Genomic DNA, 56981 nt, shown 5'->3' with positions numbered 1-56981 from the left:
ACTCCTCCCGAGCGAGGAGCCCGTAATCGGCTCCGCCCGCGGCACCGATGCGGAGCCTGAGCACTCCCGGAGCGTGCGCCGCCACGTCGAGCGGGCCGAGATTGGTGCCGAAACCCAGGCTCGTCCCGGAAGTCTCGATCGGCGCCTGGACGCGGGCGGCCGTCCACCGGCTCGGATCGAAGCTCCTGGCCGTGTTCGTCACGGCCTTGCGCCTATTTCATCCCGGTGGCGGCGATCCCGGTCGTGATGTAACGCTGCAGGAACGCGAACACCGCGGTGATCGGCAACAACGTCACGACGGTCATGGCGAGCAGATAGTGCCATTGCGTGTTCAGCTCTCCCTGGAAGGCATTGAGCCCCACCTGCAGCGTGAAGACCTCGCTGCGGCTGAGCACGACCAGCGGCCAAAGGAAGTCGTTCCAGCGCCAAACGACGGAGAAGATCGCCAGCACCGCCAGTGCTGGAGCGCTCAAGGGCAGCATGATGCGCCAATAGATGCGCCATTCGCTGGCCGCATCCATCCTTGCCGCCTCGATGAGCTCGTCGGGAATCGTCAGCATGTACTGGCGCAGCAGGAAGACGCCGGTCGGCGTTGCCGCTCCCGGCAATATCACGCCCCACAGATTGTTGATGAGGCCGAGCTTGGCGACCACCAGGTAGACCGGGACCAGGACCACGGTGATCGGGATCATCAGCGTCCCGATCATGACGACGAAGAATGTCTTCGCCCCGCGGAACCGGTATTTCGACAAGGCGAACGCCGCCATCGAGTTGACGAGGAGCGTGAGCAAGGTGGCAACCACGGTCACCACGACGCTGTTCTTGAAGTATGTGAGGAAATTGAACCGCTCGAGCGGCGTCAGATAGTTGTCGATCTCGAAATGCAGCCGGCTGATCTCCCGGCGCTGGTCGATGTCGACCCTGACGATGTCCTTCGGGTTCTCCGGATCGACCATCTCTGCCCGCAATCCGATCCGGCGCAGCTGCGCCATGGTCTTCTCCGATCCATCCGGCAGCGTCACGCGAAACAGCGGCAGCTTCTGGTCGAACCCGGCCAGGGTCACGGTCTCTTGCGCGTGCGGCAGCAGGCTCGGGGGAAAGCGGACGAGGTCCGCCTGGGATTTGAACGAGGAGAGGACGAGCCAGGCGACCGGCCCGAACATCAAGAACACGCCCAGCGCCAGGTAGAGATAGGAAAAGGCGTCGACCCAGCCGACCCGACGCCCATCGCGGGTGCGAGCAAGGAAGGCGAGAAGCGGCCGCATCAGGCGGGGGTCCCTTGGCCGAGGCGAAGCTGGAGGAGCGTCAGCACCAGGAGCGTCAGCCCGAGGATCATGGATGCCGCAGCAGCCAGGCCCAGGATATGCAGCTGGTTCGAGAAGCCGGTCTCATAGATGAACTGCACCATGAACAGCGTTGCCGAGCCGGGGCCGCCGCCGGTGAGCACGTAGACCTCGTCGAAGACCTGCACGGCGCGGATCAAGCCCAGCACGAGCACGACCAGCATGGTGGGCATCAGCAAGGGCAGCGTGATGCGCCAGAACACGCGCCACCCAGGCGTGCCGTCCATTTGGGCGGCCTCGTACAGTTCCGCCGGGATCGACTGCAGACCGGCGAGCAGGATCAAGGTGTAGAAGCCCATATGCGCCCAAATGCTGACGAAGATCGCCCAGAAGCGTGCCCATCCAGGCTCGAGCAGCCATTGCACCGGCGTGGTGCCGACGGCTTCGAGGCCGGCATTGAGCGCGCCCGAGCGCTGCAGCACCCACTTCCAAATGAGCGCCACGACCACCGGCGACAGCAAGACCGGGTAGAAGTAGACGGCCCGGAAGAAGCCGCGCCCGATGATCCGGCGATTCAGCACGAGTGCCGTCGCCAGCGACAAGAGCACCATCAGCGAGACCTGCAGGGCAACGAAGAAGCCGGTGTTGTAGAGGCCTCGCCAAAATCGATCGCGCTCGCAGCTGGCAGGATCGAGATAGTCGGCGCATCGGAGCAGGCTCGCGAAATTCTCGCCGCCGACGAAAGGGCGGCTCGCCAGCTCGATGCTGGTGCCGCCGGTGAACCCGTACCAGATGTTGAGCAGCATAGGCGTGATGACAAAGATGCCGAAGATCGCGAGATTGGGCGCGATGAAGAAATAAGGCATGCGCGCGGCGCCGATCGCCCGCTGCAGACGGTTGATCGGCGGCTCGACCGCCCGCATGAGCCCGCCATAGACCGCGCTCAGAGCGGCCGCTGCGGCACCTTCTCTGGGGCGGTTTAGGTCCACCCCGCCCGGATTCATTTTGCCTTTTCTTTCAGGCCCTCGGCCACGTCGGCCTCGATCCGCTGGAGGGCCTGATCCAAGGTCAGCTCGCCGGTGATGGCTTGGGTGAGGCGGGTCACGGTGGCATTGAACATCAGCCGGTTGTTCGCATAGCCCTGATACTGGAAGGCCACCTTGTCGATCTTGGCCACCTGCTGGGCGTAGGCGTTGAGCGCGTCACGCGCGGGGCGCGAATCCGTGCGGAACTCGAGCGGTTTCTTCGCCAGTCCGAGATGCGCCGGGATGAACAGCGAGCGCTCGGAAAATTCCTTCAGCACCGCCTCGCTCGCGAAATAGTCCATCACGCGGGCGACCTCCTTGGGGTGCTTGGTCCCAGCGAACGCCACCAGGGCGGCACCCCCCGGCATGCCCGTGCACGCCGCCGGTCCGCAGGGCTCCGGCACCACGGTCCAGTCGAAGGTGTCGCCGATCTGCTTGGCGAATTGGCCGATCTGCCAATTGCCGCTGTAATAGTAGGCGAGCTGGCTGTTGGCGAATTCCTCGTTCGCTCCCTTGTAGGCGGTCCCCGAGGCACCAGCCCAAATCTCCTTCGGCATGATCCCTTGCTTGTGCCAGTCGACCAGCATCTCGGCCGCCTTGCGAAAGCCGGCATCGGCGATCGCCGGATTGCCCTGGGCATCGAAATACTTCGCCCCCTGGTCGATGGCGAGCGGGGCGAACCGGTGGCCCGAACGATCCATGGCGAGCGCCATCGGGATCTTGGCCGCCTTCGCGACCGCGCTGGCCGCCTTGGCCCAATCCTCCCAGCTTGCGGTGGCGCCGGGGACGGGGATCTTGGCTTGGTCGAACAAGGTCTTGTTGATGAAGCCGCCGGTGACGGTAAGCTGCGTCATCACGCCGCTGATGCCCGCTGCGTCTCCCGGACGCCGCATCCAGGCTAGAAACGGCTCGAAATTCGCATGCCAATAAGCCGGATCCGGCAGATGTGGCGTGAGGTCGAGATAGAATTTGGAGAGTCCTCCGAGATCGACGACGCGCGCCATGTCCGGGCCTTGCCCCGACTGCACCATGACCGGCAGGTTTTCGTTGATGGCGCGGAAGGCGACGACGTCCATGATCACCTTCACGTCGGCGTTCTTCTGCTCGAAGCGATTGAGCAGGTCCCGCATCACATCGCCTTCGCCGCCGTCGGAGTACCAGGTCAGGCGCAGCTCGACCTGGGCGTATGCCGACGCCGGCACCATGAGCGCGATGAGGCCGATGGCAGCCAGGATCGGGTTTCGCCACGTCGTTCTCATTGTCGTCCTCCCGTTTGAAGAATTCGATGCCGTAGCTTTCCCTTGGCGCCAACCTACGCCGATAGCGGCCGCCGCGCGAGGTCGTGCCGTGGGTTCGTTCACGGGCACCGCATCAGAGCGCGTTCGTCGCTCCTTCGAAACAAATGACAGAGCCCCGGCGGAAACGCGATGGCGAGCCGCTCGCCGCGACGCAGCTCGGTCTGCCCTTGGCGATGCAGCGTCAGCTTTTGTCCGGCCGGCAGCGTCACGTGGACATGGCTCTGGCCGCCGAGCTGCTCGGAGAGATCGACCACCGGCGTACAGGCGCCGTCGCCGTCCTGTATCTCGGCGACATGCTCCGGCCTGATGCCGAGAACGAGCGGCTCGCCTGGCGCAAGCCCTGCCGCCATGAAGGGCAGGAACATCGGCGCCAAGCCGGGCACGGCGACGGTCACCCCGGCTTCCGATAGCGCGGTCGCGTGCCCCTCCAAGAGGTTCATGCGCGGCGAGCCGATGAAGCCGGCGACGAATTTGTTGGCGGGGCGATTGTAGAGCTCGAGCGGCGCGCCAACCTGCTCGACGCGCCCCGCGCGCAGCACGACGATCTTGCTGGCGAGCGTCATCGCCTCCACCTGATCGTGGGTCACATAGATCATCGTTGCATTCAGGCGCGCATGCAGACCGGCGATCTCGACGCGCATCTGCACCCTGAGCTCGGCGTCGAGATTGGAGAGCGGCTCGTCGAAGAGAAAGATGCGCGGCTCGCGTACGATGGCGCGGCCGATGGCGACGCGCTGGCGCTGGCCGCCGGAAAGCTGTCTGGGCGTGCGGCCCAGCAGCGAATCGATCTGCAGCAGGTGCGCCGCCTCGGCGATGCGCCGCTCCCGCTCCGTCTTCGGCACCTTCAGATTCTCCAGGCCGAAGGAGAGGTTCTGCTTCACCGACATGTGCGGATAGAGCGCATAGGACTGGAACACCATCGCCAAGCCGCGATCGGCCGCGGAGGTGGCATTGACGCGGGTGCCGTCGAGCAGGACGTCGCCCGATGTGGCATCGGTAAGCCCGGCGATGATGCGCAGCAACGTCGACTTGCCGCAGCCGGATGGCCCGACGAATACCACGAGCTCGCCGTTGGCGACCTCGAGATCGACGCCGTGGATCACCTCATGCGGTCCAAACGCCTTGGAAACCTGCCGCAAGACCAGACTCGCCATGAGCGCTCCCCGCCGTCGGACCGGCTCTTGGGCACTCTCGACGCCATACCCCATGACGGTCGCGCGAGCCCTGGGCGGACAACGGCTGAGGAAGAACTAGCCTCGGCTTCTTGCAGCGTCAACCATGCGGCCATGGCCGGCCGCGCCTCCCCGTATCAGGAACATGGGGTGTCGCGTCACCGGGGATTCGTAGATGAATGCCCGTCGAACGGAAAGAAGAGCCTATTGAATTGACGGTGTGCCGACCGCGTCTGCGACCGCCTTCAAGAGGGCCGGCGCGCTGAACGGCTTCGCCAAGGTCGCGACCGCGCCGATGGTGCGCGCCACCATCAATACGTCCTCGCTGGCGCCCGATACCGCGACGATGGGCACGGAGGAATCCAGCTGTCGCAGCAGGCCGATGGTTTCGATGCCGTCACGCCGGGGCATGATCATGTCGGTGATGACGACATCGGGACGGTTTTGGCCGAAGCTCTCGATGCCCTCTTCGCCATTGGTCGTGCTGCGCACGATGTGGCCTTCGACCTCGAGCATGCTCCGCATCATCATGCGATAGCGCGGATCGTCCTCGATCAGCAGCACAACAGCCATCGTCCAGCCCATGCCCAGGGCCGGTGCGGAGAGGAACATCGCACACCGGCGATCTCAAGAAGTTGTGGCGAAGTCGCATAAACTTCAAGCCAACACAAGAGGGCGGCCGCAGCCTCGGCGATTTCCCTGTCCGATCTCGGTCATTTCACCGCGACGGCACGCGCTTGGCCAGGGGCGAGCTGCGATATCCTGGAAGGGGTTACGAGGTCGTTCAGGTTTTGTTCCTTGCCGGTCTATTCCCCACCCGTGACTTCCGGGATTGCTAGGTTGTAAGGCCAGAGGCCGGCGCTGGACTCTCTCCAAGGGGAGATTCACGCGCGCCTCGAGACCCAAACCGTCTTGGTCGGGTTTCGGTCCGGCTACTTGATCGCCCCTGCGGTCATGCCCTGGATGATCCTCTCCGAGAACACGAAGTAGAGGAGAATGACCGGCACGATGGAGATCATCGCGCCGGTGGCCACCATGCCGATGTCGGAGAACTGGTCGCCGATGAATTTCTGGATGCCGAGCGGCAGCGTGCGGTTGCCGTCATCGGTGATCAGCACGACCGCGTAGAGGAACTCGTTCCATAGCAGAATGAAATTCAGAATGACCGTCGTCACGATCGCAGGCGCGCCGATCGGAACGCCGATGCGCCGGAACATCTCGAGATCGGAACAGCCATCGATCTTCGCCGCGTCGAACAGGTCCTGGGGGATTCGGCTGAAGAAGCTCTCCAGCAGGTAGACCGTCAGCGGCAGTTGGGTTCCGATATAGACGAGGATCAGTCCGGTGAGAGTGTTGAACAGCCGGTACTCAACCATGACCTGGAACAGCGAAATGATGGTGATCTGCGGCGGCAGGATAATGCTGCTGAAGATCGCCAGAAGGACGGCCCGGTTCCCTGGAAACCGGTAGCGTGCCAGGCAATACGCCGCCATGGCGCCGATGAGGGTGACTGCCGTCACCGAGGCGACGACCACCCAGACGCTGTTCCAGAAATAGGTGCCGTAGTTGGAATTGACCCACGCCGCCTGGAACTTCCACCAATGCAGCACTTGCGGCAGGCCGTAGTGATCGAGGTTGATCTCCTGCGTCGTCCTCAGCGACATCATCGCCAACCAAATCATCGGCCCGACGGCATAGACGGTATAGAAGCTGAGAGCGACAGTAAGCGCCCCACGCCCGGCGATGCCAGGTGCCGGCATGTCAGTATTCGAGCTGCGGGCGCCGGCGCCCATAGGCGGTCGCGGCGATGACGCAGGCGAGGATGACGGCGAACCAGACGGTGGCGATCGCCGAGGGATAGCCGAGGTCGAAGGTGTTCCAGTCGAAGGCACGCTTGTAGACGTAGGTCGACACGGTCTCCGTCGACCACAGCGGTCCGCCTCTCGTCATGATCCAGACGAGGTCGAAGACCTTCATCTTGCCGATGAAGCCCAGGACCAGGAGGCCGATGAGCGTCGATCCGATCATCGGCACCGCGACGTAGTACAGCTTCGCCATCCAACCGCAATTGTCGAGCTCGGCGGCTTCCATCACCTCCCTGGGCAGCGCATGCAAGGCGGCCAGGCAGACGATCATGTTGAAGCCGGTCCACTTCCAAACGTCGACGACGATGAGCGCCGCCAACGCGAAATTGGGATCACCCAGCCAGGTCCGCCGCCAATCCTCGAGGCCGAATGCCGCCAAGCCCAAATTCACCAGGCCCCAATCGAAGTTGTAGATCCAGCTCCACATGATCGCGACGACGACGTAGGAGATCAGCACCGGGGCGAACCAAGCAACCCGGAAGAAACGGCTGAAGGGGATCGCGGCGTAGAGACAAAGTGCCAACAACAGCCCCACCGCGACATCGACGACCGGCGCCACGATCGCCCAAAGCACGGTGTGCGCGGCGCTGCGCCAGAAGGTCGGGTCGGCGAAGAGGACGGCATAGTTCTCCCAGCCGACAAAGGCCTCGCGCCCGCGCGGCCGGATCTGCAGGAAGCTGTTATAGATCGTGCGGAGGATCGGATAGATCGTGAGCGCGACATAGATGGTCAGCGCCGGCGCCAGAAAGCAGGCGATCGTCCCCCAGGGAGCGGCAGAAGCGGAGCGACGCCACCGCATCAGCAGGCGTCAATCGGGTCCGGCGTGGCGCTGCGGCAGCGCCGGACCCCTGCTTCTAGCCTTTGTAGCAGGCCGCATTCATCCGCTTCACGGTCTCGTCCACGCTGACGAGGCCCGCAGGAAGCCCGACATTGATGACTTGCACGAAGGTCTCGCGGCATCCGCCGCTGACGAAGTTGAGGGGAATGCCGATGAAGTAGGTGGAGCCCTTCTTCGCCTCCTCCAGCTCCCGGAAATAGGCGGCGTATTTGCCGGTGAGCTTGCTGGTGTCGGCCTTGATGCCGCTCACGCTGTTATTGTTGACCACCCACAGCGTGCCCATGTCGGGTGTCGCCATCTCCTTCAGGAACGCGACCGCGAGCGGCAGCTTCTTGGTGTCGGCGTTGACCGAATAGCCGCCGCCGATGGCGAGCGTCCGGCAGTTGTTGCACTTGCCGCCGTCCATCGCCGGAAAGCTCATGATGCCGATATTGAACCCATCGGGCTGGCCGCCCTTGTCGGGCGGCGCGAAGGCGCGCTGGGAGTACCAGGTGCCTTGCGGGAACATGAGGCCGCGGCGCTGATAGAAATAGGCGTAGGAGTCGGTCAAGGACAGGCTGGCGAAGGACTTCGGGAGCACGCCCAGATCGGCGATCTCCTTGGTGAACTTCAAGACCGCGACGACGCGCGGATCGGCATAGGACAGCTTGCCATCGAGGAGCTTCTGATAGTCCTCGGGGCCGAGCTTCCTGAGCATCGGCTCGAAGGAGAGATAGGCACCGGTGAACGGCCGGTCGCCGGCGCCGACGACCATCGGCTCCATGCCCGCAGCCTTCGCCTTCTTGAGGATCTGGATGAACTCCGCCTGGCTCACCTGCCCGTTCGCCGGCAGGGCGACGCCCAGCTCCTTCATCAGGTCCTTGTTATAGTAGACCTCGTTGGTGTAGGCCGAAAGCGGCGCTCCCCAGACATGCCCGTTGCTCGACCAGGCGCCGCGCGCCCAGGGCTCGATATTGTTCCAGTTGACGATGTCGTCGAGCGGCTTGAGATAGCCGTTCTCCGCATATTCCGTCTGGTCGGGCTCGGTGTAGATGAGGTCCGGCCCCTGGCCTCCGCGCAATGCCGTGCGCAGCGCCACGCCCAGCGCGTTCTTCTCGTAATAGGTGACCTTCACCTTGCCGCCGGGGTTGCTCTTTTCGTAGTTGGCGCTGACGGCCTCCAGGAATTTGACCCAGCCGGGCTGGTCGCCGCCCATGGTCCAGATCGTCACCTCCTTGTCCTGGGCGAGAGCGGCGGAGATGCTCGAGAAGCCGAGAAAAGCGCCGCAAAGCACCCAACCGACGAAGCGCTGGAAGCGTTCGAGAAGCATCGGGGCCCCCCTGGCGAAGATGAGCGGGCCTCACTGTATGCTAGTTCCTGCGGGCTCTCAATCGCACCACGGCGTCGCCGCCCGGGAAGGATCGTCCATGTCTCTTGCCGAGTATGACGAGCTCGACGGGCTGGGCTTGGCCGAGCTCGTCGCCCGTCGCCAGGTCTCGCCGGAGGAGCTCCTGGAAGCGGCGATCGAGCGGGTCGAGCGGCGCAATCCCGCATTGAACGCCGTGGTCATGACGCTCTACGACCACGGCCGCGAGGCGATCCGCTCGGGTCTGCCCGCCGGCCCGTTTCGCGGCGTTCCCTATTTGCTCAAGGATCTCAACGGGTCGCTGGGAGGTGTCAGGACCACCCGCGGATCCCGGTTTTTTGCCGATGTGGCTCCCCCTGAGGATGGCGTGCTGGTTAAGCGGCTGAAGCGGGCTGGACTGGTGATCTTCGGCAAGACCAACACCTGCGAGATGGGCCTCAGCGTCACCTGCGAGCCGCAGCTCTACGGTCCGACCCGCAACCCTTGGGACCCGGAGCGCACCCCGGGCGGGTCCAGCGGCGGGGCCGCCGCCGCCGTGGCCGCCCGCATGGTGCCGATGGCGCATGGCGCCGACGGCTTCGGCTCGATCCGGGTGCCGGCCGCCTGCTGCGGTCTCGTCGGATTGAAGCCGACGCGCGGACGCAACAGCCTGGCGCCGTATCTAGGCGAGGCGGTCGCCGGCCTCGTGGCCGAGCATGCCGTCACCCGCTCGGTCAGAGACACGGCGGCCCTGCTGGATGCGACCGCCGGACCGGCGCCGGGCGATCCTTACGCGGCCACCGAGCCGGAACGGCCGTTTCTTACGGAAACGCGCTTGGCGCCCGGGCGCCTCAGGATCGCCTTCAGCGCCGGCGCCAAGGGCGGGGCGGTTGCCGATGCCGACTGCATAAAGGCGCTCAGGCAGGCAGCGCAGCTCGCAGCCGATCTCGGTCATGACGTGGAGGAGGTCGATCCCGGCTTCGACAATGCCTTGGCCTGGTCGACCTTCCTCACCCTGGTCTCGGCCAACATGCTGGTGAATCTGTGGTCGCATCCGACCAAGCGACGCTTCCCGGAGCCAGGTGAGGTCGAAGCCGTCACCCGTGCTACGGCTGAGCTCGGCGAGAAGGTCGGCGCCGCGGACTATGTGCGTGCGACCCAGACCGCGCACCGCTTCGGTCGGCAGATGGCGGCGTTTCATGCGCGCTGGGACGCGCTCTTGACGCCCGGGCTGGGCAGCGTCCCGGTCAAGCTCGGCTGGCTCGACATGATGATGGACGACGTCGAGGAGTACTGGGCACGGATCCGGCGCTTCACGCCCTATACGGTCTGGTTCAACTTGACGGGCCAGCCGGCGATGGCCTTGCCGATGGGCCGCACGGCATCGGGGATGCCGCTTGCCGTGCAAATCTCGACGCGCTTCGGCGACGAAGCGACCTTGTTCCGGCTGGCCGCCCAGATCGAAGCGGCGCGGCCCTGGGCGGCCGAGCGGCCGCCCATTGCATAGCAAGAAAAGGCCTCGCCCCCGGGGACGGACCCGCGCGGCCCTGCCGCTACGGCATCACCCGTTCCGGTTCGTCAGCCTCGAGGGTGCTCTCATGCTCGAGATGCTGTTGGAGCCGCGCCTCGTCCAAGGCGCCTGTCCACTTCGCCACGATCACGGTGGCGATACCGTTGCCGATGAGGTTGGTGAGGGCGCGGGCTTCCGACATGAAGCGATCGATGCCGAGGATCAAGGTCAGGCCCGCGACCGGAACCGTGCTCAAGGACGACAGGGTGGCCGCCAGCACGATGAAACCGCTACCGGTGATCCCGGCCGCCCCCTTGGAGGTGATCAGCAGCACCACCATGAGGGTGAGCTGGTGCCAAACCGTGAGCTCGGTGTTGGTTGCCTGGGCAATGAAGACCGCCGCCATGGTCAGATAGATGCACGTGCCGTCGAGATTGAAGGAATAACCGGCAGGGATCACCAATCCCACCACCGTCTTCCGGCAGCCCAGATTCTCCAGCTTGGCCATCATCCGCGGCAGCACCGTCTCGGATGACGACGTGCCGAGCACGATGAACAGCTCCTCTTTGATATATTTTATGAACTTCCAGACGCTGAAGCCGTGCCAGCGCGCGATGAGGCCGAGCACGCCGAAGATGAAGATGAGGCAGGTGGCGTAGAACGTCGCCATCAGCGCACCCAAGGACAGCAGGGTGCCGACGCCATATCGCCCGATGGTGAACGCCATCGCGCCGAAGGCACCCAAGGGCGCCACGTACATGATGATCCGCACGATCCCGAAGAAGACGTGGGAGACCCGATCGATGAAATCCAGCACCGGCTTGCCGCGATCGCCGAAGGCGAACAAGGCAAAGCCGAACAGGACCGAGAACAGGAGCACCTGAATGATGTCGCCCTTGGCGAAGGCGTCGACCACGCTCGACGGGACGACGTTCAAGAGGAACTCGACGACGCCCTGCTCCTTGGCGGCGCTGGTATAGCTGGCGATGCTCTTGATATCGAGGCGGGAGGCGTCGATGTTCATGCCGGCGCCGGGCTGCGCTAGGTTGATCACCACCAGGCCGACCAGGAGAGCCAAGGTGGTCACGATCTCGAAGTAGATGATCGCCAAGAGGCCGGTGCGGCCGACCGCTTTCATGTTCTCCATGCCGGCGATGCCCACCACCACCGTGCAAAAGATGATGGGGGCGATCAGCATGCGAATGAGCTTGATGAAGCCGTCGCCGAACGGTTTCATCGCCGTTCCGAAATCGGGAAAGAAGTGGCCGAGCAGGATGCCGATGACGATCGCGGTCAAGACCTGGGCATACAGGCTTTGGTAAAGCTTTCTTTCGGCCATGGCCGCTTCTCCCTCTCGTCTTTCATTGCGGCCGCGCCAACCGAAGCGTGGCCCTGTCGTGGGTTCATGCTAGGCCGATTCGCCGCGCGAAGTCGTGCGGGTTCGATGGCAGGCGGTCATGATGACCGGCTCCGGGGCAGGCGAGGGTCTGCCGGTGTTAACCGAGGCACGGGTCCCATGCCCGCATGCCCCTGGCCTCAAGCGGGCGATCGGTTAGGATAGCGGCCGGGGGCGTCATCCAAACCGGCCCGTGCTCCGGCATCGGAGGTAAGGGCCGCGCGAGGGGCGCAATGATTTCGAAGACCATGCGGGTCGCGCTGACGGTTGCCTGGCTAGCGGTGGCGGTGGCGCTGCTCGCCGTTCCGGTGGCGGCCTACGGCCAGCACTGGGGAATCTTCCCGCAGATCCCGGCGATGTTCGTGAGTTTCCGCGTGGCGCTGGGTGCGGCGGCTTTGGGCGTCCTCCTCGGCGTCGTGGCGCTTTGGCTCGCTCGGTTCCATGGTTGGCGGTCGCGGCCCTTTCTCACCGCCGCGGTGTCTTCTCTGGTCTCGCTCTCAGTGCTGGTCTTGCTCGTCGAGCGGGCTCAGCAGGCGCGCGCGCAGCCCCCCGGCATCCACGACATCACCACCGACACGGACAGCCCGCCGGCTTTCGAGGCGCTCTTGGCCGAGCGAAAGGCGAGTGCCCGCAACCCGGCGGACTACAATCCCGCGGTGGCGCCGCTGCAGCGGCGCACCTATCCCGACATCCAGCCGATCCTCATCGACCGGCCGCTTGAGGCGGCCTTCGATCAGGCTCTGGCCGCGGCCCGGGCGATGGGTTGGGCGATTGCTGCTGCGGACAAGCTCAGCGGCCGTATCGAGGCGACCGCGACCACGACCTGGTTCGAGTTCAAGGACGACGTGGTGATCCGCGTCACCGAGGCGGCACCCGGTAAGAGCCGCGTGGACGTCCGCTCTCTCAGCCGCATCGGCGGCGGCGACCAGGGGCAAAACGCCGCCCGAGTCCGTGCCTATTCGGCCAGGCTCCGCGGTTAGGAGCGGCTATGCCAGGCCGGTGACCCGGGCCAGCGGCGGCACCCGGCGGATGAGCCGGACTACCTCTTCGCGGCGAAGTGCCAGGATGACGAGGCCGGCAAGGAATACGGTGACCGCCTCCTTGAAGAGCTCGCCGCCGTCTTGATACGGGTCGATGCCCAGGGGCGAGACCACATGGAAGAAGATCGCTCCGGCCATGATCCCGCAGGAAAGCGCCGCGCCGATGATTTGCGTGGCCGGGATGAGCACGAGGATGGAGGCGACGAGCTCGGCCGTACCGGTGCCGATGCGCATGACCTTCTCGTAGCCATGGGCGCCGAGCCAGTCCGTCAGAACGGTAAAGAGCCAGATGCTGCCCTCGCCGCCGGTGAACTTGAATTGCAGGTACCAGACGAAGATGTAGGCGATATAGACGGCGAGCAGCCAGGGAACGAGCTTGGTCAGACGGTTCATGGCGGTGTCTCCTTGGGCCGCGCCGGGACGAGGCGAACCCGGAGCGACTATGCGGTCCTCAGGCCAAGGACGGAAGTGCCGTTCGTCTATCGATTCAATTCAGCCGCTCTATTGGCGCAAGCAGCCGAGCCGGAGGATGATCGGGCCCGGATGAGGCACCGAAGGGTTCAAATCACCGTGATGCCGCGGGAAATACTTGGCTGGAACGGGCGCCGGAGCTACCCATGGCCGCGGCGGCGCGGCTCCCGGGGGATGTGGCGATGACGGGCTCGACGGTCAAAGCCGGGCGCGATCCGCGGCTGGATTTCTTTCGCGGCTTCGCGCTCTGCATCATCCTCTACGCCCATATGCGCTGGAGCCTGGTCGAGGCGTATATACCCGCCCAGTTCGGCTTCAGCGACGCCGCTCACATGTTCGTGTTCATGTCCGGCTGTGCTGCGGCCATCGCCTTCGGCGGGGTCTTCCGGCGCTCCGGCATGTTCCTCGGCACCGCCCGCATCGTCTATCGCTGCTGGCAGCTCTACCTCGCCCATCTGATGGTCTTCTTCGTGGTGGCGGCGCTGGCCGCCCTGGGCAACGAGCTGTTCGCCCGGCCCGACTACATCGAGCTCATGTATATCCCGCTCTTCTTCAGCGAGCCGGCGATGACCTTGGTGCAGCTCTTCGCTCTGTCCTATGTGCCGCCCTATCTCGACATCATGCCGATGTACATGGTGGTGCTGGCGATGGTGCCGGTCGCGGTGCTGCTGGCGCGCGTCCGTCCCTGGCTCGCCCCCGCCGGATCGGTGCTCCTCTATCTCCTCGCCAACTGGCGCCAATGGAACTTCCTCGCCGATCCGAGCGACGGCCGCGGCTGGTTCCTCGACCCCTTGGCCTGGCAGCTCATCTTCTTCACCGGATTCACGTTGGTCTCCGGTTGGCTGAAGCCGCCGCCGCTCAGGCGCTGGCTCTTCTGGTCGTGCGTGGCCGTGCTCGTCGTCTCGCTCCTCGTCAAGCTCGAGATCTTCTACGAGGCATTCGCGCCGCTCACCCAACTGCACGACTTCGTGGCGGCGCACACCGACAAGACTTTCCTCGATCCATTCGCCTTCGGGCATTTCCTGGCTCTCGCCTATGCCACGAACTATCTGCTGGCGCCGCGCCTGCATTGGCTCAAGCATCCGATCTTCAACCCGGTCATGGTCTGCGGCCAGCAGGCGCTTGCCATGTTCCTGTTCGGGCTCGTGCTCTCCGATCTGGGCGGCATGGCGTTCGACCAGCTGGGCGATGATTGGTCGGTGCAAATCTCGGTGAACGTCATCGCTCTTGCCCTCCAGCTCGGCGGCGCCTACCTCGTGGCATGGTTCAAGTCGACCCCGTGGCGGCGCCCGGCGGCGCGGGTGGGGGCGTCGCCGGCGCCGGCGATGGCTCGGCCGGGCGTGCCGGCGGAGGCAGGCGAGTAGCCGTCGCCATCGAGCTTGCAGCAATCCTTGCTGACAGGCTCGAGAGCCAAGGCTAGCCTCTCGGCCCATGAAATCCGACTCCGCCGAACACGTCATGCCGAAGAGGCTTCCGGCGCTGCTGTTGGCGCTGGCGCTCGTCTTCTCCGGGCAGCCGGCGGCGGCGCAAGCGGCCGGGACCGGCTCGGTCATCCGCGAGCGTCAGAGATTCGTGAGCCCGGCCCTGGGCCGGGAGATGGCGTATTGCCTCTATCTGCCACCCGGGTTCGATCCCAAGGGCGGGCCCTATCCCGTCGTCTATCTGCTGCACGGGGTCGGAGACGATGATTCGGTATGGCCACTTGAGGGCAAGGTGCAGGAGACCGCCGATCGCCTGATCGGCGAGGGGGCGCTGCCGGCCAGCATCATCGTCATGCCCGACGGCAAGACGAGCTGGTATGTCGACAGCGCCGAGGTCGGCGGTCCGGGGAACTACGACACCGCCATCGATCGCGATCTTGTCGGCATGATCGACGCCACGCTGCCGACGATCGCCCGGCAGCAGGGTCGCGCCATCGCCGGCGTGTCGATGGGCGGCTATGGCGCGCTCCGCTTCGCCTTGCGGCAGCCGCATCGCTACGCGGCGGTGGCAGCGCTCAGCCCGGCGCTGTGGCTCCGGGTGAAGCCTGGCTTCGCCGTCGACGAGCAACGCATGGCCCGCGTCTTTCGCGGCTCCTTCGGCCAGCCCTTCAGCGTCGAGCGGTTCCTTCAGGCAAGTCCCGTGAACGAGATCAAGACGCTTGCGGGCGATGCGGAGCGGCCCAGCATCATGCTCGCCATCGGCACTGCCGAGACCTTCTCGCCGGCCGATACCGAAGCCTTCCGCGACATGCTGGCCGCCGCCGGGGTGCCGGCGCGGCTCACCCGCGCCGAAGGCAACCACAACTGGGCTTTCTGGTCGGCCGAGCTGGACGAGGTGCTCCGCGCCTTCGGCCGGGAATTCGCCCGCCAGCGCTGATTTGGCCAACCCGGCGCATTTGCCGCAGATTTTCCAAGAAGAAAATCAGGTGCGATGACCCGCTCGCCTCCGCTATATTCCGCCGGGGTTTTTTAGGAGGGGGTGGTCCCCACCCCCTCCTCGAGCCTCCCCCGGGCCGCCATTCCGGCGGCTCGGCTCAGCCTAGCCCGAGGTTGCGCACCGGTCCGCTCAAGGGAGCGTTCGCCGGGTGCGCCCAGGAGACATGAGGATGGACGCAAACGGCTCTCGCAGAAACGACGACCCCTATCTTCGCCTCGGGGTCAGGCCGTTCATCAATTGCTGCAGCGTGCGCACCATCCATGGCGGCAGCCTGATGCTGCCCGAAGTCAAGGCGGCGATGGCCGAGGCCGCCAAGCGCTATGTGAACATTTATGAGCTGATGGAGCACGCCGGCGAGCGCCTGTCGGAGCTCACCGGCGCCGAGTGGGGTGTGGTCACCTGCGGCAGCGCTGCCGCCGTGTGCCTGGCGGCCGCCGGCTCCGTTGCCGGCAACGATCCGGAGAAGATGCTGCGGATGCCCAACACCGAAGGCATGAAGAACCGGGTCATTATCCCCAAAGGCCAGCGCTTCGCCTACGACCACGCGATCCGCATGGTCGGCGCCAGCATCATCGAGGTCGACAACGTCACGGACCTGGAGACGGAGTTCGACGGCGGCAAGGTCGCCATGGTCTGCGTGCTCGGCGTCAACGAAGCCGGCTCCCGCCTGCGGCTGGAGGAGATCGTCAAGCTGGCGCGCCCCCGGGGCATCCCGGTTCTGGTCGACGCCGCCTCCGAGCACATCTCGCGGCCGGACCCCTGGCTCACCCGCGGCGCCAACATGGTGATCTATAGCGGCGGCAAGTTCCTGCGCGGACCGCAGACGACCGGGCTCCTGCTCGGCGACAAGGATATCGTGCGCGCCGCCTGGGCGAATGCCTCGCCGCATCAAGCGTTCGGCCGGCCGATGAAGGTGAGCAAGGAAGACGTCATCGGCATCTTGACCGCGGTCGAGATCTGGTTCGGCGAGCGCGACCACCAAGGCGAAGAGAAGAAGTGGCGGGACGATCTCGCCATTATCGCCGCCCTGATCACGCGCAATCCGGCGGTGACCACCAAGGTGATCGAGCCCCAGGACGTCGTGCGCGTGCCGCGCTTGGTGGTGGCCTGGGACAAGGCGAAGATCAAGCTCGCTGGCGTAGGCCTGCGCCAGGCGCTGCTCGAAGGCGAGCCGCGCGTCATGCTGGACGACATGGAGGCGACCGAGGCCTCGGTCCAGATCGATCCCTTCGGCCTGCAGCCGGGCGAGGCGAAGGCGGTGGGAACCAGGATCGCCGAGGTTCTGGCCGCCCCGCCGAAGGCCGCCGATGCCATCAAGGCGAGCCCGAGCAAGCTGCAGCTTGCCGGCGACTGGGAGATCCGGATCAAGTTCCTCAATGGCGAGGCCACCCATCATGTGAAGCTCGGCCAGAACGGCCAATCGCTCTCCGGCAGCCATCGCACCCAATATTCCGAGAGCTCGATCGAGGGCAGCGTGTCCGGCGATCGTGTCGAGCTCCGCAGCGCGCATCCCTACGAGGGAACCCGGCTTTCCTTCCGCTTCGAGGGCGAGGTCAGGGGCGATGCGCTCGCCGGCACGGTCACGCTCGGCACCTCGGGCACGCATGCGGGCCCGGTCAATCTCGGCCAATTCGGCTCCGCCAGCTGGTCGGCGACGCGCGCCCGCTGATCGAGGGAGCAGAAGGCCGGCGGTACGGGGCACGGCATTCCGGGCTTGAGGAGAGAAGCGAGCAGTCGCGTCATTGATTTGCGGCAACGGAGCCGGACAAAGGCTCCGAACGAAGAATAAAGTCTTAGGGAGGTCGGCCTGATCCGGGGGCTCGCGCGTCCTCGTCGATGAGCAAAGCCGCTATCGCGTCCACGCCGGCGGAACGCGTTGCCGCGCCCCATGCGCAGGTGCCGCTGCTGAAGGACGGACGCTTCCTTAGAATCTGGATCGTCGGCGGCGTCGCCAACACCATGCGCTGGCTGGAGCTGCTGGCGGTCGGCATCTTCGTGTTCGATGCCACCGACTCGGCCTTCCTCGCCGCCGCGGTGACGGCGCTCAGATCCTTGCCGATGCTGTGTCTGGGCGCCTTCGCCGGCGCGCTCGCCGAGCGCTCCGATCGCCGTCTTCTTCTCATCGCGGGCCTCTTCGGCATGGCCGCGATCGCCGGCGTGCTGGCGCTTCTCGCCTTCACCGGACGGATCGCCATCTGGCATATCGCCTTGGGGGCGCTCGCGAACGGGCTCTATTGGTCGGGCGAGATGGCGGTTCGGCGCACCATGCTTGGCGAGATCGCCGGCATCGAGCGCATCAGCGCCGCCATGGGTCTCGATTCCGCCACCGCGAACGGCACCCGCATGGTGGGGCCGATCATGGGCGGCCTCCTCTTTGAGACGGTTGGCCTCGCCGGAGCCTATCTCATCGCCGCCACGCTCTACGCGCTGGCCGGCCTTCTGGCGGTTTCGCTCACCCATGCCGAGACGCCGCGTCCGCCCCGCGATCGCAATGTGCTGGCCAATGTTCTGGAAGGCTTGCGCTATGCCCGCACCAAGCCGCTGATCGCCGGCACGCTCGCCATCACCGTGCTGATGAATTTCTTCGGATTTCCCTATTCCTCGCTGGTGCCGGCGATCGGCCGCGACGAGCTGGGCTTGAGCGCCATCGCCATCGGGCTCCTCGCCTCGGCGGAAGGGACCGGCGCTCTCTTGGGCTCGATCGTCATCGCCGTCAATCGCGAGGCCTGGCCCTACGCGCGGACCTTCCTCATCGGCTCCATGCTGTGTCTCTTCGCGACCTTTCTGTTTTCCCGCAGCCCGTGGTTTTCCCTGGCATTCGCCATGCTGCTCGTCGGTGGCGTCGGCAGCGCCGGCTTCGGCGCGATGCAGGCGACCATCATCTTCACCCAGACTCCGGCGGAGCTGCGCTCGCGGGTCATGGGCGTGCTCACCATGTTCATCGGCGCCGGCCCGTTCGGCATGCTGCATGTGGGCCTGATGGCAAACTGGCTCGGCGCCAGCAACGCCGTCTCGGTCGCCACCAGCGAAGGCTTCCTCTTAGCGATCCTCGCCGCGCTCATCTGGCCAGCGTTGCGCCAGCGCTGAGCGTTGCCCGGGACGCGGCAACTGGCCATACTCCGGTGTTCGGGAGGGACCCCTTGGACAACACGCTGGATATTCGCCTGGCCGAACGCGCGCCGTTCGCCGGGGGTGCGGCCTTCGGCCTGGTCGGCGCCTATGAGCGCCTCGTCGGCCGGGCGCATCTGGCGGTCGATCCCAAGGGCCGGGCCGAGCGCGGCATCGTCGATCTGGAGCGCGCATCCCGGAATCGGCAAGGTCTGGTCGAGCTGGCGACCGATCTCTTTATCTTGAAGCCGGTCGATCTCGCCAAAGGCAACCGGCGGATCTTCTTCGACTACGGCAACCGGGGCAACAAGCGCGCCCTGCAGTTCTTCAACGACGCGCCAGGCAGCAACGATCCCGCCAGCCCCGGGGATGCCGGCAATGGGTTCCTCATGCGCCGTGGCTACGCCATCGTCTGGGCGGCCTGGCAAGGCGATCTCTGGCCGGGCGACGGGCGCATGGTCATGGACGTGCCGGTGGCTCGGGACGGCGAGCGGCCGCTCACCGGACCGGTCCGCGCCGAATTCATCGCCGACCAGGCGGGGGTCTGTTCATTCCCGTTGAGCGGCGTGGCCTCGACGCGCTCGCATCCGACAGTCTCGCTCGATACCAGCCAGGCGACGCTCTCCCGCCGGCAATATGCCTGGGACGAGCCGAGCCCGGTCCCGCCCGATCGCTGGCGGTTCGCGCGATTGGAACGCGGCGGCGGCCTCGACGGCGCCGGCACGGAAAGCGCCGTCATTCCCTCCGACAGCCACATCTATCTGCCGGGCGGTTTCGAGCCGGGCTGGATCTATGAGCTGGTCTATGCCGGCAAGGATCCCCTGGTGCTCGGCCTCGGGCATCTGGTCGTGCGCGATCTCATCGCCTTCCTGAAGCATGGCGATCGCGACACGGCCGGGAACGCCAACCCGCTCGCCGAGAGCGGCGCGCGCATGGCGAAGGCCTATTGCTGGGGCCGCTCCCAGACCGGCCGGGGTATCCGCGATTTCATCTATCGCGGCTTCAACGAGGACGCAGCCGGGCGCCCTGTGTTCGACGGCGCCTTCCCCCATGTTTCCGGCGGCGGCCGCATGCGGCTCAACCATCGCTTCTCCCAGCCCGTCACCCACCCGAGCGAGCAGCACGAAGGCCATCTGAACTATGCCGATCGTTTTCCCTTCTCCTATGCGCGCTCGACCGACCATCTGACCGGAGAGACCGACGCGATCCTGAAGCGTCCCAAGACGGATCCCCTCGTCGTTCACACCCAGACCGGGACCGAGTATTGGCAGCGCCGCGGCTCGTTGGTGCACACCGACACCCAAGGCAACGACCTCGAGCAGCCGGACACGGCCCGGGTTTACCTTTGGGCGAGCTCCCAGCATTTCGCCGACCCGCTCCTGGAGAAGCCGAGCCGTGGGGTCTGCCAGAACTGGAGCAACATCGTGCACACCTCGATGCTGTTCCGCGCACTCCTCGATGCGCTCGATCGCTGGGCGACGGACGGCGTGGCGCCGCCGGCAAGCCGCATTCCCACCCGGGCGGCGAAGACGCTGGCGACGATGGAGGAGTGGCGAACGCAGTTTCCGCGCATTCCCGGCGTCGGCATCCCCCGCGAGCCCAACCGGCTGCCGCTCCTGGACTATGGCGCCGAGGCCGATGCCGGCATCTTCACCATCGAGCCGCCCCGCGATGCGGCACCTGGCCGCGAATACGCGGTCCTGGTGCCGGCGGTCGATGCCGACGGCAATGACATCGCCGGCATCCGCGTGCCCATGGTCGAGGCGCCGCTTGCTACCTATGTCGGCTGGAACTTGCGGGCGCGCGGATTCAGCCAGGGCGCGATGCACACCTATGTCGGCAGCACGCTCCCCTTGCCGCGCACCCGCACCGAGACCGCGACCACCGGCGATCCCAGGCAGTCTCTCGAGCGGCGCTACGGCGATCGCGAGGGCTATGCGAAGGCGGTCGAGGCAGCCGCGCGGCGTCTGGTCGGCGATGGGTTCATGCTCGAGGAGGACGTGCCGCGCGCCGTCGCCACGGCGATATCGTGGTGGCACCGGTTGGCCGAGCTCCGAGGGTAGCCCTCGTGCTGATCGGCTATGTCAGCGACGAGCGCTACGTGGGCTTGCCCGACGTGCAGCTGGAATTCTTGAGCGGCGCGGGATCGATCGCGGCACGCTCGCGCGCCTCGGGCGCGGTCCATGCCGAGCTGGCGCCTGGACCTTGCACGGTCGTGCTCAACAAAGCCGGCTACGGCGCCAAGCGCGTCGACATCACGGTGAAAGCCGGCGAGCCCTACCAGTTTCGTCTGCTCTCCGATTGCCTTCTCGGCTATGCCTGGCCGAAGGCGGTGCAGCACGGCAATTCATCGGAGTTCCGGGTGCATTCGCCGGAGGCCTATGAGCTCGAGCTCTGGCGCTATGGCTGGAAGAAGGAGCTGGTGCGCCGCCTCGGCTGGCACGACGAGCACGGGCCGCGCGCCACCGTGCAGATCACCCCCGACGGCGACTATTCGCAGACCGGCGTCCAGTGGAACAAGTTCGGCTATGCGAGCCCGGCGCACAAGCAATGGGTATCGGCGCCGGAGCGCTCCGGTCTCTACTATTTTCACGCCCGCACCAAGTCGGGGTTGTTCTTCTCGTTTCCCTGGGTGGTGGCGCCCAAGGTCCCGCAAGCCCCGATCGCGGTGCTGGCCTGCGATATCAACTGGAACGCCTACAACCCCTTCGGCGGCCGCAGCAACTACATCAACCCCGATCGGTTGCCGCCGACGCCGACGGTGAACGCCCGCCAGGAACTGGCGCGCTATACCGATCCCGATCACATGGCCTATACCAGCCTCGACTACGCCCCGCTCTCCTTCGAGCGCCCGGAGCCGATCAACCTCGTGCCCGCGGACGAAGCAGTAACCAATCCCATCGAAGGTCGTACCGCCTGCCATCTGGCGCCGGCGGAATGGCGGCTGCTGGGCTGGATGGAACGGGAAGGCTTCGACTACGATCTCTGGGCCGAGACGCAGTTCCATCACGGCATCGTCGACCTCGACCGTTACCGCGTCCTGGTCTTGAGCACGCATCCGGAATACTGGTCCAGGGAGATGTATTGGCGGGTCAAGCGCTGGGTGTTCGAGCGCGGCGGGCGGCTGCTCTATCTCGGCGGCAACGGGCTCAATTGCGAGGCGGAGTTCGTGGGCGAGAACGCGGTCATCTACCAGAACGGCAACGAGCGCGAGCGCTTGCACCGTGGGGACACCGAAAGCCGCTTTCATGCCCGGGTCGAATCCGAAGCCAACCTTCTCGGCGTGGTGTTCAGCTATGCCGGCATCATGACCAGCGCGCCCTACCGGGTCTTGGACGAAGCCCATTGGGTGTTCGCGGGCACGGGCTTGCAAGCAGGCCAGTCGTTCGGCGAGGCGAGCCTGCATCGCCGCGTGCCGGGCGGGGCCTCGGGCCACGAGACCGACAAGATCTCCAAGCACGCGCCCAAGGGCGTGCAGGTATTGGCCAAGGGGCTCAATCCCGAGGGGGGCGGGGCCGACATGGTCATCCACGAGACGGCGAGCGGCGGCCGGGTGTTTTCCGTGGGCTCCATCACCTGGCCGAGTTCGATCCTGGTCGACGATGCCGTCTCGCGCATCACCGCCAATGTGCTGCGGAACTTCTTGGACAGGAAAGGATGACGTCTGTGTCCCAGGATCTCTTGGGCCTGGGCGATGCTGCCTCAGCCCTCGCAACGACACCTGCGACCTTGGGAGAATTCACGCCATGAGCAAGATCATCGTCAACGTCCCCGTCATGTCGGATGCGATCAAGAAGCTGGGCGTGCCCTTGTCGCCGGTAGTGAAGGCGAATGGCTTCGTCTTCGTCTCCGGCACGCCGCCCTTGGATCTCGAGACCGGTGCCATCGTGCGCGGCGACATCGAGACCCAGACCGACGCGGTCATGCGCAATCTGAAGCGTGCGCTCGAGGCCGCCGGCTCCTCCCTCGACAAGGTGGTGAAGGTCAACATCTACGCCGCCAACGCCGCCTATTACAGTGTCATCAACAAGGTCTATGGCCGCTACTTCCAGAAGGATCCGCCGGCGCGCACCTTCGTGCCCGTGGCCGGCTGGCCGATGGAGTTCGACATCGAGATCGAATGCACCGCGCTCGAATGAGGCGCTAGGCACGGAGCCGCCATCGGGCGATTCGCTGAAAATTACCGCAGGGATCGATTCTCGAATCGATTCGGGCGCCGATTCGAATAGGCGCGATTAGCAGCGCATTTTCGTTGAATGCGAGGCGGCGCGGGCGCTGCAGCGAGCCTCCCGCACCCGCGTCGTTACGGCTCTTGGTTGTCGAGTCGGATTCCTCCGCGACCTCTGGGATCTTCGGGCGCCGACCGGTTCTCGGTCGGCTTCACGATCCCAGGAGGTCCATTCTCATGTCCCAAGCAGCTCTCGCTCACCCCGCCGCCGCCGCGCGCTCGTTCGATCTCACCATCCAGCAGGCGTTGCTCGAGCTCGATCGCATCGCGGTGAGGCGCGGCGTGCGTCTCTCGATCGAGACGGATCCGACCGAGTTTGGGGCGGTGAGCCTTGCCAACGAGAAGACGCAAGCACGGCTGATGCCCGTCCTCGACTTTCGGCTGCACGAATTCGATTCCAGCAATTTCATCTGGCTCAAAGGTGAGGACTGCGATGGTCGCGTCGTTACCACGGCGGCGATCCGCCTGCTGGACATGCAAGGCATGAACTTGAAGCAGTTCGGCGAGAGCTTGCGGCTTTTCTATGGCGATCCCCTTACGCAGTGTCCCCCTGGCGAGAGCTACGTCGTCAATTGCCCCTCGGGACCGAAGATCAAGGGGCGTGTAACGTTCTCGGGTGGAATCTGGATCGATCCGCGCTTCCGCGGCGCGGGAGCGGACGGTTTCCGGCTATCGCAGGTGCTAGGCCGCTTCGTGCGGCTCCTGGGCTGCGCTGACTGGGATCCTGACTTCTACATCTCCGGCATCAGAGACGTCTTGCACGCAAAAGGCATGGGTGACGTCTACGGTTGGCCGCGTGTAGAAACCGGTATCCAATGGATTCGGCCTTCGCTATCGCCCAATACTCCGCCCTATCAAATGGCGGTGCGTCATGAATGGATGACGCGCGGAGAGCTCATTCACGATGCTCGCCTAGTCGCTGAAGGAAAGTTGCTTCCGATCCCTGCGCCTACGCACTCACCGCATCACGGCGTGGCAGCGGAATGAGCACGGATGTCGTGACGATTAGCTGCGAGCCGGACGGCGTTCTATAGGGAGCGGCGACTCGACGGTAGGACATTTGCAGCGGTAAACCGTCGGGTTGCTGCACCACCGCATCGACGTCATCGAGGAGCGGTTCACCTGCGTCAATGATTCGATCGAAGGTATCCACGATCCAACGGTTGTAATCCGGATTGGGTTGCTGACGGAGATCTTTGCCTTCGAAGGCAGGTCGCCGCCGTTGATCATAGAAGCGGACAAACGGCGAAACGGCGCGAATAATCAGGCTGGTGCTCAGCTTCGGCCGCTCGAACACAGAGGTCGTGCCCATTCCCGGTAGATGACTCAGGGCACATGCGTCGCCAGCGTCGATGATGCCGATGCGGTTTTGGAACTGTTGTAGTGCCATGATCAAGGTGCGATTCCCGTCGCGCCAAAGATCTTGGATAGTCCGGGACGTTGAGCGGAAAGGAACAGCCTGCGCAGACGAGGAGACGGCCGCCATCAGCTCCTCGATGCGCAGGATCGCCGCGGCCGGGGAGGCAAAGGTCTCTCGACGCCATTCATTGCCCCAATGCACGAGTACGATCTTGCTGGCGAGCGTTCCCATGACGAGGTCGATCGCAAGCTGGACCGTCCGTGGCGCCGGATCCGTTCGCCGCATATGGATCTCGACACTCGTGGCGTGATGGGCGAGTCCGATCCAGCCACGTTGCTTGACGGCTGAGGCGATGACCTCGGAGGTCGTGCCTTGGCAGCCGAGACGGAGGCGCACCTCCCAGCGACTTGCGTCGAACAGTGCGCCCGTCTCGTCGATCAGCAGGAAAACGCTCATCGCCGGCGACCGATCGCCTTGTCACGCCAGGCCAAGGCATCGGCCTTGAGTTGGCGCGATTGGTCCTCGAGCTCGACCGATAGCCGCAAGAGCGCTCGCGCCATCTCCTCGCAGGCAACTGCCCATTTCAGCGCGAAGACCTGCTCGACATCGCCGTCCGGGACCGATGGGTGCGAGCCATGGGTCTGGGTCAATGTCTGAAGCGACTCGGCTACCTGCGCCAAGTTGTTGGTGGTTTTTAGCCTCACGCTCAAGACGTTGACTCCTGAAGGGCCTGCATCAAGCGGCGTATGAAAGGCCTAAGTTTAATATCTTTACATGAATTCCCGCTGCGCGAGCAAGCGTCATGGGATGCCGGTCTCTCCGTCACTATGGAGCCTACGACCGCGTCCGAACCTCGGATCAAGCATTTGCAGCTCGGCGGGAGGCGACAATCATGATCGCGCCACCTTCGGAGGCCTTGGTCGGGATCAAGAGGCGTCGGTAGGCAAACGATATTGGTGGAAGGTAGCGCCGTTTCACCGTCGCGCGCACATCGTCGACAATCGGCTCGGCTAGGCCAGCAGCCTTGTCGTAGAACGACGCACACCATCCAAAGTATTCCGGATCGGGAGAACTGACAGCTTGAAAGCGCGTGAGTGACTTGTATTCCTCCGGAGAAAATACGCGGTGTGATGGCGGCTGGTACTCGAACGACCAATGCGGTTCGGTGCTTCCGCGATGAGCGATGCAGACTGCAGCGCTACTGAATTTGGCCAGGCTGATTGCGCTGGCCAAGCTCACTTCGGCGCCCGCCGATCCGATCTCCCGAAGGACCTCCAGGAGCTTCAGATCGTGATCGCGAATGAGCGTTCCGACTGATTGGCGGTGCGCAGTGAAGTGCGTCGCCCGCCTTTTCTGAGCGCGTTCCAGAGCTCCGGCGAAGGAGCGGGCGGCGCTGCCGGCATCCGAGAACTTCGTCTTGATCCAGCGATCCCCGCACCAGCTCGTCACCGAAACCGCCACTTCTTGCGACAGGCACAGCACCTCGAAGACCGAAAGCAGGGCCCGCGGATGCGCGATATCGGGCGCCAGGCGCAGGTACATCCGCTTCGGCTGGTGCCAAGCTTCGATCCAGCCGAGGCATCTGACCGCGTATTCGCCGAGATCGACGCTAAGTTCTCCGTCGCTGCGGCCGATAATCTCCTTCAGTTCGGGCGACCCGAGCCTCCAGGCGACGCCTTGGTCGTCGTGGATGAAGGCTCCGTGCTGCGCCGGTCGGGCGCCACCGCGCCTGTGGGCCGTACTGTCGTCGGACGGTTTTCGGCCGATTGATCGCGCCCGTTCGACGTCGAGGGCGAATGGGTAGGCGATCTCCCGATACCAATAGCGCTTCGTCCGCCCGAAGGTGAACCCCAGGCGCCGAGAGGCGCGGGCGATGGTCTCCTTGGTCCGCTCTCCGGGAGCGGCCGGCGTCGCTGCGGCCCGAACCAACTGCCGCATCTCGTCACGCAAGGACTCGATGTCCATGGCGCTGCTGGCCATTTCTGCCTGCATCCTGCAACCGGAGATATCCGAGGGTAGCCCCGCGCGGGACCCTGTCAAGGGGCACCGGGAGCGGCGTTCCGCCGCCACGGAACGAAATTCCGCCGACACGGAAGGGAGGATCCATAGGCTGAATCTGGGGAAATCCCCCCTCAGCGAGACCTCGCCGATGCCGTCCATGGCGCCCGACACCACGCCTCACTACGCGCTCAAGGGAGAAATTCTCGAATACCACGCGGCACGGATGCTCAATCCCTCGCCGGGCGGCACGATGCGGGCGCAGGCGGGGTTGCCGTCGCCAACCGCCCGGCGCGAATTGCGGGTACCGATCCGGCTCGAAGGCCCGCTCGCCCTGGTCTTGGACCGCAACCATGGCGTCGTTCTGAGGCACGGCGCCCGGGCCGAGGTCGAGGCCTGGGTCGGCGAAATATGGTGGCAGCGTGCGGACTATGTGTCCGACGTGACCATGCTGCACTTTCCGGCATCGCCGCTCGGCATCGAAACCATCAATGCCATGCTGCGGACCGCGTTTGCGACCGGCCGTTTGCTGCTTGGCGCGGGACCGGGCGAAAGGCCGCATGCCATCTTCTAGTCGGGCGGGTTCCACCAGGGTGTGGGATCGCTGTGCTGGCGCACGAAGCCCAAGGGCCAGGCGCCCGCGCGGCGGAAGAGGGTGATCTTGTCGGCGGGCCATTCCTTCAGGCGCGCGACCGCTTGGGTGACACCCGAGACCTGGTCGCCCAGGAAGCGGTCCGATGCCAGCGCCAGATAGACGTCGATGATGACCTCGGTAGCGAGCGTGCGGCCGTCGAGCGCGGTGTTGTACTCCAGCGACTGATCTTCCGCGTGGACCAGCCGAAGCACGGTGCGGGTCTTCAGCCGTTGGCCGTAGCGGGCCTGGAATTCCGCCAGCGCCGGCACGAAGTCGGTCATGAGAAAGACCGAGCCGGAAGGATGGTGCTCAAGGAAACGGTCGATCTCGGCGAAATACGTCTCGACGCCGATCGTGTCCTTGCCGGCGGATTCGAGCGTCTTCACGAAGGCGGGTGCACGATAATGCACCCCCAGCACCGGGCGCTCGGCCAAGAGCTCGGCGGCGAAGCGCTCGATGGCGATCTTGAGGTGCGGCATGAGCTTGATGTGCCGGCGGTAGCAGGCGGCCAGCAGGGCCTCGCTCGCCGCCGCATCCGGCGCCGGCCCGACCGCGGCAAAGGGCAGGATGTCGTCAAGCTCGGTGAAATAGTCGCTGACCACGACCCGCTCCGGTCGGTTTTGAAGATACAGGCCGGAGATGCGCGACCACGGACCGGAGTCCTTGTTGATCCTGGGCGTGCGGAGATTGGCGTGGGTCCATTTCGGCGGAAAGAAGTCGTAGTCGTCGCGTTCGAGATCGGCGATGCGCACGGGTGAGACCGGCTGGAAATACGCCTCCCAGGCATTGTCCATGCGGCTCCGCCGGTAGCGCGACTCGCGGCCCCAATAGACCACCGGAATCCGTCCCGTGATCTCGGCCAAGAGAAGCTGGTGGCCGACATGGGCGACGTCGCCCCAAAATCCGGCACCCCAGGCGCGAATGAGGAGGTAGCGCGGCGCCGCCGCCGCCGGATCGGCCGGCGCGGAAGCACCGCCGGCGGTGGTCGGCGATACGGGCGAGCCAGCCAGCCCTTCGTGGTAAGCCGCGTGGGCATCGAGGCCGAGCCGGCGGCAAACCTCCGCCAGACGGCGATGCAGGGCGGCATCCTCGACGCCCACCTGGACCAGGGCTCGCAGGAGCCGATTGACCTGGCTCAGATCCTTCTCCGCCAGGGCCTCGTCGGCGCGGCCGATGATGGTCGCCAGCATCGCCCGATCGACGGTCTCGGCTGCTCCGCTCTCGGCCCCCATCCCTGCCCCATGTCCCGCAATCCCAGCCGCCGGAGCGAGCCTAGCAGCCCGTTCCCGGCCCCGCGCGCATTTTCGCGGCTGCTGCCGCGGGTTGGCGCCGTCACCGAAGCGTCATAACATGCGTCCTGGATCAACGTGGGACAGGGGAGCAACCCGCATGCGACGGACAGGGATGATGGCGGCGGCGCTGGCGGCAGGCATCGGGCTTGCGGCGATGCCGGCTGCGGCGCAGAAGACCGTGCTCAATGTCGGCATGGCATCCGGCGATGCCGGCAAGCTCGATCCGCATCTGTCGGCGACGACGCCCGACAAGGCGCTGTTCCAATGGATGTTCAACGGGCTGGTCAGGATCAAGCCGGGCAGCATGAGCCTGGAGGCGATCGAGCCGGATCTGGCGGAGAGCTGGGAGGCATCCTCCGACCGCAAGAGCTGGGTCTTCGCGCTCCGCCATGGCGTGCAGTGCCAGCACGGCTATGGCGAGCTGACGGCCGCCGACGTGGTTTATTCCCTCAACCGCTCGGCCGACCCGAAGCGCTCCGCCTTCTCCAGCGACTACAAGGATTTCGCCGCGGTCGAGGCGACCGATCCCTACACCGTCAAGATCACCTTGAAGAATGCCGTGCCGAGCCTCCTGGGCCTGGTCACCAACTATCACGGCGGCAACATCGTCTGTAAGAAGCCGGCGGAGGCGCTGGGCGAGAATTTCGCCACCAAGCCGACCGGCACCGGTCCCTTCATGTTCGGGGAGCTGAAGTCGAAGGAGGCCACCATCCTCGTGGCCAACAAGCAGTATTTCCGTGGGCCCCCCAAGCTCGAGCGGATCGTCTACCGCTACATTCCCTCCGATGCCAGCCGCGACCTTGCCTACCAATCGGGCGAGATCGACATGATCTATGGCACCCAGTCCCAGACCTGGGTCGAGCGCATGAAGGCGCTGCCCAATACCGAGGTGATGGTATTCGAGCCGGCGGAGCTGACCTTGCTCAGCCTCAACATCACCAAGCCGCCCCTCGACAATCTCAAGGTTCGCCAGGCGATCGCCCATGCGATCAACCGCGAGGAGATCGTCAAGTTCAACGGCGAGGCGGTGGCGCGCGCCGGCAAGTCGATCATCCCCATCGGCTATCTCGGCTACACCGACGACGTGCCGTTGTTGCCCTACGATCTCAATAAGGCGAAGCAGCTCTTGAAGGAGGCCGGCTTCCCCAATGGCGTCACCATCAAGTCGGTGCAGACCAACCTGCCGGGAATGCTGCGCTCCATGGAAGTGGTTCAGGCGGAGCTCAGGCGCGCCGGGATCACCCTCGATTTCGACGTGGTCGAGCACGCGACCTTCCACGCCAACATCCGCAAGGATCTGAGCCCGCTGGTTCAATACGCCGCCGCGCGCTTTCCGGTGGCCGACACCTACCTCACGCAATTCTTCCATTCCGCCTCGATCGTCATGACCCCGACCGCGGTCACCAATTTCAGCCATTGCGACATGGCCGATGCGGAGATCGTGGCGGCGCGCAGCGAGCCGGACCCCGCCAAGCAGAAGGCGCTGTGGAAGACCGCGCAGCAGAAGCTGGTGGCCGCGGTGTGCGCCGTGCCGATGCACGAGGGCCTGCTCGTCTGGGCGCGACGCTCGAACCTCGACCTCGGCTACAAGCTCGAAGGCGCCCTGAGCCTGGGCCCCCCGGTCATCGAGACGACCCAGTTCCGGTGAGCTGGTTTCGCGTCTACCCTCACCCTCCCGCGAAGACGCGGGTCCCTCCCTCTCCCGCCCAGGGAGGGTCGGGGAGGGGGTGCGCCGCACCCCCTCCCAAAGCCCACCCCAGGCGGGAGAGGGTGCCGAGCGTAAGCGAGGCGGGTGAGGGTCTGCGTGATAGGCTTCAATTTGTCCGCGCTTAGCGCATGATCCGCTACCTCGTGCGGCGGCTGCTCTTTTCGGTGCCGACCTTGCTTGCGGTGCTGACGGTGGTGTTCGTGCTGGTCAGGATCGTGCCCGGCGATCCGGCGCAGACCATCCTCGGCGATCAGGCGAGCCAGCAGGCGCTGGAGTCGCTCCGCCACCGCCTCGGCCTCGACAAGCCGATCCATGAGCAATATGTCGACTTCCTCAAGAGCGCCGTGCTCGGCGATTGGGGCAATTCCATGGTGAGCGGCAAGCCGGTCATGGTGGAGGTGGCGAATGTGCTGCCCTACACCATCGATCTGACGGTGTCGGCGCTGGTGCTCGGCGTCGCCATCGGCATGCCGCTCGGCGCCTGGTCGGCGCTCCGCCGCAATACCTGGGCCGACTACGTGACCCGCATCGGCTCGCTCTTGGGTCTGTCGTTTCCGGCCTTTGTCTCGGGCATCATGCTGCTCTTGGCCTTTGCCATCCATTTCCGCTGGTTTCCGGTCATCGGCGGCGGCCGGCTCGACGATTGGCCGAGCCGCATCAACAGCCTGGTGCTGCCCTCGATCAATCTCGCCCTCATCATGGCGGCCTACATCACCAGGGTGACGCGCTCTTCGATGCTGCAGGTGCTGGGCGAGGATTTCATGCGCACGGCCCGCGCCAAGGGGGTGCCGCGCCGGGCCCTCATCTGGCGCCATGCGCTCCGCAACGCGCTCATCCCGGTGATCACCGTGGTCGGCCTCTATCTCGGCATCCTCATCGGCAATTCGGTCCTGACCGAGATCGTCTTCAACCGGCCCGGCCTCGGCAAGCTCATCGTCGGCGCGCTCAACCAGCGCGACTACACCATGCTGCAGGGTCTGATGGTGATCTACGCCTTCATCATCGTGCTGGTGAACCTCGCCACCGACCTCACCTACGGGCTGGTCGACCCCAGGGTCAAATACCAATGACCGCGCCCGCGATCGCACGCCCTCGGAGCGGTCTCTTCGGCGAATTCGTCCGCGCCTTCAACGTCAACAAGACCTCCTGGGTCGGCTTCGTCGTGTTCATGGCGGTGGTTCTGCTCGCACTCCTGGCGCCCTGGATTTCGCCCTACGACCCGCTCGACCAGAACATCCTCGACCGCATTCAGGGGCCGTCCGCCGACTATTGGTTCGGCACCGATGGCTATGGCCGCGACACCCTCTCGCGTCTCCTGTGGGGAGCGCGGATCTCGCTGCTCATCGGCACCGTGTCCATCCTTGCCGCAATGCTCATCGGCGGCGCCATCGGCATTCTCGCCGGCTATGTCGGCGGGCGCTTCGATGCGGCGGTGATGCAGGTGATGGACGTGCTCCTGTCGTTTCCGACGCTGATCATGGGGCTGATGGTGGTGGCCATGCTCGGGGCTTCGGTCACCAACCTCATCGTCGCCATCGCCTTGACCGCCATCGCCCCCTTCGCCCGGGTGGCGCGGGCACCCACGATCGTGATCAAGAATCGGGACTTCGTGGAGGCCTGTCGAGCGCTGGGCTTTTCCGATCTGCGCATCATGGTCGTGCATATCCTTCCCAACGTGATGGCCGAGATCCTGGTCTTGGGCTCGCTCTGGCTCGCCACCGCCATCCGCATCGAGGCTTCGCTCAGCTTCATCGGGCTTGGCGTCAAGCCGCCGACCGCCACCTGGGGCGGGATGATCCGCGAAGGATTCGAGCTCATCCTCGATGCGCCCTGGCTCTCGGTGTTTCCCGGACTTGCCATCCTCATCGTGGTCTTTGCCCTCAACATGCTTGGCGACGGTCTCCGGGACGCGATCGATCCTAAGCTCCGCGACGCGGTCTGAGGCCGTGCGAGTCTCGCGCATCGATGCCCCCACCCCGACCCTCCCCCAGTCGAGCTGGAGGAGGGAGTGCGAGAACGTCCTCATGCTCCCTCCCCCGACCTGTCGGGGGAGGGACGGGGTGGGGGCATTCGCTCCGAAAGCCGACAGCGGGTATTGCCGATGTCCGGCGTGAACCAACCGATCCTCGCGGTCGAGAATCTCACCACCTCCTTCCGCCTCGGTGGGCGCTGGTACCCGGCCGTGCGGCAGCTGAGCTTTACCCTTGGCCGCGACGAGACCTTGGCCCTCGTTGGCGAGTCCGGCTGCGGCAAGAGCATGACGGCGCTGTCGATCATGGGCTTGGTTCCGGAAGAATCCGGGCGGATCGAGGGCAGCATCCGCTTCGAGGAGCAAGAGCTGGTCGGCATGCCCGATGAGGCGATGCGTCGCCTGCGCGGCGATCGGTTGGCGATGATCTTCCAGGAGCCGATGACCTCGCTCAATCCGGTGCTGAATGTGGGCTTTCAGATCGCCGAGGCGCTCCGCTACCACCGCGACATGGGCCGCCAGCAGGCCGACCGGGTGGCGCTCGATCTCCTGGAGCAGGTGAAGATCCCCTCGGCGAAGCGGCGCTTCCATGAATATCCCCACCAGTTCTCCGGCGGCATGCGCCAGCGGGTGATGATCGCCATTGCGCTTGCCTGCCGACCCTCGATCCTTTTGGCCGACGAGCCGACGACGGCCCTCGACGTCACCATCCAGGCGCAGGTCCTCTCGCTCCTGGCGGAGCTCAAATCCGCCTATGGCATGGCGATGATCTTCATCACCCACAATTTGGGCGTGGTCGCCTCCATCGCCGACCGGGTTGCGGTCATGTATGCGGGCGAGATCGTGGAGACGGCCACCGTCGAGAGCTTGTTCGAGAGCCCGACGCATCCCTATACCGAGCTGCTCTTGCGCTCGATCCCGCGGGTCGACCGCGACATGGGCGGCCTCGAGACGATCCCCGGCCAGGTGCCGTCGATCAGCCGGATGCCGTCGGGCTGCCGCTTCCAGGACCGCTGCCCCATGAAGCAGCCGATCTGCACGCGAGAGGAGCCGGTCTTGGCGCCGGTCGGCGGCGATGCCGCCCATTCGGCGCGCTGCTGGGTGCGGGCACCGTTGGTGCCGGAGGCGGCGCATGCCTGAGCTGGTGCTCGAAGTCGAGCGGCTGCGCAAATTCTTCACCAGCAAGCGCGGCTTTCCCAATCCCGAGACGACCATCGTGCGCGCCGTGGACGAGGTGTCGTTCACGGTTGCCGCCGGGGAGGCCTTCGGGCTCGTCGGCGAATCCGGCTGCGGCAAATCGACGGTGGGCCGCGCCGTCTTGCGCCTGGTCGAGCCGGATTCCGGCGGCGTCAGGTTCCACGGCGAGGACGTGCTGGCGGCACCGCGGCGCCGGCTCGATTACCTCCGCCAGAAGCTGCAGATCGTCTTCCAGGATCCGTACTCCTCGCTCAACCCCAGGCGAATGATCGGCAAAGCCTTGGCCGAGCCCATGCGCGTCCATGGGCTCGGCACGCCCAAGGAGATCGAGGAGCGGGTCGAAGCGCTCCTGGCCGAGGTCGGCCTGGCACCGGAGTCGCGCTGGCGCTATCCCCATGAGTTCTCCGGAGGCCAGCGCCAGCGCATCGGCATCGCCCGCGCGCTGGCGTTAGGGCCCGAGCTGGTGGTGGCCGATGAGCCGGTCTCCGCCCTCGACGTCTCCATCCAGTCGCAGATCCTCATCTTGCTGCAGCGCCTCCAGCGCGACCATGGCTTGAGCTATCTCTTCATCTCGCACGATCTGGGCGTGGTGCGCTATTTCTGCCAGCGCATGGCGGTCATGTATCTCGGCCGCATCGTCGAGGAGGGGCCGATTCCCAGCATCTTCGATGAGCCGCTGCACCCCTATACCCAGCTCTTGCGCGACTCCTCGCCGGTCCCCGATCCGAAGGCGAAGGTCGCCATGCGCGCGCTGGAAGGCGAGGTGCCCTCCGCCGTCAACCCGCCTTCGGGCTGCCATTTCCACACCCGCTGTCCCAAGGCGATGGAGATCTGCCGCAGCGTCTATCCCCCCTGGACTCCTATGGGCGAGGGGCGCGGCGTCGCCTGCCATCTGCACGGAAGCTGAGGCGGTCGACCGGCTACTTGAACAGCCGCTCCAGGCCCGAAGACAGCTCCGGCACCAGGCATAACAGGATCACCACCGCCTTCTCCGCGAAGAAGAAGGGCAAGAGCGCCTTGAACAGCCTGCCCATGGGCACGTTGCCGATCTTGCCGGCCACGAACAGGCAGAGGCCGACCGGCGGCGTCGACAGGCCGAGGGTCAAGGTCAGGATGAACACCATGGCGAACTGGATGGGATCGATGCCGAGCGACTTGGCGATCGGCATGAACAGCGGCACGAAGATGACGATCGCCGGTCCCGGCTCGAGGAAGGTGCCGACGACGACGAGAAACACCGCCACCAGCAGCAGGAAGACGACCGGATGGCTTTGGAACCCGTCGGAGACGCCGCGCACCCAGATATCGATACCGGCAAAGGTCATCGCGTAGGACATGACCTCGGAGGCCGCCAGGATCAGGTAGATCGACGCGCTGACCCGGGCCGCCACCACGAGCGAGTCCCAGATCTGCCGGCGATCGAGCTTGCGGAAGGCGAGCCAGCCGATCAAGAGGGTGTAGAGGACGGCGGTGCCGCCCGCCTCGGTCGGCGTGAACACGCCGGAGACCGAGCCGCCGACGATGAACACCGGTAGGGTCAGGACCATGGCGCCTTCGACGATCACCGTGCCGATCTTCTCCCCCTCCATGGAGAAGCTCGACCGCGGCAAGCCCTTGCCCAACCGGCTCTGGAGGAAGATGACGACGGCAAGAGCCAGACCCAGGAGCAGTCCGGGCACCACGCCGGCGATGAACAGGCTGATGATGGAGACTTGGGAGACGGCGCTGAAGATGACCATGATCACCGATGGCGGGATGATCGGCCCGATCATCGAGCCCGCCACCACCAAGGCCGAGGAATACTCGACGGTGTAGCCTTCCTTCGGCATCTCCTTGATGAAGATTTGCCCCAGTGCTGCCGCATCGCCGACGGCGGTCCCGGAAATGCCGGAGAAGAAGATCGAGGCCACCACGCAGCCATAGGCGGTACCGCCGGAGACCCGGCCGGTGATCAGCATGGAGAGCTTGACCAGCCGCTGGGTGATGCCGCTGCGGCCCATGAGCTCGCCGGCCAGAATGTAGAAGGGGGCCGCCAACAGCACGAAGCTGTCGATGCCGGTGAACATCCTGGTTGGCACCGCCACCAGCCGGAGATCCTGGGCGATGAGGCTGATGGCGCCGGCGAGGCCCATGGCAAAGGCGATGGGAACGCCGATGAGCATGAGCGAGGCGAAGGCGAAGCCGAGCGCCATCATGCCACGTCACCGGCCCTGACATCGCTCTCCGAGGCCGCAAACGTGCCGGGCGGCAAGACCAGAAGGCAGGCGACCTTGATCAGCATAAGCGAGCCGCCGACGCCGACGGCGAGATAGGGATAGATCATCGGGATTTGCGCTGCTGGCGAGGTCTGGCTGCGGTTGCCGATCGCCACCGGCAGGCCCTTCCAGACGAGGATCGCGCTGAAGCTCGCGATGGCGGCGAGCCCGAGGTAATGAATGGAAGCGGCAAGGACGCGGGACTTGACCACGCGGCCGATCTGGATCGCGGGGTGCTCGCCGCGGAAGACCAGCGCGCTCGAGCCGAGAAAGGCGACCCAGACCATGCTGTAGCGCATCGCCTCCTCGGTCCAGCCGAGCGGATCGCCGACGACGTAGCGGAAGAACACCTGCGCGGTGTTGAAGACGACCACCAGCAGCACGAGCACGGCGGCAATCGTCTCGCAGGCGCGGGTCAGCCAAAGGGCGAAGCGATAGGCGGTTCCGGTCATCGCGGATGGCAGTGACGGCCCTCACCCTCCCGCGAAGACGCGGGTCCCTTCCTCTCCCGCAATGCGGGAGAGGGTTGGGGTGAGGGTCCTTCGATCAGCAAAACGTGTGATCGAGGGTCGACAGCGTCCTCAGAAGCCGTAGACGGATTTGCTGGCGTCGGCGACCGCCGACAGGAGGCCGGCGGTCAGCTCCTTGCCCACCTGCTCTTCGATGAACTTGCGGACCGGCTCTTGGCTCGCCTTGCGGAAGGCTTCCTTCTCTTCCGGGCTGGTGATGTAGACCTGCACGCCCTTGGCCTTGATCTTGCCGACATACTCCTCTTGGAGGGCCGCCTTGCGCGTGCCCGAGACGCCGCGCAGCACGCGGGCGCCGTCCTGGACGATCTGCCTATAGCCGGTGGGCAGCTTGGCGTAGAACTCGTCGTTGATCATGACGAGGTGCAGGCTGTAGATGTGCTCGTCCATCGACATGTATTTCTGCACGTCGGCGATGCCGAAATCGTGGATGATCAAGGTCGGGTTCTCCTGACCGTCGACCACGCCCTGCTTCAAGGCGAGCACCATCTCGGCGGCGCTGATCGGCGTCGGTGCTGCACCCAGCGAGCGCATGAAGGTCATGAACACCGGGCTTTCCATGGTCCGCATCTTGATGCCCTTCATGTCGTCCGGCGTTTTGATCGGGCGCACATTGTTGGTCAGGTTGCGGAAGCCGTTCTCGGAGAAGCTCAAGGTACGGATGCCGGTCTTCTGCCGCATGTCCTCGGCCAGCTTCTGCGCGAAGGGATGATCGAAAAAGGCCCAGGCGACCGGTGCGGAGGGAAACAGATAGGGGATGGAGAAGACCTGGATCTCCTTGTAGAAGCCGGCGACCGCGCCGTCGGCGGAGAGGCCCATCTCGAGAGTGCCCTGCTTCACCTGCTCGGTGATCTCGCGCTCGCCGCCGACCGAGCCCAGGAACAGGCGCACCTCGATCGCCTTGTCGGAATGGAACTCGACGTAGCTCTTGAAGGCCTTCATCGCCAGGATCTCGGCGGCCGGCCCGTCGGGCACCACGGTCGCGAACTTGATGGTGACCTTCTGGGCCGAGGCGGGGAGCGCCATGCCAAAGGCAAAGAGCCCGACAGCCATGGCGAGACCGCGGATGATGCGTGAGGCGAGCATGTGAATCCTCCCGGAGCGGTGTTGATTATCGATGCGCCCTTTCGAGGACGCTTGCGCGCCACTCTATCAGGGCCGGGAAAACAGGGTCAACGCCGGGTGGCAAGGGGCGCTCAGAAGTTCCGTGTCCAGCCCTTCCGCCACATCGGCAGGAAGGCGTCGGCGTCGAAGGGATGCGCCTGCGCCGCCTCGACGTTGAACCGGCCGACGCCGAGGCCCGGTCGATCGGGGATGTCGTAATGGCCGCCCCGGGGCCTGGGCGCGTGCTCGAGCAGATCGAAGCGCCAGTGCGCGCTGTATTCGCAGAACGACTCCTGCATGATGATGTTGGTGGTGCAGGCGTCGAGCTGGATCGCCGCCGCCGTCGCCACCGGCCCGAACGGGTTGTGGTAGGAGACCGGCGTGTAGCTGGCGTCCGCAATGGCGGCGATCTTCTTCGCCTCCAGGATGCCGCCGACATGGATGATGTCGGGCTGCAGCACGCCCACCTCGCAGTCTCTCAACAGCGCCTGCAGATGATACTTGGTGTAGCAGCGCTCGCCGGTGGCGAGCCGGGTCTTGATGCTGCGGCCGATTTTGGCCAAGGCCGCGACGTTTTCCGGATCGGTGGGCTCTTCGTACCAGTAGAGGCGATAGGGCTCGAGCGCCTGGGCGATCTGGATGGCGGAAGCCGGGCTGAAGCGGCCATGGCAGTCCACCATCAGCTCCATCTCCGGTCCGACCGCGTCGCGGACGGCGGCAACCACGTCGACCGCGTACTTCATCGTCGTGTAGTCGGGATCGCGGCCGGCATCGAGGAAGGGGTCGAATTTGAGCCCGCGATAGCCCCGGCCCTTCACTGCGGCGGCGGCCTTGGCGATGTCCTTGATACCGGCACCGGTGCCGTACCAGGCATTGGCATAGGCCGAGAGCCGCTCATGCACGCGGCCGCCCAAGAGGTCGTAGACCGGCCGGCCCAGCGCCTTGCCGACGATGTCCCACATCGCCATCTCGATGGCGCCGATGGCACTGTTCAGGATCGGCCCGCCGCGGGCGAACTCGCCGCGGAACATGTCCTGCCACAGGCGCTCGATGTCGAAGGCCGAGTTGCCGATGACCGCGCGCGTTGCCAGCTGCCGGATCGCGGCTTCCACCGCCTTCGGCTGGAATTCGCAGGTGCCTTCGCCGATTCCCTCGAGGCCGTCATTGGTAAAGACCTGCGCAAACACCCAGTTGCACCATTTCGTGCCGACGACATGCGTCTCGATGCGCCGGATCTTCGCCAGCCGGCGCTTCGGCATGTCGGCGGGCGGTTCGAGTCTCGGCGCGGCAGCGCGTCTTGGCATGGTGCTATTCCCCTTGGAGCTGATGTCGGTCTCGCGCGGTGCCCCCACCCCAACCCTCCCCCACCTAAGCGGTGGGGGAGGGGGTAGGAGTGGCGTCCGTTTTACTCCCTCCCCCGCGACCGCGGGGGAGGGTTGGGGTGGGGGCCCCCGTTGATCATCGATGCTTGCTCAATGTCAAAGCTGTCGGATCGTCTCGACCAATCTGTCGGCGGTGAGGCCGTACTTATCCTGCAGGAAGGGCACCGAGCCGCATTCGATGAAACGGTCGGGGAGCCCGAGCCGTGTGAGCTTGGTCGGGATCCGCCGGTCGGCGACGAGCTCCGCCACCAGGCTGCCGAGACCGCCGGTGGCGACGTGGTTCTCGATGCTGACCAGCCGGTCGACGCGGCGGGCGAGCTCGGCGACCGCATCGCCGTCGAAGGGCTTCAGGGTGGAGGCATGCAGCACGGCGGCACCAATGCCGTGGGCTTCGAGGCGCTTTGCCGCTGCCAGCGCGCGCTCGGTCATGAACCCGGTCGAGACGATGCCGATATCGCGGCCATCCCTCAGCAGGCTGGCGCGGCCGACCTGGAAGCGATAGGCGCTTGGATCCAGCACGACCGGCACCTGGCCGCGCAGGAGCCGCATATAGACCGGGCCATCGACATCGGCGATGGCCCGGGTCGCTTGGCCGATCTCGGTCGCATCGCAGGGATCGATCACCGTCAGGCCCGGCACCATGCGCATCAGCGCCAGATCCTCGATCGCCTGATGCGTGCCGCCATAGCCCGTGGTCAGGCCCGGCAGCCCGGCCACGATCCTAACGGGCGCGCGGCTGTGGGCGCAGGCGATGGCGATGAAATCGTAGGCCCGCCTGGTGGCGAAGACGCCGTAGGTGGTGCAGTAGGGCATGCAGCCGGTCTTCGCCATGCCGGCGGCGACCGCGATCAGATTCTGCTCGGCCATGCCGAGATTGAAGAAGCGGTCGGGAAAGGCGTCGCGAAACGGCAGGATGTCGGTGTATTTGCCGAGATCGGCGGTGAGACCCACCACGTCGGAGCGCTCGCGCCCCAGCTCCGCCAGCGCCTTGCCGAAGGGCGCCTCGACGGCGGCGCGGCCTGCGAGCGTCTCGTTCTCGCCCATGGCGAGCGTGCGGCCGGCTTTAGCCATGGGCGGCCTCCAGCTCGGCGATGAGCCTTTCCCATTCATCATTGCCGACCTGGACGAAATGCGCCTTCTCGCGGGCCTCCAGGGTCGCGACACCCTTGCCGGGAAGCGTGCGCAGCACGATCGCCTTCGGCCGCTGGTTGCGGCTGCGGGCGCCGTGGAGCGCATTGACGATCTCGCGCATGGCATTGCCGTCGATCTCGCTCGTCTCCCAGCCGAAGGCGCGCCACTTGGCCGCCACCGGCTCCAGATTCATGACGATGGCGCCATCGGCTTGAATGCCGTTGCAGTCGATGAGCGCCACCAGATTGTCGAGCCCGAAATGCGCGGCCGACATGGCGGCCTCCCAGGTGGAGCCCTCCTGCATCTCGCCGTCCGACAGCTCGACGAACACCCGCTGGTCGCCGCGCCGGTACCGGAGTCCCAGCGCCATGCCGACGGCCTGGCCGAGCCCGTGACCGAGGGAGCCGCCGATCACCTCGACGCCGGGCGTGGAGTCGAGCGTGCTCATCTCGAGCCGGCTGCCATCGGCGCCGTAGGTCGCGAGCTCGTCGGCGGGTATGACCCCGGCCTCGGCGAGGGTTGCCCAGAGGGCGATCGAATAATGGCCGGTCGACAGGATGAAGCGGTCGCGGCCGGGCCAGCGCGGATTCTCCGGATCGTGGCGGAGCTCATGGAAATAGAGGGCCGCCAACGCATCGGCGATGCCGAGCCCCTGGGCGATGTAACCCTGGCCCTTGCCGGCGGCCATGCCCAGCATGTGCCGGCGCAGCCGCCAGGCCTTCTCCTCGAGGAAGCCGATGGGATCGTCGTCCGCCGGAAGATTCTTCACCGCCATGGGCTAGTCCCGATCCAGGCCGCCGGAGACGTTGAGCCGCTCGGCGGTGATGTAGGCGGGTGCATCGGCGGCGAGCCAGATGACGGCCTCGGCCACCGTCTCGCAATCGGTGCGATGGCCCAAGGGAATCCGCCTTGTGCGCTCGGCCAGGAACTGCTCGACGTCATTGCGGCCTTCGAGCTTGGCGAAGATCGTCTCGGTCGCGCGCTGCAAGGGCGTGTCCATCATCCCCGGCGCCACGCTGTTCACCAAGACGCCGTGCGGCGCCAGCGCCAGCGCGGCGGCACGGGTGAGCGCATCGACGCCGGCCTTGCTGGCGGCATAGGCGGTGTAGTTGGGCAGCGCCATGCGCGAAGCGGGCGAGGTCACGTTGACGATGCGCCCCGATTTGCGCGCCGCCATGTGCTTGCCGGCGGCTGCGGTGGCGAGGGCCACGGCGCGGAGGTTGAGATCAAGCGTGCGGTCCCAGGTGGCCGCCGTCATCTCGAGGAAGGCTTCGCCGGTGCCGTAGCCGGCGTTGTTGACGAGCGCATCCACGCGCCCGAAGGCGGCAATCGCCAGCTCCACCAGCCTCGCCGGACCTTCCGCGGTGGCGAGGTCGATCGCGATCGACCGCGCTTCGGCGCCAAGCGCCCGGCACGCCGCCGCAGCCTCCTCCGCTGTCGTCGCGTTGATGTCGGTGACGATTACCCGCCAGCGGCGCCGCGCGAAGGCGATCGCGACGGCGCGCCCGAGCCCTTGGCCGCCGCCGGTGACGAGGGCAACATTTCCTTCGCTGGCCTTTGCGGTCGCGACCGATGGCATTTCGTCCCCAGAGACGCTTGCCCGCTGCCGGGTCTTTAGGGTGCAGGCGCGGAACCAGGTCCGCACCCATTGACCGCGACGCTATCGGCCGTGCCGTGTCGGGTCAAGCGCACCCGCGTAAGGCGCACCGGCTTGCCTCGTCACCGAAGCCGTGATCGAGGACGGGCTCCTAGCCCCAAGCCTCGATCGGCTGGGCGCCTTGGCGGAGCAGGTCGACCAGCATCTCCACCGGCTCGACATTGGCGAGCGTCCGCGGAAACATCGCGCCAGCGGAGAACTGCGATACGCTCTCGGAAATCTTGATCTCGACGAGGTCGGAGGTGAACGCTGCCCGCAGCAGGCCCGGAGCGAGATAGGAGAGGTAAGGTCCGGACCTGAGAAGCTGGAACACGGCCAGGAGCGAGGTCGACTCGACCAGAATGCGCGGCGGCTTGGCGCCAAGGCGAGCCATGGCGGCGATCATGGCGGCGATGCCTTCGCGGTCCTCCTGATAGACGACGAACGGGTAGTTTGCGAGCGCGCGTCCGTCGATCCGGCGCCGGCCGGCCAGCGGATGATCGCGGGAAGCGATCAAGGCCAGACGCAGATCCGCGATGTGCCGGCGCACGACGTAGCTTGGCAGATCGTCGGGCTCCATCAAGCGGCCGACCAGGATGTCGACATCGCCGTCCAGCAAGCGCGGCAGCATGTTGGTATTGACTCCGATGCGAAGATCGATCCGCAGCTTCGGATAACGCTGGTGCAGCTTGGCGATCGCCAGCGGCAAGAGCGCCACCCCGAAGAACGGCCCGCCGCCGATGCGGAGCTGGCCGACATGGCCCTTGCGGAAGGCGGTGATCTCCGCCTGGGCGAAGCTCCATTCGGTCTCGATCAGCTTCGCGTGGCGCAAGAGCGCCTTGCCGAAGCGCGTCGGCAGGACGCCGCGGGCTCGCCGCTCGAACAGCACGACGCCGAGCTCGTCCTCGAGCCGGTGGATGGCCTTGCTCACCGCCGGCTGGCTCATGGCCAGGGCTTGCGCCCCGGCGCTGACGCTGCCGGCCTTCGCCACCGCCAGGAACTGCCGCAGCAACGCGATATTCTGGGGCAAGCTATTCTTTCTGGTTATGGGTCAAGCGATAAAAAGAATTTTACCTATCTCTGGATCCGGTGGGAAGCTTGACGGCAAGCGCGCAGGAGCCGCGCCGTCCTAAGGAGGAACTGCCGCGATGCGGGCCGTTTTCGTGCTGTTCGATTCGCTGAATCGGACGGCGATGAGCTGCTACAGCAAGACCCACGTTCATACGCCGAATTTCGCGCGCTTTGCCGAACGGGCGGTCACCTTCGACAGCCATTTCGTCGGCAGCTTGCCCTGCATGCCGGCGCGCCGCGATCTCCATACCGGACGGCTCAACTTCCTGCATCGCAGCTGGGGGCCCCTGGAGCCGTTCGACAATTCCTTCCCCGAGATGCTGCGCGAGGCGCGAATCCATTCGCACCTGGTCACCGACCACATGCACTACTTCGAGGATGGCGGTGCTACCTATCACGGGCGGTTCCGGACCTGGGATTTCGTGCGCGGCCAGGAATACGACCCATGGAAGGCGATGGTGCAGCCGCCCGTCGAGCGCTTCCGCGAGAAATACAACGCCAAGCACTACGATTTCGCGGCGAGCTGGAAGCGGCTCCAGCACGCGATCAATCGCGAATACATGGTCGAGGAAAAGGACTTTTGCCTGCCGCGCTGCTTCGACGGCGCCTTCGAGTTCCTCGACCTCAACCGCGGCGCGGACGATTGGTTCCTGCATCTGGAGTGCTTCGACCCGCATGAGCCGTTCCATGCGCCCGACCGCTTCAAGGACCGCTACCGCACCGGATGGAATGGCGGCGTGCTCGACTGGCCGCATTACGAGAAGGTGACCGACAGCGCCGAGGAGATCGCCGAGATCCGCGCCAACTACGCCGCTCTCATGACCGCGTGCGACCATTATTTCGGCCGCCTGCTCGACTATTTCGACGCGCATGATTTGTGGAAGGATACGGCGCTCATCCTGTCCACGGACCACGGCTTCCTCTTGGCCGAGCACGATTGGTGGGGCAAGAACCTGATGCCCTACTACACCGAGATCTCCCACATTCCGTTGATGATCCACCATCCCGGCGCGGCCGCTCACGCGGGCGGTCGGCGGCGGTCGCTGACCCAGACCATGGATCTGATGCCGACGTTCCTCGACATCTTCGGGATCGAGGCGCCGGCGGAGACGCGCGGGCGCTCGCTTCTGCCGCTCTTGACGCAGGATCAAGAGACCCGCGCAGTCGGCATCTTCGGCATGTTCGGCGGACCGATCGGCGCCACCGACGGCCGCTACACCTACTACCTCTACCCCGGCGACCTCTATGCGCCGGGACTGCACGAATACACGCTGATGCCCACACACCTGCACACGCTCTTCAGCGCAGCGGAGATGCGCACGGCGATCTTGCGCGAGCCGTTCGATTTCACCAAGGGCATGCCGATCTTGCGCGTCGATGCGCTCAAGGATTCGCGCCGTATCCCGATGCATGACGGCAAGCTGTTCGATCCCGGCGTCGGCACGACCCTCTACGACATCCAGACCGATCCCAAGCAGCTCAGGCCGTTCCGTGACCCGGCGATCGAGCGCCGCATCCTCGCCGGCATCGCCGCGGCAATGCGCGCCCACGATGCGCCGGTGGAAATGTTCGCGCGCTACGGAGTCGAGCTCGAGCTGGCCGCATAGGATGTCCGGGACGCAAACGCAGTCTTCCCCGCCACCGACCGAGCACTGGGAGGAACAGATGGCCTTAAGAAAACCATACGCCGCAGCGATCTTGGCGATCGCGCTCGCCCTCTTCATGCACGGGCCGGCAACGGCCCAAATCGGCAAGCAGGCGCCGATCACCATCGAGATCAACTCCTCGCCCTGGTACGCCGGCTTCGAGGCGGTGGTGGGCCGGTACGAGAAGGAAACCGGCAACAAGGTCACCCTCGATGTGACGCCCTATAACGGCATGTTGGAGAAGGCGCGGAACGCGGTCCGGGGCAGCACCAGCCCCTATGATCTGGTCAATCTCGACACCCAATGGACGATCGAGTTCTACGAGGGCGGCTTCCTCAAGCCGCTCACCGAGATCGAGCCCGGTTATGCTCTGCCGCCGGAGGTGCTGACCTGCGGCAACTCGCATTACTGGAATCCGCAGAAGCGCTTCCGCACGCCAAATGGCGGCCAGCTCATGGCGGTGGTGCCGAATTGCAATACCCATGTCCTGGTCTACCGCAAGGACCTGTTCGACCAGGCGGGCTTGGCGGCACCGAAGACCTATGACGATCTCTTCGCCGCCTGCCGGAAGCTGCAGAAGAAGCCGGACCTCTACGGCTTCATCACCCGCGGCGAGCGCGGCAACGGCATCCGCTTCGACTGGATGCCGTTCATGCTGGGTTACGGCGCCGAGATCGTGGCAGACGCGGAGAACGGCGACTACACGGTCACCGTGAACAGCCCGAAGGCGCTGCAGGCGCTCGACACCTTCAAGAAGCTGATGGTGGAGTGCGGCCCGGCCAATTACGCTTCGATCGGCCAGGCCGACATGATCCAGTTGATGGCGAGCGGCAAGGCCTTGACCATGCAGTCCGTCATCGCCGCCTGGTCGAACCTCGAGGATCCGACCAAGTCCGCCATTGTCGGCAAGGCGGCGGCCGCCGTCGACCCGGCGCCGGTGGGTGGCAAGCCCGGCGTCGTCATCGGCAACTGGAATCTGGCGGTACCGAAGAATGTCCCGGCCGACCGGCAGAAGGCGGCGATGACGTTCCTTAAGTGGTTCGTCGGCAAGGAGGCGCAGCGCGCCTATGCCGAGGCCGGCGCCATCCCGGTCCGCGCCGACGTGCTCGCCTCCGACCTGGCGCAGAATCCCAAATACCGCTGGATGGCCGCCTATAACGAAGGCATGAAAACCGCCCAGCAGGTGCTGGGCTATGCCGAGGGTGCGGAGGTCGAGCAGGTGCTGGGCCTGCGCCTCAATCAGGCGCTCATCGGCGAGCTTACCCCCGCTGCCGCGCTCAACAACGCCGCCAAGGAGATCAGCGCCATCTTCACGCGCACCGGACGCAAGACGGGGATGCTGGCGCCGCTCTCCGAGTGATGGGGGTGCTTTCGGGGCAGGCGGCCGGGCCGGCTTCGCGCATGGGTGACGCTGCCCGGCCCTTGCGCCGACGCTTGGGCAAGAAGCTGGACGCGGCCTTTCCCTATTGGAGCCTGCTTCCGGCCATCCTCTTGTTCCTCGGCCTCTCGGTCTACCCGATACTGCGCCTTCTGCACATGAGCCTGTCGACCATCAGCTTCGAAGGCGGCGTCGAGCGCGTCGCCTTCGCGCCTATGGCCAATGTCGCTCTCTTGCTGAACGATCCCGTGCTCCGCCCGGCGATCGTGAACACGCTCGTCTTCGTCGCGGTCTCGGTCGCTGCCGAGATGATCATCGGGCTCGCGCTTGCGATTTTCGTCTCCAGGGTCCGGCGCGGCAAAGGCCCGATGCGCACCGTCATGATCCTGCCGATCCTGGTGCCGCCGGTCGCCATCGGCAGCATGTGGAGGCTCATCTACAACTACGATTTCGGCGTCATCAACCAGGCGATCGGGGTGCTCGGGATCGAGCGCGTGGATTGGCTGGGCCAGCCCAGCCTGGCGCTGGTCTCGGTCATCATCGTCGATGTCTGGCATTGGGTCCCGTTCATCTTTCTCATCCTGTTTGCCGCGGTCGAGGCGCTGCCGGTCGACGTGATCGAGGCCGCCCATCTCGACGGCGCCAGCCGCGGACAGATCACCCGCCACGTCATCCTGCCTTTGCTGATGCCGGCGACCGCGGTCGCCTTCGTCTTCCGTGCCGTGCTCGCCTTCAAGACCTTCGATGAGGTCTTCCTGCTGACCGCCGGCGGTCCCGGCACCGCGACCGACCTCATCAGCCTGCATATCTACAACGTCTTCTTCGTCCAGAACCAACTGGGCTATGGTGCGATGCTGTCGATCTCGCTCATCTTGATGATCGTCTCGCTCCTATTGGTCGGCCGACGCGCGGCGCTCCGGGTGCAGGTTCGCCATGGCTAGACCGCTCGCCTCCCATGGCCCGCTGCAATACGTGCTGCTGCCGACGATCGTGCTTGCGATCGTGCTGCCGTTCCTCTGGATCCTGATGAGCTCGTTCAAATACCAGATCGACATCTACCAGGGTTCCTGGGTGTTTGCCCCGACCTTGAGCAACTACATCGACGTGTTCCTGTCGCGCCGCTCCGATTTCCTCAGCAATGTTTGGAACAGCCTCGTCGTCGCCGGCGCCAGCACCGTGTCGGTGCTCACCCTAGGCGCGCTCGCCGCCTATTCGCTCCATCGCTTCGTCTGGGCCAAATGGTTCTCGGTCGGCCTCCTCGGCTGGCTGCTCGTCTTCCACATGATTCCGGTGATGACCTTGGTCGGGCCCTGGTATCTGGTCTTCCGCGAGCTCGGTCTCTACGACACGCGCGCAGCATTGATCCTGACCCATGTCACCATCAACTTGCCGATGACGATCTGGCTGTTGCTGGCGTTCTTCCGCGAGATCCCGAAGGAGTTGGAGGAGGCCGCCGAGATCGACGGTTGCCGGCGGGCCCAGGCCTTCCGGCTGGTGGCCTTGCCTCTGGTCGTCCCTGGGCTCATCGCCGCCGGCGTTCTCGCCTTCGTCTTTAGCTGGAACGAGTTCGCGATCGCCCTCAACTTGACCTCGCGAGCGACCGCGACGGTGCCGGTTGGCATCGCCTTGTTCGCGCAGCAATATGAGGTGCAGCACAGCCAGATGGCGGCCGCCTCGATCGTGGCGACGATTCCTGCAATTCTCCTCATGTTCTTCGGCCAGCGTTTCGTCATCCAGGGTCTGACCCTGGGCGCCGTCAAATGAGCCTCGTGGGGTAGGGATCGATGGCGGAAATCGTCGGCGATTGGTTTCGCCCCGGGGTCGACCGCAAGACCTTGAAGGAGCTCATGCGCCGTAGCGACCTGGTCCCGCTGACGCGGCTTGCGGGTTTCCTTGGCGCGCTCGCGGCGTCGGGGTGGGTGAGCTACGCCTATTGGGGCACGCTGCCGGGCGCGCTGGCATTCATCGTCTATGGCGCGATCTATGGATTCATCGAGTCGCTTCGGCACGAGACTCACCACCGCACCGCCTTTCGCTCGCCCGCCATCAATGCGGCGGTCCATTGGTTGGCCGGCTTCATGGGCGTCAATGAGCCGCTCAGCGACCGTTGGCTTCACACCAAGCATCACTCGCACACCTACCGGACCGGGATCGATCCGGAGATCCAAACGCCGCGGCCGCCGAACTTAGTGCTGATCGCGCTCGATTTGTTTCGGTTGAGATCGCTCCCGGCAAAGCTCTCCCGGATCGTGAGCTTGGCCTCAGGGCGCTTCGAGCCGGTTCTGGCGGCAGAGGTGCCGGAAGCGGAAAGACCGGCGATCGTGTGGTCGGCGCGGGCCATGCTGGCGGGATATGCGGCCATCATCCTCGCCTCGGCGGCGTTGCAGAGCTGGATGCCGCTCGTCTACACCTTTGGTGCGCGGATGTCGGGGGCTTGGCTGCACATGCTCGCCGCCTACACCCAGCATGCCGGCCTGCCGGAGAATGTCGACGATTTCCGGGTGAATACGCGGACCATCATCTCGAATCCGATCCTGCGCTTCCTCTATTGGAACATGAACTATCACATCGAGCACCACATGTTCCCGCTGGTGCCGTTCTATCATCTGCCGAAGCTGCACCGGCTCATCAAGGACGATTTGCCCGCACCCTATCGTGGCTTTCCCGATGCCTGGCTCGAGATCGTGCCGGTTCTGATCGCCCAGCGGCGCGACCCGAACATCTTCATCCGCCGCGGTCCGCTGCAGGAACATTGAGGGATGGCAGTCGAGTCGAGGGCGCGCGACTACAGCCTCATCGGCCCGGAGGGGGCGAAGGCCCAAGAGAAGGGCCTGGCCGGTGCTGCTTGGTACCAGTCTCCGATCCCACGCAAGCAGCTCAAGGACCTGATGCAGCGCTCGGATGGGCCCGCCCTCCGCGACACCGCGATTTGGATCGCCGCCCTGGCGCTGTCCGGCTCCGCCGCGGCCTGGCTCTGGGGCACGTGGTGGTGCGTGCCGGCCTTCTTCGTCTATGGCGTGCTCTACGGCTCCTCCTCGGATTCGCGCTGGCATGAATGCGGCCATCGCACCGCCTTCAAGACGCGCTGGATGAACGATGTCGTCTACCAGCTTGCCTGCTTCATGATCTTGCGCGAACCGACTGTTTGGCGCTGGAGCCATGCGCGTCATCACACCGATACGATCATCGTCGGCCGCGATCCGGAGATCGCCGTGCCGAGGCCGGCGTATATCCCCGGCATCCTGCTCAACCTCTTCGCGCTGAAGTCGGGCGCGAAAGCGGTGCGGCTCCTCTTCATCCATGCCGCCGGCCGGCTCGCGCCGGAGGAAGAGACCTTCATCCCGGAAGCCGAGCACGGTAGAGTCTATGTGGTTGCCCGTATCTATCTGGCGATCTTCGCCGCGGTCGCCGCCGCCTGCGCTGCTGTCGCCAGCATCCTGCCCGCCATGCTGATCGGTCTGCCGACCTTCTACGGCGGCTGGCTCGCCGTCGTCTTCGGCGTGACCCAGCATGCCGGTCTCGCCGAGGACATCCTCGACCACCGGCTCAACAGCCGCACGGTCACCATGAACCCGCTGCTGCGCTTCCTCTACTGGAACATGAACTATCACGTCGAGCATCACATGTTCCCGGCGGTGCCTTATCACGCGCTGCCGAGGCTGCACGCCGTGGTCAAAAGCGACTGTCCGCCGCCCTATCCGAGCTTGTGGGCGGCCTACGCCGAGATCGTTCCGGCGCTGCTGCGCCAATCGAAGGATCCGAGCTATTGCGTAAGACGCATGCCCGGCGCCGTTGCGGGGAGTCGATGAGCGGGGCACCCGCGGCGATCTGGGTCGCCGCCTGCGCCGCCGATGATGTCGAGAGGGAGGACGTCGTCCGCTTCGACCATGACGGCCGAACTTACGCGATCTATCATTCGCCCGACGATGCCTATTACGCGACGGACGGCTTGTGTACCCACGAGGAAGCGCATCTCGCCGAGGGCTTCGTCAGCGGAACCATCATCGAGTGCCCGAAGCACAACGGCCGCTTCGACTACCGGACCGGCGAGGCCAAGGGCGCCCCGGTCTGCGTCAACCTCAAGATCTATCCGGTCAAGATCGAGGCGGGCCGAATCTTCATCGATCTCGCCTGACGGGCGAAGCCGCCAGGCTACAGCCGCGCCAGCTCCTGCAGGACCGAAGCGGCGATGAAGGGAAGGCAGCGGAAATTCTGGCTGATGGTCTTGCCCTGGGTGAAGGCGACGAGCGTGAAGGCCGGACCCGAAGGCGGCTCGCAATAGGCCGCATCGTGGCGGCCCCAGCTCGAGATCGGATCCCTGAGCCAGCCGCTCCAGCCGGACTTCGACCAGAGCCTGGTGCCTGTCGGCATGGGCTCGCCGAAGAAGCCCGTGACCTGCGCCAGGGGCTCGGCCGCCACCCATTCGGGGTCCAAGGGCCGGCGCAAATAGTCGAGGACGGCCCAGGAGTGCTCGGGATCGACGACGCGGCCCCGGAACAGCTCGTAGATGAGGCGGGCCGTCGCATCGGTCGTGAGCCGGTTGTGGTTTTGGCCGGCGGGCCCGAGCAACTGCCGTTCCCGGCCGTAGCGGACGTCGTCCATCAGCTTCTGGGAGACGTTGATCGACGACAGCTCCGGCCAGCCGAGCCCGGCGAAGTAGCGATTGACCCATTGGCGCCGATGGCTCCAATCGCCGAGCGCGGCCTCGTCCAGGAGCGTGTCGCCGGTGGTGCCGGTCACCAGGTCGATGACATAGTTCGTCGCCGTGTTGCTGGAGTAGAGCATCATGTCGCGCATGGCGAGATCGAGCGCCTCGTGGAATTGGATGGCGCCCTCGGCGAGCCGCGCTTGCGCGGCGACGAGATAGAACAGCTTGACCACGCTGCAGGGATAGAAGGGCTCCGCCGAGCGATAACCGAATCCGACCGGCGCCTCCAGCGGCGGATCCCCGAGGGTCAGCTTCCCCGGGTGCAGGAGCAAGCTCATGGCAAAGCGATCGGGCTCGAGCCCCTGGGATCGAAATTCGGCAAGCGTCGACGCGACCACGGTCTCGCCGACGCGCCCCAGCTCTGCGCTTGCGACATAGAAGCCCATGGGCCTCCGGTGGTGCGATGTGCGCCTGCGGGCGCCGGGGAGCCGGTCTAGATCGATAGGCTCAGCAGGTTCCCGTTTCTCGGCGGGAAGAAATAGAACGGCACGGACTGGCTCGGCGGCGCCGGCGGCGGCGATGCCTGGATGAAGGACGGCAGCTGCGCGAGCGCGGTCAGATTGCTGTTGATGGCGCTGGTGATCGTTACGTTCTGCTGATTGAGCACGTTCACCGCCGCCGGATTGCCGTTCGGCAGCGACGGATCGAGCTTGGCGTTGAGCGTGGTGATCTCGCGCAGGTTCAAGCTGAGCTGCTGCAGGAGCGCGCTCGTCGTGCTGCTCAGCAGGCTGAATGGGTTGGAGGAGTTGAGCGTGTTCTGCGTCAGCTGGCCGGTAAGCAGCGCGTTTTGGCTGTTGAAAAACTGGATGACGTTGGCATTCGGATTCGCCACCGACGGCGTCTGGTTCTGGCTGAGGGTGTTGATCTCGTTGGTGTTCTGCGTGACGAGAGTGGTGAGCTCGTTATTGGCGAGCTGGCTGATTTGGGAGTTGAGGATCTGTTGGGGCGAGGTGGGGGCGCTCAGCGCGAATTGTGCCTGCGCGGTTGGAAACAGCGATTGCGGCGTGGACGAGGTGCCGCTCGGCTGAAACAGGCTCAGCAGCGAGGTGGCTTGCTGGACCCGGCTTTGGAAAGCCAGGAAGCTCGTCGGTATTCCGAATACGCTCATCTCTACCCTGCCAATCCAGGCCGGGCAGCGGTGCTCCCTTCTGGGTCAGCGCTGGCACCGTGGAACGGGCCCAGATCTTCTGCTAGGCCCCAAATCGATGGCAACCGCCGCGTCCTCAGAGAAGGAGCCGGCGCCTCGATCGTCTTGGAATTTGCTGGTTCGGGTGGCGAGGCCGACGGTTTGATCGCCTTGGTAGACCTCCGCATTCTGGAAGGCGCGACATGGATCGCGTTCATCCCGGCGCGTACTCAGCCGGGGTCCGCTGGCGCAACTGCGGCAATTTAGGCCAGGGTTGAGGGCTCGGCAAGGCCGAACTCGGCGCCGGCCTTGCAACGGCGCACCCTATTAATATAGCTGAACAATCGCCGACTGCCCCCTTCCGCCCGAGGATCCCGCCCATGCGTGAGCACAAGATCGCCGCCATTCCCGCCGATGGCATCGGCCCCGAGGTCATCGCCGCCGGCATCGAGGTGCTGCGGGCGCTGGCGGCGCGCGCCGGGGATTTTCGCCTGGTGGTCGAGGAGTTTCCATGGGGATCCGCCTATTTTCGCCAGCACGGGCGGATGATGCCGGAGGACGGCCTCGATCGCCTGAGGCCGTTCGATGCGATCTTCTTCGGCGCCGTCGGCGCGCCGGATCTTCCCGATCACGTGACGCTCTGGGGATTGCGGCTGCCGATCTGCCAAGGCTTCGACCAGTACGCCAATGTCCGGCCGACGCGGATCCTGCCCGGCCTCAAGGGGGCGTTGCGCGACTGCCGCCCCGAGGATCTCGACTGGGTCATCGTGCGCGAGAACAGCGAGGGCGAGTATGCGGGCAATGGCGGACGCACCCATCGCGGCTTCCCCGAAGAGGTCGCAACCGAGACCGCCATCTTCACCCGGGCCGGGGTCGAGCGGGTGATGCGCTTTGCCTTCGCCTTAGCCCGATCGCGGCCGCGCAAGCACTTGACCGTCGTCACCAAGTCGAACGCGCAGCGCTTCGGTCTGGTGCTCTGGGATGAGATCGCGGCCGAAGTCGGTCGAAGCTTTCCCGATGTCAGCGTGGACAAGGAGCTGGTCGACGCCATGACCGTGCGCATGGTCAAGCGGCCGGCGAGCATCGATACGGTGGTGGCGACCAATCTGCACGCCGACATTCTGAGCGACCTTGCGGGCGCGCTCGCCGGCAGCCTGGGCGTGGCGCCGACCGCCAACCTCAACCCCGAGCGGCGGTTCCCTTCGATGTTCGAGCCGATCCATGGCTCGGCCTTCGACATCACCGGCAAGGGCATCGCCAATCCGATCGCGACATTCTGGACGGGCGCGATGTTGCTGGAGCATCTGGGCGAAGCCGACGCCTCGCAGCGGCTGATGCGCGCGGTCGAGCACGTGACCCGGAGTGGCTGCTGGACGCCCGATCTCGGCGGAAGCGCGACGACGCGCGAGGTGACCAAGGCGGTCTGCGAGGCGATCCAGGCGAGCAACCTCTGAGCCCAGGCATCGCCTGATGCGCGCCGCCCCCACCCCAGCCCTCCCCCACGCTTGCGCGCGGGGGAGGGAGTATGAGGCGACGACCTCACTCCCTCTCCCAGCTTTGCTGGGGGAGGGCTGGGGTGGGGGCGATTGGAGTCGAGGCGCATGACCCAGCGGGCCCTTCGCCGGGATTTCGACGTCGCCGTGATCGGCGGCGGTGTGGTGGGCTGCGCCTTGTTTCGCGCCTTCGGTCTCGCCGGCGCCGCCACGGTCCTGATCGAGCGCGGCCCCGATATTCTGTCGGGCGCCAGCAAGGCCAACAGCGCCATCCTGCACACCGGCTTCGATGCGCCCGAGGGCAGTCTCGAGCTCGCCTGCATGCGCCGGGGCTATGCCGAGTATCTCAGGGTCCATGAGCGCCTGAACCTGCCTCTCCTCAAGACCGGCGCCTTGGTGGTGGCGTGGAGCGAGGCGGAGCTGGAGCGCTTGGCGAAAATTCGCGACAAGGCCGCGGCCAATGGGATCGCCGATACGAGCCTCATCGGTGCCGGCGAGCTCCGCGCCCTCGAGCCCGGGCTTGCCGAGGGTGCTCTGGGTGCTGTGGTCGTGCCCGGGGAGTCGGTGATCGATCCCTGGTCGGCACCGCTTGCCTATGTCTCCCAGGGGCTCGCCCATGGCGGCTGGGTGCGTCGCGGCATCGCCGTGACCGCGGGCGTACGGGAGGAGCGGGGATGGCGCTTGGAGACCACCGGCGGCCCGATCACGGCTCGGGTGGTGGTGAACGCGGCCGGGCTCCATGGCGACCTCGTCGAGGCGATCGCGCGACCGAGCCCTTTCGTCATTCGGCCGCGCAAGGGCCAATTCCTCGTCTACGACAAGCCGGCAAGTCGGCTCATCAATAGAATCATTCTCCCGGTGCCGACCGAACGGACCAAGGGCATCGTGCTGGTGCGCACCGCCTACGGCAATCTGCTCGTGGGTCCGACCGCCGAAGATCAGGGGAGCCGGGATGATGCCGGCGTCGACCAGGCGCGTCTGGGTGAGCTCATGGAGCTGGGGCAGCGCCGCCTGCCGGGCCTGGCGCGGATTCCCGTCACCACCGCCTTTGCCGGGTTGCGGCCGGCAACGCAATTCGCCGACTACCAGATCGAGGCCTTGCCCGATCGGGCCTGGATCACGGTTGCCGGCATCCGGTCGACCGGGCTCACCGGCTCCCTCGGGATCGCCCAGCACGTGCTCGGCCTCTACGAGCGGCAGCTCGGCGGCAAGGTCTCACACTCCCAGCCGATCTGGACGCCGGTGCCCAATCTGGCGGAGGAGCGTCCGCGGCCCTGGCAAAGCAAGGAGTGCGGCGAGATCGTCTGCCATTGCGAGCTGGTGACGCGAAGCGAGATCGAAGCAGCATTCGCCGGTCCGCTGCCGGCCAGAGATTGGGGCGGGCTCAAGCGACGCACACGGGCGATGCTGGGTCGGTGCCAGGGATTCTATTGCAGCGCCCGCGTGGCCGAGCTCGCCGACCCGCATCTGGCGAAACCCCTCGCCCGAGTCCTCCCGTGAGCACCAGTCTCGCCGCACGCTACGACGTGGTCATCGTCGGCGCCGGACCCGCGGGCTTGAGCGCAGCCAAAGTGCTGAGAGAGCAAGGCATCACCGACATCGCCCTCCTCGACCGTGCCCGAGAGGCGGGCGGCGTTCCCATCCATTGCGGGCATGCCAGCTTTGGACTGGCGCAGTATTGGCGGCCGCTCTCGGGGCCCGCCTACGCACAGCGTCTCATCGCCGCCGCCGGCGTTGCGCCATATACCGGGTGCGCCGTCACCCGGCTCGAGGCGGGCGGTCGCATCGAGGTTGCGACCGAAGCGGGGTTGCGCCGGATCGAGGCCAAGCGCGTGCTGCTGGCGACCGGGGCTCGGGAGACGCCGCGCGGCCCGCGCCTCGTCTCCGGCAGCCGGCCCTGGGGCGTGCTCACCACCGGCGCGCTCCAGCAATTCGTCTACCGGATGAAAGCCAAGCCCTTCGAACGCGCCGTCGTCGTCGGCTCCGAGCTGGTGTCGTTTTCGGCCTTGCTGACGCTCCGCCATGCGGGGATCGCCGCCATCGCCATGCTGGAGGAGGGCGGGCGCATCACCGCGCGACGCCCGGGGGATTGGATCGCCGAGCGGCTCATGGGAGTGAAGGTGATGACGCGAACGCGGCTCCTCGCCATCCACGGAGGCGAGCGGGTGGAGTCGGTCGAGATCGAACGGGACGGAACCCGGCAGCATCTTTCCTGCGACGGTGTGGTGTTCACCGGCCGCTTCGTCCCGGAGGCGGCACTGCTGCCGGGCGGGCCCATCGACCTCGACCCGGGAACCGGCGGCCCGGCGATCGACCAGCACTGGCGCTGCTCGGATCCTTGCACCTTCGCCGCCGGCAACCTGCTGCGCGGCATCGAGACCGCCGGCACCGCGGCGGCGGAGGGAGCGGCGGCGGCCGAGGCGGTCGCCGCCAGCCTCAGGGGCGCGCTGCCGGAGCCGAGGCGCTTCATCGAGGTGCGCATCGCCGGGCCGCTCGCCTTCGTCTATCCCCAGCGCATCGCCGTGCCCGGAGGAAGCCTGGGTCCCCTGCTGCTGCGCGCCCGGGTCAAATCCGAGCTTCGCGGCCGCCTCGCCCTCAGCGTCAATGGAAGCGTGGTCTGGAGCCGGCGCCTGCATGCGCTGCCCGAGCGGCGGCTGCGCCTGCCCGGACATCTCGTTTCGGTGGAGGGGCTCCGGAGCCTGGAGGTGGCGCTTGCGCCGGACTGACTTAGAACGCGTCATTGCCATCGATCAAGGGACCACCGCGACCAAGGTGTTCACCTTGGATGCCGAAGGCGGTTTCACCTCGATCATGGCGCGGCCCCATCGTCAGCATCGGCCCCACCCGGAATGGGTCGAGCACGACCCGGAGGAGCTCGTCGCCGGCATCGTTGCCGGTCTCGCAGCCGCCGGGGAGGGACGCGCCATCGGCCTTGCCAATCAAGGCGAGACCGTCGTCGCCTGGGATGGCGAGACCGGCCGTCCGCTTTACAACGCCATCGTCTGGCAGGACGCGCGCACGCGAGCCTTCATCGACCGGCTGAAGGCCGATGGGTCGGAGGCCCTGACCTTGGCCAGGGCCGGATTGCCGCTGGATCCGTATTTCTCCGCCAGCAAGCTCCGCTGGCTCCTGGATCACGCCGAGGGCGCGGGCTCGCTGCTGGCGGCGGGCCGGCTGCGTCTTGGCACCAGCGATGCGTTTTTCCTCGATCGGCTGTGCGGATGCTTCGCGACCGACGTCACCACCGCGTCGCGCACCAGCCTCATGAACCTCGCCACCCGCGACTGGGATCCGGAGCTCTGCCGCCTCTTCGGCGTGCCGCTCTCGGCCTTGCCGCCGATCCGTCCGACGGTCGGCGAATTCGGCCGGATCGGCGGCAGCGGGACGGCGGTGGTGGCCTCGATCGTCGATCAGCAGGCTGCCCTTTTCGGTCATGGCTGCCGCCGCGCGGGCGACGCCAAGATCACCTTCGGCACCGGCGCCTTCGCCCTCATGCTGACCGGCGGTGGGCCCAAGGGCGATCCGTCGAGCGGCCTGTTGCCGACGGTCGCTTGGCAGATCGGCCGGGAGGTCAGCTACGCGCTCGATGGCGGGGTGTACAACGCCGGCTCGGCCATCGACTGGCTGAAATCGCTCGGCCTCTTCAAGGATTATGGCGAGCTCGACGGCTTTAGCGGTCCCTCCATGCTCGCGCGCGGTCTCGTCTTCGTGCCCGCGCTCTCCGGGCTGGGCGCTCCCTATTGGGATCGCAGCGCCGCCGGGCTCTGGCTCGGGCTCGGGCTCGAGACCAGCCGCGCCGATCTCCTGCGTTCGGCGCTCGAAGGCATTGCGCTCCGCGCCGCCCAGGTGCTGGAGCGAATGGCATCCTCGGCATCGCTCGCCGGCCCGCTCTCGATCGATGGCGGCTTGAGCCGGAACCGGTTCTTCCTCGAGACCCTCGCCGCCGCCACCGGGCTCGCGGTCAAGGTCCCGATGATCGCCGACCTCACGGCCTACGGCGTCGGCCTTTGCGCCTTGCTCGGCGCCGGCCTGGTGCCACGGATCTCAGAGCTGCCGCAAGCCCCATCGGGGGCGGTCATCGAGCCGGAGCAATGCCTGGAAAGAAGCCTCAAGGAACGCTTCGCTCAGGCGGTCGAGCGGGCGCGCTCCTGGCGCTGAGGCCCGCGTCCGTGCCCCCACCCCAGCCCTCCCCCACGCTTATGCGCGGGGGAGGGGATACGAGGTCGTCGTATCACGCCCTCCCCCGCAACGCGCACGGGTGTCCGGGGAATGAGTCGATTGGTCGCAGGCGCATGCCCGGCAAACCCTGCGATTGCCGGGTACCTTCTGGTTGTCGAGACTCAGAAGGGAAGCCGGGCATGCGCCACCTCGATAGCATCTTTGCGGGTCT

At 65.9% G+C, this 56981-nt stretch carries 52 protein-coding genes (1 of these 52 running past the window's edge); 27 read left to right on the top strand and 25 right to left on the bottom strand.

The features are described 5' to 3' along the window. From HY058_05020 to HY058_04980, 9 genes are all read right to left on the bottom strand, one after another. On the bottom strand, nucleotides 1-202 hold the 5' portion of the coding sequence (locus HY058_05020) for a glycoside hydrolase family 31 protein (GenBank protein MBI3496647.1). 2066 nt of this gene lie to the left of the window's left edge; only the first 202 of its 2268 coding nucleotides appear in the window; the start codon lies at nucleotides 200-202; its stop codon lies off the left edge, out of view. 10 nt (nucleotides 203-212) lie between these two features. Next, nucleotides 213-1265 carry a carbohydrate ABC transporter permease gene (locus tag HY058_05015; protein MBI3496646.1) on the bottom strand — a complete coding sequence of 351 codons (1053 nt, stop codon included), beginning with the start codon at nucleotides 1263-1265 and terminating at the stop codon, nucleotides 213-215. Beyond that, nucleotides 1265-2287: a sugar ABC transporter permease gene (locus HY058_05010; GenBank protein ID MBI3496645.1), complete on the bottom strand. Its 1023-nt coding sequence runs from the start codon at nucleotides 2285-2287 to the stop codon at nucleotides 1265-1267. Before HY058_05010 ends, HY058_05015 begins: the two co-directional genes overlap by 1 nt. Continuing rightward, nucleotides 2284-3567, bottom strand: a complete 1284-nt coding sequence (locus HY058_05005) for a carbohydrate ABC transporter substrate-binding protein (GenBank protein MBI3496644.1) — start codon at nucleotides 3565-3567, stop codon at nucleotides 2284-2286. Before HY058_05005 ends, HY058_05010 begins: the two co-directional genes overlap by 4 nt. A 98-nt stretch (nucleotides 3568-3665) precedes the next feature. Continuing rightward, entirely contained in the window at nucleotides 3666-4760 is a 1095-nt protein-coding gene (gene ugpC / locus HY058_05000; protein ID MBI3496643.1) for a sn-glycerol-3-phosphate ABC transporter ATP-binding protein UgpC, read from the bottom strand. Nucleotides 4761-4982: 222 nt separating this feature from the next. Continuing rightward, a complete protein-coding gene (locus tag HY058_04995; GenBank protein ID MBI3496642.1) occupies nucleotides 4983-5390 on the bottom strand; it encodes a response regulator in 408 nt (135 codons plus the stop codon). A 320-nt stretch (nucleotides 5391-5710) separates the two neighbouring features. Beyond that, on the bottom strand, nucleotides 5711-6538 hold the full coding sequence (locus tag HY058_04990) for a carbohydrate ABC transporter permease (GenBank protein ID MBI3496641.1): 828 nt from the start codon (nucleotides 6536-6538) through the stop codon (nucleotides 5711-5713). Nucleotide 6539: 1 nt separating this feature from the next. After that, nucleotides 6540-7442: a sugar ABC transporter permease gene (locus HY058_04985; GenBank protein ID MBI3496640.1), complete on the bottom strand. Its 903-nt coding sequence runs from the start codon at nucleotides 7440-7442 to the stop codon at nucleotides 6540-6542. A gap of 55 nt (nucleotides 7443-7497) precedes the next feature. After that, on the bottom strand, nucleotides 7498-8790 hold the full coding sequence (locus HY058_04980; GenBank protein ID MBI3496639.1) for a carbohydrate ABC transporter substrate-binding protein: 1293 nt from the start codon (nucleotides 8788-8790) through the stop codon (nucleotides 7498-7500). A gap of 97 nt (nucleotides 8791-8887) precedes the next feature. Between HY058_04980 and HY058_04975 the strand changes: the two genes are divergently transcribed. Continuing rightward, entirely contained in the window at nucleotides 8888-10312 is a 1425-nt protein-coding gene (locus HY058_04975; protein MBI3496638.1) for an amidase, read from the top strand. 46 nt (nucleotides 10313-10358) lie between these two features. Here HY058_04975 and HY058_04970 read toward each other — a convergent pair whose 3' ends face one another. Further along, the gene (locus tag HY058_04970; protein ID MBI3496637.1) at nucleotides 10359-11654 is read right to left on the bottom strand and encodes a dicarboxylate/amino acid:cation symporter; all 1296 of its coding nucleotides are present in this window, start codon (nucleotides 11652-11654) and stop codon (nucleotides 10359-10361) included. A 290-nt stretch (nucleotides 11655-11944) separates the two neighbouring features. On the opposite strand from HY058_04970, the gene HY058_04965 reads away from it, so the two are divergent. Further along, nucleotides 11945-12691: a DUF1499 domain-containing protein gene (locus HY058_04965; protein ID MBI3496636.1), complete on the top strand. Its 747-nt coding sequence runs from the start codon at nucleotides 11945-11947 to the stop codon at nucleotides 12689-12691. A 6-nt stretch (nucleotides 12692-12697) separates the two neighbouring features. Here the strand turns inward: HY058_04965 and HY058_04960 are convergent, their stop codons facing one another. Further along, nucleotides 12698-13144 (bottom strand): DoxX family protein, encoded by a 447-nt coding sequence (locus HY058_04960; GenBank protein ID MBI3496635.1) that lies wholly within the window; start codon nucleotides 13142-13144, stop codon nucleotides 12698-12700. 224 nt (nucleotides 13145-13368) lie between these two features. Between HY058_04960 and HY058_04955 the strand changes: the two genes are divergently transcribed. The 8 genes from HY058_04955 (at nucleotide 13369) to HY058_04920 (ending at nucleotide 23963) form a co-directional block, all read left to right on the top strand. Then, a complete protein-coding gene (locus tag HY058_04955) occupies nucleotides 13369-14586 on the top strand; it encodes an OpgC domain-containing protein (protein ID MBI3496634.1) in 1218 nt (405 codons plus the stop codon). Nucleotides 14587-14680: 94 nt separating this feature from the next. After that, nucleotides 14681-15580 (top strand): hypothetical protein, encoded by a 900-nt coding sequence (locus HY058_04950; protein MBI3496633.1) that lies wholly within the window; start codon nucleotides 14681-14683, stop codon nucleotides 15578-15580. 229 nt (nucleotides 15581-15809) lie between these two features. Continuing rightward, nucleotides 15810-17309 carry an aminotransferase class V-fold PLP-dependent enzyme gene (locus HY058_04945; protein ID MBI3496632.1) on the top strand — a complete coding sequence of 500 codons (1500 nt, stop codon included), beginning with the start codon at nucleotides 15810-15812 and terminating at the stop codon, nucleotides 17307-17309. Between the two features lie 167 nt (nucleotides 17310-17476). Next, on the top strand, nucleotides 17477-18727 hold the full coding sequence (locus HY058_04940) for an MFS transporter (protein ID MBI3496631.1): 1251 nt from the start codon (nucleotides 17477-17479) through the stop codon (nucleotides 18725-18727). Between the two features lie 53 nt (nucleotides 18728-18780). After that, entirely contained in the window at nucleotides 18781-20811 is a 2031-nt protein-coding gene (locus tag HY058_04935; GenBank protein MBI3496630.1) for a hypothetical protein, read from the top strand. A gap of 5 nt (nucleotides 20812-20816) precedes the next feature. Next, nucleotides 20817-22409, top strand: coding sequence for a carboxypeptidase regulatory-like domain-containing protein (locus tag HY058_04930; protein MBI3496629.1), 1593 nt, complete (start codon nucleotides 20817-20819; stop codon nucleotides 22407-22409). Between the two features lie 85 nt (nucleotides 22410-22494). Next, a complete protein-coding gene (locus HY058_04925) occupies nucleotides 22495-22887 on the top strand; it encodes a RidA family protein (protein ID MBI3496628.1) in 393 nt (130 codons plus the stop codon). A 266-nt stretch (nucleotides 22888-23153) separates the two neighbouring features. Next, nucleotides 23154-23963: a hypothetical protein gene (locus HY058_04920; GenBank protein MBI3496627.1), complete on the top strand. Its 810-nt coding sequence runs from the start codon at nucleotides 23154-23156 to the stop codon at nucleotides 23961-23963. On the opposite strand, the gene HY058_04915 is transcribed toward HY058_04920, so the two are convergent. From HY058_04915 to HY058_04905, 3 genes are all read right to left on the bottom strand, one after another. After that, nucleotides 23926-24792 (bottom strand): hypothetical protein, encoded by an 867-nt coding sequence (locus tag HY058_04915; GenBank protein MBI3496626.1) that lies wholly within the window; start codon nucleotides 24790-24792, stop codon nucleotides 23926-23928. The genes HY058_04920 and HY058_04915 overlap by 38 nt on opposite strands. Next, nucleotides 24789-25046 carry a hypothetical protein gene (locus HY058_04910; GenBank protein MBI3496625.1) on the bottom strand — a complete coding sequence of 86 codons (258 nt, stop codon included), beginning with the start codon at nucleotides 25044-25046 and terminating at the stop codon, nucleotides 24789-24791. Before HY058_04910 ends, HY058_04915 begins: the two co-directional genes overlap by 4 nt. A 148-nt stretch (nucleotides 25047-25194) precedes the next feature. Next, a complete protein-coding gene (locus HY058_04905; GenBank protein MBI3496624.1) occupies nucleotides 25195-26316 on the bottom strand; it encodes a hypothetical protein in 1122 nt (373 codons plus the stop codon). On the opposite strand from HY058_04905, the gene HY058_04900 reads away from it, so the two are divergent. Further along, a complete protein-coding gene (locus HY058_04900; GenBank protein ID MBI3496623.1) occupies nucleotides 26300-26908 on the top strand; it encodes a hypothetical protein in 609 nt (202 codons plus the stop codon). The two genes, HY058_04905 and HY058_04900, sit on opposite strands and share 17 nt — an antisense overlap. Here HY058_04900 and HY058_04895 read toward each other — a convergent pair. Then, the gene (locus tag HY058_04895; protein MBI3496622.1) at nucleotides 26905-28200 is read right to left on the bottom strand and encodes a hypothetical protein; all 1296 of its coding nucleotides are present in this window, start codon (nucleotides 28198-28200) and stop codon (nucleotides 26905-26907) included. The genes HY058_04900 and HY058_04895 overlap by 4 nt on opposite strands. Nucleotides 28201-28357: 157 nt before the next feature. Between HY058_04895 and HY058_04890 the strand changes: the two genes are divergently transcribed. The 5 genes from HY058_04890 (at nucleotide 28358) to HY058_04870 (ending at nucleotide 34041) form a co-directional block, all read left to right on the top strand. After that, a complete protein-coding gene (locus HY058_04890; protein ID MBI3496621.1) occupies nucleotides 28358-29908 on the top strand; it encodes a polyamine ABC transporter substrate-binding protein in 1551 nt (516 codons plus the stop codon). Nucleotides 29909-30096: 188 nt separating this feature from the next. Then, nucleotides 30097-31038, top strand: coding sequence for an ABC transporter permease (locus HY058_04885; GenBank protein MBI3496620.1), 942 nt, complete (start codon nucleotides 30097-30099; stop codon nucleotides 31036-31038). Further along, nucleotides 31035-31910 (top strand): ABC transporter permease, encoded by an 876-nt coding sequence (locus HY058_04880; protein ID MBI3496619.1) that lies wholly within the window; start codon nucleotides 31035-31037, stop codon nucleotides 31908-31910. The genes HY058_04885 and HY058_04880 overlap by 4 nt, the downstream gene beginning before the upstream one ends. A 159-nt stretch (nucleotides 31911-32069) precedes the next feature. Next, nucleotides 32070-33077 carry an ABC transporter ATP-binding protein gene (locus HY058_04875; GenBank protein MBI3496618.1) on the top strand — a complete coding sequence of 336 codons (1008 nt, stop codon included), beginning with the start codon at nucleotides 32070-32072 and terminating at the stop codon, nucleotides 33075-33077. Then, nucleotides 33070-34041, top strand: a complete 972-nt coding sequence (locus HY058_04870; GenBank protein ID MBI3496617.1) for an ATP-binding cassette domain-containing protein — start codon at nucleotides 33070-33072, stop codon at nucleotides 34039-34041. The genes HY058_04875 and HY058_04870 overlap by 8 nt, the downstream gene beginning before the upstream one ends. 13 nt (nucleotides 34042-34054) lie before the next feature. Here the strand turns inward: HY058_04870 and HY058_04865 are convergent, their stop codons facing one another. The 8 genes from HY058_04865 to HY058_04830 all read right to left on the bottom strand — a co-directional run bounded on the left by HY058_04865 (nucleotide 34055) and on the right by HY058_04830 (nucleotide 42199). Further along, nucleotides 34055-35329, bottom strand: a complete 1275-nt coding sequence (locus tag HY058_04865) for a TRAP transporter large permease (protein ID MBI3496616.1) — start codon at nucleotides 35327-35329, stop codon at nucleotides 34055-34057. Next, nucleotides 35326-35841: a TRAP transporter small permease gene (locus tag HY058_04860; GenBank protein MBI3496615.1), complete on the bottom strand. Its 516-nt coding sequence runs from the start codon at nucleotides 35839-35841 to the stop codon at nucleotides 35326-35328. The genes HY058_04865 and HY058_04860 overlap by 4 nt, the downstream gene beginning before the upstream one ends. A gap of 129 nt (nucleotides 35842-35970) precedes the next feature. Beyond that, nucleotides 35971-37002: a TRAP transporter substrate-binding protein DctP gene (dctP, locus tag HY058_04855; GenBank protein ID MBI3496614.1), complete on the bottom strand. Its 1032-nt coding sequence runs from the start codon at nucleotides 37000-37002 to the stop codon at nucleotides 35971-35973. Nucleotides 37003-37112: 110 nt separating this feature from the next. Beyond that, nucleotides 37113-38324, bottom strand: a complete 1212-nt coding sequence (locus HY058_04850; protein MBI3496613.1) for a mandelate racemase/muconate lactonizing enzyme family protein — start codon at nucleotides 38322-38324, stop codon at nucleotides 37113-37115. A gap of 174 nt (nucleotides 38325-38498) precedes the next feature. After that, entirely contained in the window at nucleotides 38499-39473 is a 975-nt protein-coding gene (locus tag HY058_04845) for a transketolase family protein (GenBank protein ID MBI3496612.1), read from the bottom strand. Continuing rightward, complete coding sequence (locus HY058_04840) at nucleotides 39466-40308, bottom strand: transketolase (GenBank protein MBI3496611.1); 843 nt, start codon at nucleotides 40306-40308, stop codon at nucleotides 39466-39468. Before HY058_04840 ends, HY058_04845 begins: the two co-directional genes overlap by 8 nt. Nucleotides 40309-40311: 3 nt before the next feature. Then, the gene (locus tag HY058_04835; protein ID MBI3496610.1) at nucleotides 40312-41112 is read right to left on the bottom strand and encodes an SDR family oxidoreductase; all 801 of its coding nucleotides are present in this window, start codon (nucleotides 41110-41112) and stop codon (nucleotides 40312-40314) included. 169 nt (nucleotides 41113-41281) lie between these two features. After that, nucleotides 41282-42199 (bottom strand): LysR family transcriptional regulator, encoded by a 918-nt coding sequence (locus HY058_04830; GenBank protein MBI3496609.1) that lies wholly within the window; start codon nucleotides 42197-42199, stop codon nucleotides 41282-41284. A gap of 118 nt (nucleotides 42200-42317) precedes the next feature. Here HY058_04830 and HY058_04825 point away from each other — a divergent pair, with 118 nt between their 5' ends. The 7 genes from HY058_04825 to HY058_04795 are packed head-to-tail and all read left to right on the top strand — an operon-like array spanning nucleotide 42318 to nucleotide 49399. Next, a complete protein-coding gene (locus HY058_04825; GenBank protein MBI3496608.1) occupies nucleotides 42318-43847 on the top strand; it encodes a sulfatase in 1530 nt (509 codons plus the stop codon). Between the two features lie 58 nt (nucleotides 43848-43905). Next, nucleotides 43906-45246: an extracellular solute-binding protein gene (locus tag HY058_04820; protein MBI3496607.1), complete on the top strand. Its 1341-nt coding sequence runs from the start codon at nucleotides 43906-43908 to the stop codon at nucleotides 45244-45246. A gap of 41 nt (nucleotides 45247-45287) precedes the next feature. Beyond that, the gene (locus HY058_04815; GenBank protein ID MBI3496606.1) at nucleotides 45288-46205 is read left to right on the top strand and encodes a sugar ABC transporter permease; all 918 of its coding nucleotides are present in this window, start codon (nucleotides 45288-45290) and stop codon (nucleotides 46203-46205) included. Next, nucleotides 46198-47028 carry a carbohydrate ABC transporter permease gene (locus HY058_04810; protein MBI3496605.1) on the top strand — a complete coding sequence of 277 codons (831 nt, stop codon included), beginning with the start codon at nucleotides 46198-46200 and terminating at the stop codon, nucleotides 47026-47028. Before HY058_04815 ends, HY058_04810 begins: the two co-directional genes overlap by 8 nt. Before the next feature lie 20 nt (nucleotides 47029-47048). Further along, the gene (locus HY058_04805) at nucleotides 47049-48020 is read left to right on the top strand and encodes a fatty acid desaturase (protein ID MBI3496604.1); all 972 of its coding nucleotides are present in this window, start codon (nucleotides 47049-47051) and stop codon (nucleotides 48018-48020) included. A 3-nt stretch (nucleotides 48021-48023) separates the two neighbouring features. After that, nucleotides 48024-49073: a fatty acid desaturase family protein gene (locus tag HY058_04800; protein ID MBI3496603.1), complete on the top strand. Its 1050-nt coding sequence runs from the start codon at nucleotides 48024-48026 to the stop codon at nucleotides 49071-49073. Continuing rightward, nucleotides 49070-49399, top strand: coding sequence for a Rieske 2Fe-2S domain-containing protein (locus tag HY058_04795; protein ID MBI3496602.1), 330 nt, complete (start codon nucleotides 49070-49072; stop codon nucleotides 49397-49399). Before HY058_04800 ends, HY058_04795 begins: the two co-directional genes overlap by 4 nt. 17 nt (nucleotides 49400-49416) lie before the next feature. Here the strand turns inward: HY058_04795 and HY058_04790 are convergent, their stop codons facing one another. Then, nucleotides 49417-50358, bottom strand: coding sequence for a serine hydrolase (locus HY058_04790; GenBank protein ID MBI3496601.1), 942 nt, complete (start codon nucleotides 50356-50358; stop codon nucleotides 49417-49419). Between the two features lie 47 nt (nucleotides 50359-50405). Further along, nucleotides 50406-51080: a hypothetical protein gene (locus HY058_04785; GenBank protein ID MBI3496600.1), complete on the bottom strand. Its 675-nt coding sequence runs from the start codon at nucleotides 51078-51080 to the stop codon at nucleotides 50406-50408. Between the two features lie 398 nt (nucleotides 51081-51478). Between HY058_04785 and HY058_04780 the strand changes: the two genes are divergently transcribed. The 4 genes from HY058_04780 to HY058_04765 all read left to right on the top strand — a co-directional run bounded on the left by HY058_04780 (nucleotide 51479) and on the right by HY058_04765 (nucleotide 56749). After that, nucleotides 51479-52552 carry a tartrate dehydrogenase gene (locus tag HY058_04780; protein MBI3496599.1) on the top strand — a complete coding sequence of 358 codons (1074 nt, stop codon included), beginning with the start codon at nucleotides 51479-51481 and terminating at the stop codon, nucleotides 52550-52552. Nucleotides 52553-52699: 147 nt separating this feature from the next. After that, a complete protein-coding gene (locus tag HY058_04775) occupies nucleotides 52700-54091 on the top strand; it encodes an NAD(P)/FAD-dependent oxidoreductase (GenBank protein ID MBI3496598.1) in 1392 nt (463 codons plus the stop codon). Further along, nucleotides 54088-55317 carry an FAD-dependent oxidoreductase gene (locus HY058_04770; GenBank protein MBI3496597.1) on the top strand — a complete coding sequence of 410 codons (1230 nt, stop codon included), beginning with the start codon at nucleotides 54088-54090 and terminating at the stop codon, nucleotides 55315-55317. The genes HY058_04775 and HY058_04770 overlap by 4 nt, the downstream gene beginning before the upstream one ends. After that, a complete protein-coding gene (locus HY058_04765) occupies nucleotides 55226-56749 on the top strand; it encodes a glycerol kinase (GenBank protein ID MBI3496596.1) in 1524 nt (507 codons plus the stop codon). The genes HY058_04770 and HY058_04765 overlap by 92 nt, the downstream gene beginning before the upstream one ends. The last annotated feature ends 232 nt before the right edge of the window (nucleotides 56750-56981 follow it).

The sequence above is a fragment of the Pseudomonadota bacterium genome, assembly GCA_016195085.1.
Taxonomy (GTDB): Bacteria; Pseudomonadota; Alphaproteobacteria; order SHVZ01; family SHVZ01; genus JACQAG01.
This window is presented reverse-complemented; position numbering and strand designations above follow the sequence as displayed.

Excerpts from the sequence above, each read along its gene's own strand:
- HY058_04940 (MBI3496631.1), top strand. The coding sequence starts at position 17,477 with ATGAGCAAAGCCGCTATCGCGTCCACGCCGGCGGAACGCGTTGCCGCG.
- HY058_04850 (MBI3496613.1), bottom strand. The coding sequence starts at position 38,324 with ATGCCAAGACGCGCTGCCGCGCCGAGACTCGAACCGCCCGCCGACATG.
- HY058_04895 (MBI3496622.1), bottom strand. The coding sequence starts at position 28,200 with ATGGGGGCCGAGAGCGGAGCAGCCGAGACCGTCGATCGGGCGATGCTG.
- HY058_04975 (MBI3496638.1), top strand. The coding sequence starts at position 8,888 with ATGTCTCTTGCCGAGTATGACGAGCTCGACGGGCTGGGCTTGGCCGAG.
- HY058_04960 (MBI3496635.1), bottom strand. The coding sequence starts at position 13,144 with ATGAACCGTCTGACCAAGCTCGTTCCCTGGCTGCTCGCCGTCTATATC.
- HY058_04920 (MBI3496627.1), top strand. The coding sequence starts at position 23,154 with ATGTCCCAAGCAGCTCTCGCTCACCCCGCCGCCGCCGCGCGCTCGTTC.
- HY058_04865 (MBI3496616.1), bottom strand. The coding sequence starts at position 35,329 with ATGATGGCGCTCGGCTTCGCCTTCGCCTCGCTCATGCTCATCGGCGTT.
- HY058_04765 (MBI3496596.1), top strand. The coding sequence starts at position 55,226 with ATGCGCTGCCCGAGCGGCGGCTGCGCCTGCCCGGACATCTCGTTTCGG.
- HY058_05015 (MBI3496646.1), bottom strand. The coding sequence starts at position 1,265 with ATGCGGCCGCTTCTCGCCTTCCTTGCTCGCACCCGCGATGGGCGTCGG.
- HY058_04800 (MBI3496603.1), top strand. The coding sequence starts at position 48,024 with ATGGCAGTCGAGTCGAGGGCGCGCGACTACAGCCTCATCGGCCCGGAG.
- HY058_04925 (MBI3496628.1), top strand. The coding sequence starts at position 22,495 with ATGAGCAAGATCATCGTCAACGTCCCCGTCATGTCGGATGCGATCAAG.
- HY058_04885 (MBI3496620.1), top strand. The coding sequence starts at position 30,097 with ATGATCCGCTACCTCGTGCGGCGGCTGCTCTTTTCGGTGCCGACCTTG.
- HY058_04950 (MBI3496633.1), top strand. The coding sequence starts at position 14,681 with ATGCCGAAGAGGCTTCCGGCGCTGCTGTTGGCGCTGGCGCTCGTCTTC.
- HY058_04970 (MBI3496637.1), bottom strand. The coding sequence starts at position 11,654 with ATGGCCGAAAGAAAGCTTTACCAAAGCCTGTATGCCCAGGTCTTGACC.
- HY058_04905 (MBI3496624.1), bottom strand. The coding sequence starts at position 26,316 with ATGGCCAGCAGCGCCATGGACATCGAGTCCTTGCGTGACGAGATGCGG.
- HY058_04875 (MBI3496618.1), top strand. The coding sequence starts at position 32,070 with ATGTCCGGCGTGAACCAACCGATCCTCGCGGTCGAGAATCTCACCACC.
- dctP (MBI3496614.1), bottom strand. The coding sequence starts at position 37,002 with ATGCTCGCCTCACGCATCATCCGCGGTCTCGCCATGGCTGTCGGGCTC.
- HY058_04955 (MBI3496634.1), top strand. The coding sequence starts at position 13,369 with ATGGCCGCGGCGGCGCGGCTCCCGGGGGATGTGGCGATGACGGGCTCG.
- HY058_04915 (MBI3496626.1), bottom strand. The coding sequence starts at position 24,792 with ATGAGCGTTTTCCTGCTGATCGACGAGACGGGCGCACTGTTCGACGCA.
- HY058_04945 (MBI3496632.1), top strand. The coding sequence starts at position 15,810 with ATGGACGCAAACGGCTCTCGCAGAAACGACGACCCCTATCTTCGCCTC.
- HY058_04985 (MBI3496640.1), bottom strand. The coding sequence starts at position 7,442 with ATGCGGTGGCGTCGCTCCGCTTCTGCCGCTCCCTGGGGGACGATCGCC.
- HY058_04840 (MBI3496611.1), bottom strand. The coding sequence starts at position 40,308 with ATGGCGGTGAAGAATCTTCCGGCGGACGACGATCCCATCGGCTTCCTC.
- HY058_04790 (MBI3496601.1), bottom strand. The coding sequence starts at position 50,358 with ATGGGCTTCTATGTCGCAAGCGCAGAGCTGGGGCGCGTCGGCGAGACC.
- ugpC (MBI3496643.1), bottom strand. The coding sequence starts at position 4,760 with ATGGCGAGTCTGGTCTTGCGGCAGGTTTCCAAGGCGTTTGGACCGCAT.
- HY058_04815 (MBI3496606.1), top strand. The coding sequence starts at position 45,288 with ATGGGTGACGCTGCCCGGCCCTTGCGCCGACGCTTGGGCAAGAAGCTG.
- HY058_04990 (MBI3496641.1), bottom strand. The coding sequence starts at position 6,538 with ATGCCGGCACCTGGCATCGCCGGGCGTGGGGCGCTTACTGTCGCTCTC.
- HY058_04820 (MBI3496607.1), top strand. The coding sequence starts at position 43,906 with ATGGCCTTAAGAAAACCATACGCCGCAGCGATCTTGGCGATCGCGCTC.
- HY058_04845 (MBI3496612.1), bottom strand. The coding sequence starts at position 39,473 with ATGGCTAAAGCCGGCCGCACGCTCGCCATGGGCGAGAACGAGACGCTC.
- HY058_05010 (MBI3496645.1), bottom strand. The coding sequence starts at position 2,287 with ATGAATCCGGGCGGGGTGGACCTAAACCGCCCCAGAGAAGGTGCCGCA.
- HY058_04795 (MBI3496602.1), top strand. The coding sequence starts at position 49,070 with ATGAGCGGGGCACCCGCGGCGATCTGGGTCGCCGCCTGCGCCGCCGAT.
- HY058_04780 (MBI3496599.1), top strand. The coding sequence starts at position 51,479 with ATGCGTGAGCACAAGATCGCCGCCATTCCCGCCGATGGCATCGGCCCC.
- HY058_04995 (MBI3496642.1), bottom strand. The coding sequence starts at position 5,390 with ATGTTCCTCTCCGCACCGGCCCTGGGCATGGGCTGGACGATGGCTGTT.
- HY058_04900 (MBI3496623.1), top strand. The coding sequence starts at position 26,300 with ATGGCGCTGCTGGCCATTTCTGCCTGCATCCTGCAACCGGAGATATCC.
- HY058_04965 (MBI3496636.1), top strand. The coding sequence starts at position 11,945 with ATGATTTCGAAGACCATGCGGGTCGCGCTGACGGTTGCCTGGCTAGCG.
- HY058_04870 (MBI3496617.1), top strand. The coding sequence starts at position 33,070 with ATGCCTGAGCTGGTGCTCGAAGTCGAGCGGCTGCGCAAATTCTTCACC.
- HY058_04785 (MBI3496600.1), bottom strand. The coding sequence starts at position 51,080 with ATGAGCGTATTCGGAATACCGACGAGCTTCCTGGCTTTCCAAAGCCGG.
- HY058_04880 (MBI3496619.1), top strand. The coding sequence starts at position 31,035 with ATGACCGCGCCCGCGATCGCACGCCCTCGGAGCGGTCTCTTCGGCGAA.
- HY058_04825 (MBI3496608.1), top strand. The coding sequence starts at position 42,318 with ATGCGGGCCGTTTTCGTGCTGTTCGATTCGCTGAATCGGACGGCGATG.
- HY058_04775 (MBI3496598.1), top strand. The coding sequence starts at position 52,700 with ATGACCCAGCGGGCCCTTCGCCGGGATTTCGACGTCGCCGTGATCGGC.
- HY058_04890 (MBI3496621.1), top strand. The coding sequence starts at position 28,358 with ATGCGACGGACAGGGATGATGGCGGCGGCGCTGGCGGCAGGCATCGGG.
- HY058_04810 (MBI3496605.1), top strand. The coding sequence starts at position 46,198 with ATGGCTAGACCGCTCGCCTCCCATGGCCCGCTGCAATACGTGCTGCTG.
- HY058_04980 (MBI3496639.1), bottom strand. The coding sequence starts at position 8,790 with ATGCTTCTCGAACGCTTCCAGCGCTTCGTCGGTTGGGTGCTTTGCGGC.
- HY058_04835 (MBI3496610.1), bottom strand. The coding sequence starts at position 41,112 with ATGCCATCGGTCGCGACCGCAAAGGCCAGCGAAGGAAATGTTGCCCTC.
- HY058_04805 (MBI3496604.1), top strand. The coding sequence starts at position 47,049 with ATGGCGGAAATCGTCGGCGATTGGTTTCGCCCCGGGGTCGACCGCAAG.
- HY058_04860 (MBI3496615.1), bottom strand. The coding sequence starts at position 35,841 with ATGACCGGAACCGCCTATCGCTTCGCCCTTTGGCTGACCCGCGCCTGC.
- HY058_05005 (MBI3496644.1), bottom strand. The coding sequence starts at position 3,567 with ATGAGAACGACGTGGCGAAACCCGATCCTGGCTGCCATCGGCCTCATC.